Source organism: Paenibacillus sp. J53TS2 (assembly GCF_018403305.1).
Taxonomy (GTDB): domain Bacteria; phylum Bacillota; class Bacilli; order Paenibacillales; family Paenibacillaceae; genus Fontibacillus; species Fontibacillus rhizolycopersici.
Map to the genome: position 1 here is coordinate 115,344 of NZ_BOSK01000008.1, position 57,671 is coordinate 173,014.

The 57,671-nt window shown below is 53.5% G+C and carries 56 protein-coding genes, 1 tRNA gene and 2 riboswitches (2 of these 59 cut by a window edge); of the genes, 18 read left to right on the forward strand and 39 right to left on the reverse strand.

The window, feature by feature from the left end; genetic code table 11:
• Positions 1–20 carry the 3' portion of a carbohydrate ABC transporter permease gene (locus KJS42_RS17400; RefSeq protein ID WP_155607273.1) on the forward strand. 802 nt of this gene lie to the left of the window's left edge, so only the last 20 of its 822 coding nucleotides appear in the window; its start codon lies off the left edge, out of view; the stop codon is at positions 18–20.
• A 57-nt stretch (positions 21–77) separates the two neighbouring features.
• Here KJS42_RS17400 and KJS42_RS17405 read toward each other — a convergent pair whose 3' ends face one another.
• From KJS42_RS17405 to KJS42_RS17415, 3 genes are read right to left on the reverse strand one after another with little or no spacing between them, the layout of a single operon-like run.
• Complete coding sequence (locus KJS42_RS17405) at positions 78–659, reverse strand: hypothetical protein (protein ID WP_213623603.1); 582 nt, start codon at positions 657–659, stop codon at positions 78–80.
• Positions 649–2,460: a sensor histidine kinase gene (locus KJS42_RS17410; RefSeq protein WP_213623604.1), complete on the reverse strand. Its 1,812-nt coding sequence runs from the start codon at positions 2,458–2,460 to the stop codon at positions 649–651. Before KJS42_RS17410 ends, KJS42_RS17405 begins: the two co-directional genes overlap by 11 nt.
• Positions 2,457–3,137, reverse strand: a complete 681-nt coding sequence (locus KJS42_RS17415; RefSeq protein ID WP_193416636.1) for a response regulator transcription factor — start codon at positions 3,135–3,137, stop codon at positions 2,457–2,459. The genes KJS42_RS17410 and KJS42_RS17415 overlap by 4 nt, the downstream gene beginning before the upstream one ends.
• Before the next feature lie 124 nt (positions 3,138–3,261).
• Here KJS42_RS17415 and KJS42_RS17420 point away from each other — a divergent pair, with 124 nt between their 5' ends.
• On the forward strand, positions 3,262–3,570 hold the full coding sequence (locus tag KJS42_RS17420) for an SDR family NAD(P)-dependent oxidoreductase (RefSeq protein ID WP_213623605.1): 309 nt from the start codon (positions 3,262–3,264) through the stop codon (positions 3,568–3,570).
• A gap of 38 nt (positions 3,571–3,608) precedes the next feature.
• Here the strand turns inward: KJS42_RS17420 and KJS42_RS17425 are convergent, their stop codons facing one another.
• The 15 genes from KJS42_RS17425 to KJS42_RS17495 form a co-directional block, all read right to left on the reverse strand.
• Positions 3,609–3,875: a hypothetical protein gene (locus KJS42_RS17425; protein WP_193416637.1), complete on the reverse strand. Its 267-nt coding sequence runs from the start codon at positions 3,873–3,875 to the stop codon at positions 3,609–3,611.
• Positions 3,876–4,002: 127 nt separating this feature from the next.
• The gene (locus KJS42_RS17430; RefSeq protein WP_155607276.1) at positions 4,003–4,203 is read right to left on the reverse strand and encodes a hypothetical protein; all 201 of its coding nucleotides are present in this window, start codon (positions 4,201–4,203) and stop codon (positions 4,003–4,005) included.
• A gap of 12 nt (positions 4,204–4,215) precedes the next feature.
• Positions 4,216–5,499 (reverse strand): ABC transporter permease, encoded by a 1,284-nt coding sequence (locus KJS42_RS17435; RefSeq protein ID WP_213623606.1) that lies wholly within the window; start codon positions 5,497–5,499, stop codon positions 4,216–4,218.
• Positions 5,492–6,397, reverse strand: coding sequence for an ABC transporter ATP-binding protein (locus KJS42_RS17440; protein WP_213623607.1), 906 nt, complete (start codon positions 6,395–6,397; stop codon positions 5,492–5,494). Before KJS42_RS17440 ends, KJS42_RS17435 begins: the two co-directional genes overlap by 8 nt.
• A gap of 39 nt (positions 6,398–6,436) precedes the next feature.
• Positions 6,437–7,363: an ABC transporter ATP-binding protein gene (locus tag KJS42_RS17445; protein WP_213623608.1), complete on the reverse strand. Its 927-nt coding sequence runs from the start codon at positions 7,361–7,363 to the stop codon at positions 6,437–6,439.
• Positions 7,363–7,776: a GntR family transcriptional regulator gene (locus KJS42_RS17450; RefSeq protein ID WP_193416640.1), complete on the reverse strand. Its 414-nt coding sequence runs from the start codon at positions 7,774–7,776 to the stop codon at positions 7,363–7,365. Before KJS42_RS17450 ends, KJS42_RS17445 begins: the two co-directional genes overlap by 1 nt.
• A gap of 45 nt (positions 7,777–7,821) precedes the next feature.
• A complete protein-coding gene (locus KJS42_RS17455) occupies positions 7,822–8,544 on the reverse strand; it encodes a hypothetical protein (RefSeq protein WP_193416641.1) in 723 nt (240 codons plus the stop codon).
• 238 nt (positions 8,545–8,782) lie between these two features.
• Complete coding sequence (locus tag KJS42_RS17460) at positions 8,783–9,247, reverse strand: DUF420 domain-containing protein (RefSeq protein WP_155607281.1); 465 nt, start codon at positions 9,245–9,247, stop codon at positions 8,783–8,785.
• Positions 9,248–9,305: 58 nt separating this feature from the next.
• Entirely contained in the window at positions 9,306–10,259 is a 954-nt protein-coding gene (gene ctaG, locus KJS42_RS17465) for a cytochrome c oxidase assembly factor CtaG (protein WP_213623609.1), read from the reverse strand.
• 136 nt (positions 10,260–10,395) lie between these two features.
• Positions 10,396–10,716 (reverse strand): cytochrome C oxidase subunit IV family protein, encoded by a 321-nt coding sequence (locus KJS42_RS17470; RefSeq protein WP_155607283.1) that lies wholly within the window; start codon positions 10,714–10,716, stop codon positions 10,396–10,398.
• Between the two features lie 3 nt (positions 10,717–10,719).
• Positions 10,720–11,346, reverse strand: coding sequence for a cytochrome (ubi)quinol oxidase subunit III (locus KJS42_RS17475; protein WP_155607284.1), 627 nt, complete (start codon positions 11,344–11,346; stop codon positions 10,720–10,722).
• Positions 11,343–13,193: a cytochrome c oxidase subunit I gene (gene ctaD / locus KJS42_RS17480; protein ID WP_167521250.1), complete on the reverse strand. Its 1,851-nt coding sequence runs from the start codon at positions 13,191–13,193 to the stop codon at positions 11,343–11,345. Before ctaD ends, KJS42_RS17475 begins: the two co-directional genes overlap by 4 nt.
• Before the next feature lie 98 nt (positions 13,194–13,291).
• Positions 13,292–14,350, reverse strand: coding sequence for a cytochrome c oxidase subunit II (gene coxB / locus KJS42_RS17485; RefSeq protein ID WP_155607286.1), 1,059 nt, complete (start codon positions 14,348–14,350; stop codon positions 13,292–13,294).
• Positions 14,351–15,325: 975 nt separating this feature from the next.
• Complete coding sequence (map, locus tag KJS42_RS17490) at positions 15,326–16,081, reverse strand: type I methionyl aminopeptidase (RefSeq protein WP_193416643.1); 756 nt, start codon at positions 16,079–16,081, stop codon at positions 15,326–15,328.
• A 142-nt stretch (positions 16,082–16,223) separates the two neighbouring features.
• Positions 16,224–16,412, reverse strand: a complete 189-nt coding sequence (locus tag KJS42_RS17495) for a hypothetical protein (protein WP_059042463.1) — start codon at positions 16,410–16,412, stop codon at positions 16,224–16,226.
• A gap of 270 nt (positions 16,413–16,682) precedes the next feature.
• Here KJS42_RS17495 and KJS42_RS17500 point away from each other — a divergent pair, with 270 nt between their 5' ends.
• Together KJS42_RS17500 and KJS42_RS17505 are read left to right on the forward strand one after the other, a co-directional pair.
• On the forward strand, positions 16,683–17,849 hold the full coding sequence (locus KJS42_RS17500) for an MGDG synthase family glycosyltransferase (RefSeq protein WP_213623610.1): 1,167 nt from the start codon (positions 16,683–16,685) through the stop codon (positions 17,847–17,849).
• A 59-nt stretch (positions 17,850–17,908) separates the two neighbouring features.
• A complete protein-coding gene (locus tag KJS42_RS17505) occupies positions 17,909–18,247 on the forward strand; it encodes a DUF4870 domain-containing protein (RefSeq protein WP_155607289.1) in 339 nt (112 codons plus the stop codon).
• A 30-nt stretch (positions 18,248–18,277) separates the two neighbouring features.
• On the opposite strand, the gene KJS42_RS17510 is transcribed toward KJS42_RS17505, so the two are convergent.
• The 9 genes from KJS42_RS17510 to KJS42_RS17550 form a co-directional block, all read right to left on the reverse strand.
• Positions 18,278–19,645 carry a nucleobase:cation symporter-2 family protein gene (locus KJS42_RS17510; RefSeq protein ID WP_213623611.1) on the reverse strand — a complete coding sequence of 456 codons (1,368 nt, stop codon included), beginning with the start codon at positions 19,643–19,645 and terminating at the stop codon, positions 18,278–18,280.
• A gap of 35 nt (positions 19,646–19,680) precedes the next feature.
• On the reverse strand, positions 19,681–20,271 hold the full coding sequence (locus KJS42_RS17515) for a xanthine phosphoribosyltransferase (protein WP_155607291.1): 591 nt from the start codon (positions 20,269–20,271) through the stop codon (positions 19,681–19,683).
• A 174-nt stretch (positions 20,272–20,445) separates the two neighbouring features.
• Positions 20,446–20,545: riboswitch (purine riboswitch) on the reverse strand.
• Between the two features lie 117 nt (positions 20,546–20,662).
• Positions 20,663–20,968: a hypothetical protein gene (locus tag KJS42_RS17520; RefSeq protein ID WP_155607292.1), complete on the reverse strand. Its 306-nt coding sequence runs from the start codon at positions 20,966–20,968 to the stop codon at positions 20,663–20,665.
• A gap of 255 nt (positions 20,969–21,223) precedes the next feature.
• Positions 21,224–22,024, reverse strand: coding sequence for a zinc ribbon domain-containing protein (locus KJS42_RS17525; protein ID WP_213623612.1), 801 nt, complete (start codon positions 22,022–22,024; stop codon positions 21,224–21,226).
• 449 nt (positions 22,025–22,473) lie between these two features.
• Positions 22,474–23,337 (reverse strand): hypothetical protein, encoded by an 864-nt coding sequence (locus KJS42_RS17530; protein ID WP_213623613.1) that lies wholly within the window; start codon positions 23,335–23,337, stop codon positions 22,474–22,476.
• Positions 23,338–23,391: 54 nt separating this feature from the next.
• Positions 23,392–26,559, reverse strand: coding sequence for a DEAD/DEAH box helicase (locus KJS42_RS17535; protein WP_213623614.1), 3,168 nt, complete (start codon positions 26,557–26,559; stop codon positions 23,392–23,394).
• Positions 26,560–27,211: 652 nt separating this feature from the next.
• Entirely contained in the window at positions 27,212–27,589 is a 378-nt protein-coding gene (locus tag KJS42_RS17540; protein WP_155608242.1) for a RidA family protein, read from the reverse strand.
• A 67-nt stretch (positions 27,590–27,656) separates the two neighbouring features.
• Complete coding sequence (locus tag KJS42_RS17545; protein ID WP_213623615.1) at positions 27,657–29,078, reverse strand: sensor histidine kinase; 1,422 nt, start codon at positions 29,076–29,078, stop codon at positions 27,657–27,659.
• A gap of 39 nt (positions 29,079–29,117) precedes the next feature.
• Positions 29,118–30,617: an HD-GYP domain-containing protein gene (locus tag KJS42_RS17550; protein ID WP_306433139.1), complete on the reverse strand. Its 1,500-nt coding sequence runs from the start codon at positions 30,615–30,617 to the stop codon at positions 29,118–29,120.
• A gap of 531 nt (positions 30,618–31,148) precedes the next feature.
• Here KJS42_RS17550 and KJS42_RS17555 point away from each other — a divergent pair.
• The 5 genes from KJS42_RS17555 to KJS42_RS17575 all read left to right on the forward strand — a co-directional run bounded on the left by KJS42_RS17555 (position 31,149) and on the right by KJS42_RS17575 (position 36,604).
• Positions 31,149–32,057 carry an FMN-binding protein gene (locus tag KJS42_RS17555; RefSeq protein ID WP_155608245.1) on the forward strand — a complete coding sequence of 303 codons (909 nt, stop codon included), beginning with the start codon at positions 31,149–31,151 and terminating at the stop codon, positions 32,055–32,057.
• 41 nt (positions 32,058–32,098) lie between these two features.
• Positions 32,099–33,976: an NAD(P)/FAD-dependent oxidoreductase gene (locus KJS42_RS17560; protein WP_213623617.1), complete on the forward strand. Its 1,878-nt coding sequence runs from the start codon at positions 32,099–32,101 to the stop codon at positions 33,974–33,976.
• A 206-nt stretch (positions 33,977–34,182) separates the two neighbouring features.
• Entirely contained in the window at positions 34,183–34,638 is a 456-nt protein-coding gene (locus KJS42_RS17565) for a hypothetical protein (RefSeq protein WP_155608247.1), read from the forward strand.
• Positions 34,639–34,728: 90 nt separating this feature from the next.
• A complete protein-coding gene (locus tag KJS42_RS17570) occupies positions 34,729–35,709 on the forward strand; it encodes a polyprenyl synthetase family protein (RefSeq protein WP_213623618.1) in 981 nt (326 codons plus the stop codon).
• Positions 35,710–35,839: 130 nt separating this feature from the next.
• Entirely contained in the window at positions 35,840–36,604 is a 765-nt protein-coding gene (locus tag KJS42_RS17575; protein WP_213623619.1) for a hypothetical protein, read from the forward strand.
• 47 nt (positions 36,605–36,651) lie between these two features.
• Here the strand turns inward: KJS42_RS17575 and KJS42_RS17580 are convergent, their stop codons facing one another.
• The 8 genes from KJS42_RS17580 to KJS42_RS17615 form a co-directional block, all read right to left on the reverse strand.
• Positions 36,652–37,527: a UbiA-like polyprenyltransferase gene (locus KJS42_RS17580; protein ID WP_213623620.1), complete on the reverse strand. Its 876-nt coding sequence runs from the start codon at positions 37,525–37,527 to the stop codon at positions 36,652–36,654.
• Positions 37,528–37,850: 323 nt separating this feature from the next.
• Positions 37,851–39,134, reverse strand: coding sequence for an aspartate aminotransferase family protein (locus KJS42_RS17585; protein WP_213623621.1), 1,284 nt, complete (start codon positions 39,132–39,134; stop codon positions 37,851–37,853).
• A 23-nt stretch (positions 39,135–39,157) separates the two neighbouring features.
• Positions 39,158–41,182: a peptidase U32 family protein gene (locus KJS42_RS17590; protein WP_213623622.1), complete on the reverse strand. Its 2,025-nt coding sequence runs from the start codon at positions 41,180–41,182 to the stop codon at positions 39,158–39,160.
• A gap of 253 nt (positions 41,183–41,435) precedes the next feature.
• A complete protein-coding gene (locus tag KJS42_RS17595) occupies positions 41,436–42,236 on the reverse strand; it encodes an energy-coupling factor transporter transmembrane component T family protein (protein WP_193416657.1) in 801 nt (266 codons plus the stop codon).
• A complete protein-coding gene (locus KJS42_RS17600) occupies positions 42,229–43,158 on the reverse strand; it encodes an energy-coupling factor transporter ATPase (RefSeq protein WP_213623623.1) in 930 nt (309 codons plus the stop codon). Before KJS42_RS17600 ends, KJS42_RS17595 begins: the two co-directional genes overlap by 8 nt.
• Complete coding sequence (locus tag KJS42_RS17605) at positions 43,158–43,979, reverse strand: ATP-binding cassette domain-containing protein (protein WP_213623624.1); 822 nt, start codon at positions 43,977–43,979, stop codon at positions 43,158–43,160. Before KJS42_RS17605 ends, KJS42_RS17600 begins: the two co-directional genes overlap by 1 nt.
• 45 nt (positions 43,980–44,024) lie before the next feature.
• Entirely contained in the window at positions 44,025–44,579 is a 555-nt protein-coding gene (locus tag KJS42_RS17610) for a Gx transporter family protein (RefSeq protein ID WP_193416659.1), read from the reverse strand.
• The gene (locus KJS42_RS17615) at positions 44,563–44,952 is read right to left on the reverse strand and encodes a NusG domain II-containing protein (RefSeq protein ID WP_155608256.1); all 390 of its coding nucleotides are present in this window, start codon (positions 44,950–44,952) and stop codon (positions 44,563–44,565) included. The genes KJS42_RS17610 and KJS42_RS17615 overlap by 17 nt, the downstream gene beginning before the upstream one ends.
• Before the next feature lie 534 nt (positions 44,953–45,486).
• Here KJS42_RS17615 and KJS42_RS17620 point away from each other — a divergent pair.
• The 4 genes from KJS42_RS17620 to KJS42_RS17635 all read left to right on the forward strand — a co-directional run bounded on the left by KJS42_RS17620 (position 45,487) and on the right by KJS42_RS17635 (position 49,276).
• Positions 45,487–45,645: an asparagine synthase gene (locus KJS42_RS17620; protein WP_068782850.1), complete on the forward strand. Its 159-nt coding sequence runs from the start codon at positions 45,487–45,489 to the stop codon at positions 45,643–45,645.
• Between the two features lie 130 nt (positions 45,646–45,775).
• The gene (locus tag KJS42_RS17625) at positions 45,776–47,119 is read left to right on the forward strand and encodes a spore germination protein (RefSeq protein ID WP_213623625.1); all 1,344 of its coding nucleotides are present in this window, start codon (positions 45,776–45,778) and stop codon (positions 47,117–47,119) included.
• On the forward strand, positions 47,112–48,191 hold the full coding sequence (locus KJS42_RS17630; protein WP_213623626.1) for a GerAB/ArcD/ProY family transporter: 1,080 nt from the start codon (positions 47,112–47,114) through the stop codon (positions 48,189–48,191). The genes KJS42_RS17625 and KJS42_RS17630 overlap by 8 nt, the downstream gene beginning before the upstream one ends.
• Positions 48,188–49,276, forward strand: a complete 1,089-nt coding sequence (locus tag KJS42_RS17635) for a Ger(x)C family spore germination protein (RefSeq protein WP_213623627.1) — start codon at positions 48,188–48,190, stop codon at positions 49,274–49,276. The genes KJS42_RS17630 and KJS42_RS17635 overlap by 4 nt, the downstream gene beginning before the upstream one ends.
• 75 nt (positions 49,277–49,351) lie before the next feature.
• Here the strand turns inward: KJS42_RS17635 and KJS42_RS17640 are convergent, their stop codons facing one another.
• Positions 49,352–49,771, reverse strand: coding sequence for a hypothetical protein (locus tag KJS42_RS17640; RefSeq protein ID WP_193416664.1), 420 nt, complete (start codon positions 49,769–49,771; stop codon positions 49,352–49,354).
• 160 nt (positions 49,772–49,931) lie between these two features.
• Here KJS42_RS17640 and KJS42_RS17645 point away from each other — a divergent pair, with 160 nt between their 5' ends.
• Positions 49,932–50,507 (forward strand): cupin domain-containing protein, encoded by a 576-nt coding sequence (locus KJS42_RS17645; RefSeq protein ID WP_213623628.1) that lies wholly within the window; start codon positions 49,932–49,934, stop codon positions 50,505–50,507.
• A gap of 58 nt (positions 50,508–50,565) precedes the next feature.
• Here the strand turns inward: KJS42_RS17645 and KJS42_RS17650 are convergent, their stop codons facing one another.
• On the reverse strand, positions 50,566–51,174 hold the full coding sequence (locus KJS42_RS17650) for a hypothetical protein (RefSeq protein WP_213623629.1): 609 nt from the start codon (positions 51,172–51,174) through the stop codon (positions 50,566–50,568).
• 237 nt (positions 51,175–51,411) lie between these two features.
• On the opposite strand from KJS42_RS17650, the gene KJS42_RS17655 reads away from it, so the two are divergent.
• Positions 51,412–52,050 carry an HD domain-containing protein gene (locus tag KJS42_RS17655; RefSeq protein ID WP_213623630.1) on the forward strand — a complete coding sequence of 213 codons (639 nt, stop codon included), beginning with the start codon at positions 51,412–51,414 and terminating at the stop codon, positions 52,048–52,050.
• A gap of 94 nt (positions 52,051–52,144) precedes the next feature.
• Here the strand turns inward: KJS42_RS17655 and KJS42_RS17660 are convergent.
• Positions 52,145–52,217, reverse strand: a tRNA-Thr gene (locus tag KJS42_RS17660).
• Between the two features lie 71 nt (positions 52,218–52,288).
• A complete protein-coding gene (locus KJS42_RS17665) occupies positions 52,289–52,588 on the reverse strand; it encodes an MTH1187 family thiamine-binding protein (protein ID WP_155608263.1) in 300 nt (99 codons plus the stop codon).
• A 493-nt stretch (positions 52,589–53,081) separates the two neighbouring features.
• Positions 53,082–53,332: riboswitch (cobalamin riboswitch) on the forward strand.
• Positions 53,333–53,510: 178 nt separating this feature from the next.
• Here KJS42_RS17665 and KJS42_RS17670 point away from each other — a divergent pair.
• From KJS42_RS17670 to KJS42_RS17680, 3 genes are all read left to right on the forward strand, one after another.
• Positions 53,511–55,487 carry an anaerobic ribonucleoside triphosphate reductase gene (locus KJS42_RS17670; protein ID WP_213623631.1) on the forward strand — a complete coding sequence of 659 codons (1,977 nt, stop codon included), beginning with the start codon at positions 53,511–53,513 and terminating at the stop codon, positions 55,485–55,487.
• Positions 55,484–56,002, forward strand: coding sequence for an anaerobic ribonucleoside-triphosphate reductase activating protein (nrdG, locus tag KJS42_RS17675; protein WP_193416668.1), 519 nt, complete (start codon positions 55,484–55,486; stop codon positions 56,000–56,002). The genes KJS42_RS17670 and nrdG overlap by 4 nt, the downstream gene beginning before the upstream one ends.
• Positions 56,003–56,230: 228 nt before the next feature.
• On the forward strand, positions 56,231–57,671 hold the 5' portion of the coding sequence (locus tag KJS42_RS17680; protein WP_213623632.1) for a ribonucleoside-diphosphate reductase subunit alpha. Its footprint extends 893 nt past the window's final position; 1,441 of the gene's 2,334 nt are visible here — the first part of the coding sequence; its start codon is at positions 56,231–56,233; its stop codon lies off the right edge, out of view.

Here is a 57,671-nt window from a genome sequence, read left to right on the forward strand (position 1 = left end):
AAGGGGCAATCAAAGCCTGAATGCAAACACAAAACGACCCAAGCCTTCGTGAATACACGGATGGCTTGGGTCATTTTTTATTTCAACGTGATATCTTTCTCCCAGGTCAATTCCTGGCCTTGCTCATTGCCGAATACGAAGGTGACCTTTCCCTCTTCGCCTTTCATCTCATCGGGATAGAGAAATCCCATAAACTGTCCGTTTCCGCTGATGTAGAAGCCGTTCCCGCCGTTTTGCCCATGCTGAATAGCTTCCTCCAGCGTATTCACGATCTCGTTTTTCTCCGACTTCCACTTGATTTCCTTGAGCATATAACCTTCCGGCGCTTTCTTGACGGTGAAGTCAAAGCTGCCCCCGTCTGCAAGCGGTTTGGGTGTCTGATCAATGACAATCAGGATATCCCCGTTAGCAGTGCCGTTTGCATCAGCTTGGTTACCGTTTGCATCGCCTTGATTGCCGTTCGTCACTGCCTCGTTGCCTGAGTTGGCCGTGTTATCCCCCGAGTTGGTATTGGCCGACGACGGATCGCTGACCCCTGCCGTATTCGAAGGCGCATTCTGGCTCTGCGGCGCTCCGGTAAGGGTTTTGCTGCCGCATGCGCTCAGCATCAGTACCGTGGCCAGGGCCATCAACAAGAATATTAGGGTTTTACGTTTCATCATGAGTTTCTCCTCCGTTTTGGGTTTCTTTATCTAGTAAGGTAAAATAGAAAGCTACACCTTGCTCCGTATTCAAAGCGCTATATTCACTGCCATGCAACTCCAGGATATGCTTTACGATCGCCAGTCCCAGACCGGTTCCGCCTGACTTGCGGTCACGAGAACGCTCCGCCCGGTAGAAATGGTCCCAGATCCGAGTGAGATCCGCCTCAGCGATGGAAGGGCCGGCATTTTCGATCGTCGTTGTGATCGTCCCGTTCTCACCCCGGCCGAGCGTGATCCGGATCGTGCTATGCTCCGTAGCATGACGGACGGCATTGCTTAACAAGTTCAGAATCACTTGCTCGATGCGTCTCGGATCCGCCCAAACCGTGACTTCATTCCGTTCTGGGGGCAACTTCCCCTCTTCTTGGCTCCGGTTCAGTTCGATCCGAAGTTCCTTCGCCTCCAACTGCTGGTCAAAGGACTCCGCCACCCGTTTGATCAGGCTGGTCAGAGAGAAGCTCCGGGGATGGAGCTGCACCTTCTTCACCTCAAATTTGGACAATTCCAGCATATCCATAATCAAGGCGTTCATGCGGTCGGTTTCGCTGACGATCAGGGCCAGATACCGCTCCTTCTTGTCGTCCGCCACGCCGTCCTGCAGCCCTTCGGCAAACCCTTTGACGATGCCAAGCGGTGTTTTTAACTCGTGCGAAATATTGGCGACCAGTTCCTTACGCAGCTCTTCTGCGATCCGCTTCTCCTCCACGTCGAGCTGCAGTTGATGGTTTGCGCGGGTTAACTCCTTCAGCGCCTGATCCAAATTACGCGACAACCGCGCAAGATGACGGGACAACTCGCCGAACTCATCCTTGGACCGGGCCTCCGGCACCGCGGAGAAATCCAGCTCCGCCAGCCGAGCCGCCGTACGATTCAGGGCGAGCAGCGGACGGGAAACCATCCGAGAGAAAATCAGCGACAGCAGCAGCACTAGCACGACGATCAGCGGCGCTAACACAATGACATAACGTTGAAGGATATCCACGGCCTCGCCAACCGGCTGCAATGAGCTTAACGCAACCATGTAGCGGGGGCCGGTCTTGCCTTCATTTGCGAGCGGCTGCAGCAGCACTACGTATTCGACGCCGCTCCATGTGTCACGCCATTCGAAGCGTACCGGATAACCTTCACGCAGACGGGTCTCAGAGGTTTGGGCCCTCCAGGTTTGGAGTGCATCATCGATCAGCGTATCCTGATAAAAGGGATTATAGGAGCGGGAGTTCAGCTCCGGCAGCAGCAGATCCGTCACTTCACCTTCCGACCGCACCAATCCGATGTCGGGTTCTTGGGTCGCCTCTACCGACAAGCGGATGTTCACGGGATTCATGATCGTATCCAACTGATCCATGAACATCCCATCGACCGTTAGCCGATCGCCGATGGCAGCCTGCGGAATCGCCTCGCTTGTCGTTCCTTCGGTCGGAATCACCACCTTCACCGTTTTCCCGTCCGAAGTTCGTATATCGATGTAATAGGGTTCATAGTGAAGCTGCGTAAACTCCCGATTCAGAATCGCGATGCTGGCATCGTGTCGGTTCATAAATTCGCCCAGCTGCCGGGAAACCTGCTGCTCATCGTCGGGATGCTTCCTATACTGTGCGGCGAAGCTCTCCATGCTCCCCGCCAGACGGCTAATTTTAGTTCCTCGGTAAAACCGCTCGAAGAATACTCCCTCCGCCGCCATCACCACCAAGAAGGCCAGCAGGACCAAAGCCGATGTTACGACGAACAACTTGAAAACAACGCTATGCCTTTTCATGGGTTCGTATCGAATTTATAGCCCGATCGGATCACGGTCGCGATGTACCGACCTTCGTCTCCCAGTTTGGCTCTTAATTTTTTGATATGGGTATCCACCGTCCGTGAATCCCCCAAATAGTCGTAACCCCAAACCGCATCCAAAATAGCTTCTCGGCTCAGCACCTTACCGGTATGCTTAACCAGAAAGATCAACAGCTCATATTCCTTTGGCGTCAGATTAACCGGCTCGCCCCTGACGGTTACGACATGGGATTCTCGATTGATCGATAAGTCGCCGAATACTTGCGTTTCGCTGTCCCGGCCGACCGTGCCTTCCTTCCTCTTCATCAAGGCGGTGGCACGTGCAACGAGCACTCTTGGACTCAGCGGCTTCGTCACGTACTCGTCGGCGCCCAGCTCGAATCCAAGCAGTTGGTCGTCGTCTTCGGCCCGGGCCGTCATGATAATGATCGGCACGTCCGATTTGCCGCGAATTCGCCGGCATACCGACCAGCCGTCCATCTCGGGCATCATGATGTCCAGCACGACCAGGTCGACGGCGGTTTGCTCGAACATCTCGAGCGCGATCCGACCGTTTTCCGCTTCATGAACTTCCCACTGTTCTTTTTTAAAATAATCGGTAATAAACTCGCGCATCAGCACGTCGTCTTCCACCAGCAATATGCTTCGTTTCATTCGGGCATCACCTATGCTCGTATTCTGGCCTCCCCACTACACTTCTATGAATTCGGGCGGCACCTCCATTCCTCCTTGCAAAACAAAGTATAACGAAGCGATGTGTCCGCCGTGTGAACTTAGGGTGAACATCAAAAAGGACTTTCCGCGCGGAAAGCCCTACCTTCAAATTCAGATGCACTTTTCGATTTCCATTAGGGATGACTACAAGACCATCGCCCAAGGGACTTCCACGCAAACATGGGCGGCCACATCTCAGGAATGGAAAGGGTTCGGCGGCTTATTCTTGGAGGATAACCACATTGCAGCTACTGTCCCGGCAGATTCGCAGTCCCGTTTCGGCGTACGTCCTTGGGCTATCGATAAAGAGCAGGCAAAGCGGTTGTGGAAATTAAGCGAAGAAATGACGGGGGTCCATTTTGATTTATCTTAATGAAGTGCACTCCACCACATCTATACCCTCAGTTATGTTCAAGGTAAAGCATCCAGAGATAAATACAGACAGGCTGCGGAAACGGCAAAGAACAGGAAGGAAATCCGACGATTTCTACGCATATTAAACCCGAAAGCTCCAAAGAAGATCATGGCTGCGAGCTTCGACACGCTATCCGAATAGCCGCCCAGCGAAAAAGCGGAACTGCTAAACACAATAGACGACAATAAAGAAATCCCGACTCCCATACGAAACCACAAGGGTTCTCTCATGAATAAATGAAAGAATGATTGAATTTGTCTCATAAGCCCCTCCTTCTGAGCGGTCACGATAAGCGAATAAGAAAACCCTTGATTTATCACCGTTCTTGACAAATCAAGGGTCTTATCGTGTCACAAACCTGCATTGTAAATTGTCTCAGTTAACCGTTACTCACCATGTGCTCTTCGTTCTCTTCGATTTAGTGCCATAACGAAGTAGCGCAAGCAACAGGAAGCCGATTCCTGCTCCGTTCATCAACCCCAACCCAAAATCTGTCATCTGGATGTCGCTTCTACCGAGGTACATCGCCAGAACAATGAATAACATACCGATCATGGTCAACAACAGGCCTTGCATTTTCTCTTTCGTCATGGATAACCCTCCTTAAATCTTATACGCCTTCATGGCTTTGCGCAGTTCTTTGAAGGTAGGACGTTTGCCGTACAGCAGGACGCCGGTGCGGTAAATTTTCGCAGACAGCCAGCCGAACAGGAAGATCGCAATGGCTAGGACAACCAGCGAAAGCGCAATTTCCCAAACTGGCGGTTCGCCGATGCCAACCCGTACGATCATCGATACCGGTGACACGAACGGGATGAAAGAACTCACCTTCATGAGCAGCGAGTTTGGCGTGCTCAAGCTAAAGATCCCGATATAGAACGATGCCAACGACAACATCGTGATCGGCATGACTGCCTGCCCCAGCTCTTCAGTGCGGCTGACCAGCGAACCGATCGCGGCAAACAGTGTCGCATATAAGAAGTATCCCAAGATGTAAAAGACAAGGCCAAGCACTAAGACTTCCACGCGGATATCGGACAATTGAAGGTTGAAATCCGCCAACACCGGCTGATTATACGGCAATGAAATGTTGATCGCGATAACGCCGGCAAAGATGGCGATCTGTAACAAGCCAATGAAGAACATCCCCAGGATCTTGCCGAACATTTGCGCCAACGGCGATACGCTCGTGATGAGAATTTCCATGATCCGCGAACTTTTCTCCGCGGTAACCTCGGCCGAGATCATATTCCCTGTCATCATGATCGTCATGAAGAACAAGATGATCAATACGTACACAATCACGTAGTTAATCGCACCGGTCTCTTCCGCCTTATTCCCGGTTTCGCTTCCACCCGTTTCCGGTGAAGCCTTCACCGTATCAATTTGCACCGGCGCGCTCAGCGCGGCAATCTGCTCATCGGTCAGCATGCCCTTCGTCAAATACTCCGCCTTGACGTTCTGCAGTGCCGCTTGCAGCGCGGTTTGCAGCCCCATCCCCAAGCTGTCTTTCTTGGAAGTGTAGGTCACGGTCGGGAAGACACCGCCGTCCCCTTCAGCAAATTGCAGATAACCGTCAATGTCTCCAGCATCGATCGCTGCCTGCAGTGCCGCTTTATCTGCCTGTTCGTAAGGAATAAGCGTGTAGCCTACTGCCGGCTGTTTCGCCGTATAAGCCTCAAGCGATTTCGCCAGTTCCGTCTGTCCTTCGTAGATAAGACCGATCTTGGCCGGATTGTCGTCCCCACCGGTAAACTTGTCGATAAAATAAGGTACATGCATCCCGATAGTCACGAGCAGAGCCAACACGAGCGTAGTAATAAGAAATGATTTCGTTCTGACTTTATTCATAAAAGTAAAGCCAACAACCGTCCCCATTTTATTCATTCGACTCACCTACCTCTTTAATAAAGATCTGATTCAGGGTGGGCTCCTTGATCTCGAAATGCTCCACTTCACTGACTTCCATCGCTTTACGCAGGATTTCTTGTGCAGCCGCTACCTGCGAGATGCGCACGAGGTAACCGCGTTCCTTCCGCTCTACCTTCTCGACGCCTGCAATCTGCTCCAGCCCGGTCACTTCACCGATCGTGTGCAGCAACACTTCTTCACGAGGATACCGCTTTTTAATCTCCCGCAGATTGCCTTGCAGCACGGTGTTTCCGCGATGCAGAATCGTGATGTTGCGGCACAGCTCCTCCACATGTTCCATCCGGTGGGTGGAGAATAGGATACTGGTGCCTTGATCGCGCAGCTCATTCACCGTCGCTTTCAGCAGCTCGACATTAACCGGATCCAACCCGCTGAACGCTTCGTCCATGATCACGAGTTTCGGTTTATGGACAACCGCGGCTATGAAGCCCATCTTTTGCTGGTTCCCCTTAGATAACTCCTCGATCTTCTTGTCGTAATATTCCGGCACTTCGAACCGATCAAGCCAATATTTCAAGCTCTTGTCGGCTTCCGCCGCAGACATGCCGCGCAGCCGCGCCAGGTAAATGATCTGGTCGCTGACCTTCACCTTCGGATACAAGCCGCGCTCTTCCGGTAAGTAGCCCATCTTCGCTTGCAACTCGCGGCCATAGGGCTTCCCGTCATACGAAATCTTCCCGCCGTCCGGATAGATTAAACCCAGTACCATCCGCATTGTCGTTGTTTTGCCGGCGCCGTTTGCCCCGAGCAATCCGTAAATCTCGCCTTCCTCCACCTGCAGTGAGATGTTGTCGACGGCGGTCTTCTCGCCAAATTGCTTCATTACGTTTTCCAGAACCAATGGATTTGCCATATTCCCTCTCCTTCTTCTATATGAAATCAATTCATCCCATTAAACCATTGCCGCTTCCGGTGCCGGTTTGACCGGTGGATGCCCTTGGAACCACAGCTGCAAAATCTCATCCAGCTCTAGGCTGCGGGTCTGCATGACCTGTAGCCCTTTGGCCGCAAGGCTTTGCTGGAGTTGCCCTTCATGCTGCTCCTGTACAACCAGCTTGGTCACCGACGGGCCATCCACGCAGAGGATCGTTCCTTGCGGTAAATCGTCCGGCGAGCACCCGCCGCTGCGGATCCAGATCTCTTTCCAGCTGCTGAATAATTGATCCTTCTCGGCCATCCCCAGCACCTGTCCGTGATGCACCAATGCGATGTAATCGGCCAGCCGTTTCACTTCCTCAGCGACATGTGTTGCGAGGAGTATCGTCATATCCTCATCGGCCATGAACTCCCGGAGCTCCTCAATCATGCTCTTCCAGGCGAACGGATCCAGTCCCGAAGAAGGCTCGTCGAGCAGCAACAGCTTCGGCCGAGCCGCCAGCGCCGCTGCGATTTCGAATTTCCGCCGCTCCCCTTTGGACATTCGATTGAGTCGTTCCTGTCTCGGGACATCAAATCGATCCATCAAAGCTTCAAAGAGCTTCTCATCCCAGGATGGATACCAATGCGACCGGAACTGAGCTGCCCGCTCCGCCGTCATATAATTCTCTTCCGCCTCAGGCGCTTCGGGGACATACCCGATTTGTTGGCGCAGATCAATCGGTATCACGCCGGAGAATGTTTGCCCGAACCAACGGATCTCCCCCGCATCAGGCCGGAGCATCTGCTGGATCATTTTCATGATTGTGCTTTTTCCCGATCCGTTAGGTCCGACCAGAGCCACAATATACCCCTTCGGCACTTGCAAGTGTAGCGGTCCAATCGTCTTGCGACGCCCCTGTTTAAGAGCTCCGACCAGCTCAATTGCCATAGGTTGTTCCATTAGTTCGTTTCCTCCTTGCTTGGCGACGCATCGTATTTCTGCTTCACGATTTGCAAAAACAGCTGCTTCAGCTCTTCCGCCCCATATTGCAGTGATTGTCCGGCATCAACAGCCTTTTCGATCGCTTCCTTCACCACTGCGGTTCGGTATTCATCTCGCTCACCTGCAGTGACCTTGGCGACGAAGGTCCCCGTTCCCTGCTTGGTACGAAGGAGTCCCTCGGTCTCTAAGTCTTGGTAAACCCGGCGTACCGTGATCACGCTGCAATTTAAGGCGCCAGCGAATTCCCGGATTGAAGGCAGCAACGTCCCTTCTTCGATTTGTCCGCTGACGATCAACGACCGGAGCTGTGACTCGATCTGATGATACAGCGGCGCGGCGCTATTTTCGTTAATTTGAATGGGAATCCACACCCTTCTTGCTCACCTCCGCCTTACTCCCCTTTTTTCCGTACTTCATTAGCCCAAATCTCGTTGGTTTAGTTTCCGCAGCGTCACCGAGGACAGTGAGGCCAATCCAACAATCCCTACTGCCAGTGTGCCCCACATCAATGGAGACCGTACGAGATGTTGCCGGGAGAACTCCAGGGTGAACGACATGAGGTTGCCGCCAAACCAATTCGCAGCAAATGCGATTAGCCCCAAACCAAGCATCAGCAGGAAGGTTAACCATAAATAAACTTTGCCCTTCTTCAGAAGCTCGAAGTAGATGAACACCCCGTTGATCAATAATCCATAACCGTTCCAAGTTAAAGCAAACACAATAAATGTACCAAGCCCCAATCCACTGTTATTCATCAGTTTCGTTACCAGATAAATACCGCCGTAGAACAAAACGCTATTCAGCAGCATCGCTGCCCCCAATTGGATCAACCGTTCCCGAATCACTGTCTTTAAGGGAATCGGTAACACACGGTAATAACGCAGCATCTGAGTATAGGTGTCTCCTTTAATGTAGTTAAATGATCGCCGAGTAAAGAAGAAACCCGTGAACGGAACCATCGCCAGCATCAAGAAGTCAACCATCGGATTCATTACGTAATCGGTCTCCTCCCGAGCCCCCACCAAGGAGCCGAGCATCAGCGCGACGTAGAGCATAAAGATGACGTTCCAGATCAAATAAAGCCGATCGTTTCGCAAATCCTTTTTGAAGATGAACCACGCGTCTTTCCAACTGTCCAAGTCGATCAACCTCTTTTCATCCCATTCGCCTTCAGCTTGTTTCTCTCATACGCCAATGAATTTTATAATCACTGTGCTTACTGTTTATATCTTTATACACAGTATAATCACTGCGCTTACCCATGTCAACATTTTCCTTTGGTTACATAAAAAAACGCCAACAGCGCGATTCCTCAAGAATCCGCCATTGGCGATTAGCCTTACGATCAAATGAAGTTTTCCGTTAGACTAGCCTACCCTAAGCTCCCAAAATCACTTCCCACACCGGCTTCGTATGGCCGCCCGGATACATCAGGTACAACAGCACATATACAGCTACACCGGTAATGGCCGTACAGAACCAAATGACCGAGGTCACCCGGCCCCATTTGCGGTGTTTAGCGTATTTTGCCTTAAAGCCTAGTACCAACGTAGTGATTCCGAATACAGCCGCGACGGTTGCCAACACGATATGGAAAACAAGGAACGTTTGATAATAGCCCTTCAGGCTGTCCGGTCCGCCCCATGACGTATTGCCGATAAATACGGTCCGCGACATGTAGATCACGAAGAACAGCAAGGCAGCCGCGGCGGCAGCGATCATCGTCTTTTTGTGGGCTTCTCGTTTCCCTTTGATGATTAGCCCCCAACCGATCGCAACCAGCACTGCACTAATGACGATAAACGATGTGCTTAGCGTCGGAAATAACGTGAACAGATCCAATTTGCATCCTCCTAAACATAGACCTCATTTTGTGAGCGTGTACACGGGCCCTGTTATGTCACGGCCCAGCTTGCGGGGGCAGCGGCGGATTTAAGGGATCATTCGGTCGCGCCATCCCCAACATTTCATCTTCCTCGGCGTTCTCCCGGTTCTCTTGCTTGTACCACTGGAAGAATACATAAGCCAGCATCGACGCAAAGATGAATTCCTGAATAAATTTCATCAGGATCCCTCCCACCTGCTGATCAATGTCCGGCTGCAGGTAACCAAAGAACTCGGGACCGCCAAATTGGCGGAGCAGCATCGCCGGATCGCCAGCCACGCAGTAGCCCATTGCCCGCGCCCAAACCGCAGGATCGCTGTACGTCGCATACAGCGGTTCATCGGCAAAGATGATCAGTCCGCAGGCCGGCGTCAACAGAACCATATTGAGGAAGATAAAACCCATCTTCTTGAGCCCCTGAACACCGGCCCGTTCCGGCAGCGGGTTGACCAACGTCCACCACATGAGCACCGCGGCGACAAATAAGACAATGTAATACAAGCGATGTATCCCGAAATGAAGCATGACATAATCATGCACGACCGGCAGATGGTAAAACGAAAATAACCCGTTAAACACCACAGCCGCTACTACCGGACGAGCAAACACCTTCAACTTACTCAAAGGGCTCCCGGCCAGGTAAGAGGTCACTTGCCGCCAAACCCACGGCGGCAGGCCCAGCATTAATAACGGCGGCGCCAGCAGATAGGACAACGCCATGCTGAGCATGTGAAAGCTGAACATCATGTGGCCCAGCAGTTCCACCGGACCTCCTTGAGCCAGGTAGAGCAACACCATCCCGGTAACGAACAACAGTTTCCGTCCTACCGAAACGTGAGAATTCCCCTTCGCCCATCGTTCACTGCCCGGCCCGATCAACACGAAATACCCGCCTGTAATCAATAGCATCAAGGCCAAGAATACCGGACTCCAAACCGCCGTAAATGTAAAATATTCTAATCCCAGCACGGCAAACCCTCCTTCCGTAGCGCCGTCAGTTCTGTCCAAATTGTGAACAAGCCTGCAAATACGACAAAAACGGTGACAGCGCCCCAAAGGGGCGGTACCGTTTCTGCTTTGTTCCTATAGATATCCAGTTCTTCGTTTACCACCACATCCAGTATAACGCGGCAATAATCGCGGTAAATGCAACGAAAAATCCGCCAGCCATGAAGATAATCGGGATCAAATGCCCCTTATCCTTCATATGCATCCAATAACCCAGTTGAATCAGCACCTGCAACACCGCCATCACGAGAAGCAAAATAACGGTAAAAGCGGTGTTCACCCCGCCTGCCGCAACCGCTGCGAAAGCGATTAGGGTTAGGACGATGGAGAAAATAAACGCGATGATATGCTTCTCCGGACCTTCATGCCGCTGGCGATGCTTTACCGCCGGCGAACCGTTCGATTCCTGATTAACCATCCGTTAGACCACCTTTCCGAGCAGGTAGACAACCGTGAAGATGAACACCCAGACCACGTCGATGAAATGCCAGTAAATGGCCGACACATAAACCTTCGGTGCCGTGACTACATTCAGGCCCTTCTTAAAGAGTTGCCCGATGAGCAGAGAAATCCACAAAATCCCGAACAATACGTGCGCTCCGTGGAAGCCCACTAACGTGTAGAACGCTGAACTGAACGCACTTGTCGTCATCCCGTACTCTTCATGCAGCACATACTCGGCAAACTCGTAAATTTCCAGTACAAGGAATGCGAGGCCGAGCAGCACGGTTACGCCTAACCAACCTGCCAGTTTCCCTTTATCGCCGCGATGCATCGCCTGGATGGCGAAAACACTCGTTAAACTGCTGACCAAGAGGATAAAGGTTGCGGCTGCCGTCATCGGTAAGTTAAACAGTTCGCTTGCAGACGGGCCATCGGCGATTTGGTTCCGCAACGTCAGGAAGGTCGCAAACAAAGTACCAAACAGAACCGCCTCGCCTCCGAGGAACAACCAGAAGCCCAAAATTTTATTACGGCCTTCCAGCGTTGCCTTCTCCGGTTCATGCGGCAGCGTGCCGGTTACATGCGATGTGTTTGGCGTACTCATGCTTTGACCCCCTTCCCATTCAGTTCGTCCAGTTCAATGTGCCAGCCGTGATCGTCATACAACGAACGGAGCAGCATGCACAGGAACGTGATCGCCAAGCCGATCCCGACGACAATATAGTTGTTGAACAGGAAGTTCATCAAACCGTTACCGAAATCATCGTTCGTGAACATAAAGCCCAAACCCGCGATGAACAAGCCGACCGACATAATGAAAGGAAGAATCGTCGGCGATGGCATATGGATCGGTCCAACCGGCTCCGCCGGCGTCATTTCCTTATTCCCGGCCATCTTCTCTTTCCAGAACGCGTCGATGCCGCGTACCAGCGGAATTTGTTTAAAGTTATACTCTTCCGGCGGCGAGGCAATCGACCACTCGAGCGTACGTCCGTCTTCCCAAGCATCGCCAGGTACGCCTTTCGGTTTGCTTGCCGTGATGGCGATATTCACCAAGAACAAGATCACGCCAACCCCCATCAGGAATGCACCGATCGTACTGATCAAGTTCATCAAATCAAAGCCTTGATTCGGCAAATACGTGAAGACGCGGCGCTGCATCCCGATCAAGCCAAGGAAATGCTGCACGAAGAACGTCATGTGGAAACCGATGATAAAGAACCAGAACTCCCATTTACCGAGTCTTTCATCCAGCATGCGGCCAAACATCTTCGGCCACCAATAATGCAGTCCGGCAAACAAGCCGAGTACAAGACCACCTACAATAACATAGTGGAAGTGCGCTACGACGAAATAAGTATCATGATATTGGTAGTCCGCCGGCGCCGAAGCCAGCATAACCCCGGTTACCCCGCCCATTACGAAGGTTGGGATAAACCCGGAAGCGAACAGGTTTGCCGTCGTAAAGCGGATTTGTCCGCCCCACATCGTGAACAACCAGTTGAAGATTTTGATCCCCGTCGGAACGGCGATCAGCATCGTGGCGATAGAGAACAGGGCATTAGCCACCGGTCCCATCCCTGTCGTAAACATATGGTGCGCCCAAACCATGAAGCCGAGAAAGGCGATCAAGATCGTGGCGAATACCATCGAGCTATAACCGAACAGCCGCTTACGCGAGAACGTACTTACAACCTCGGAGATGACTCCAAACGCCGGCAATATCAAAATGTAGACCTCGGGGTGACCGAAGATCCAAAAGATATGTTGCCATAGCACCGGGTTACCGCCACTTTCTACATTAAAGAAATTAGCGCCGAGAATCCGGTCGAACGTGAGTAGCACCAATCCAACCGTGATCGCCGGAAAAGCGAACAGGATCATTGCCGACGTGACGAACGATGTCCAGGTGAACATCGGCATCCGCATAAAGGACATCCCTGGCGCACGCATCGTGATGATCGTCGCCAGGAAGTTAATGCCGCCGATCAGTGTCCCAAGACCGGCAATCTGTAGGCCGATCGTGTAGAAATCAACCCCGTGCGTCAAGCTATAGGTCGTTGAAGACAGCGGCGTGTACGAAGTCCATCCGGCATCCGGAGCGCCGCCCATGATCCAACTGAGGTTCAGCAGCAAGCCGCCGAACAGGAACGTCCAGAACCCAAGGGCGTTCAGAAAAGGAAACGCCACGTCCCGAGCCCCGATCTGCAGCGGAATCACCGCGTTCATCAGAGCGAAGATGACCGGCATAACGCCAAGGAAAATCATCGTTGTGCCGTGCATCGTGATTAATTCGTTAAATTGCTGCGCCGTTACAAAACTATTCATCGGTTTTGCCAGCTGCACGCGGATCAGCAATGCTTCGATGCCGCCGATCCCAAAGAAGAAACCGCCCGCCACTAAATACAAAATGGCGATTTTCTTGTGATCGACCGTCGTCAACCAGTCCATTATTCCCTTGTGCCGCTTGACAGTGTGAGCATGAGCCAAGGTTTGTACCCCCTCTTTTAATTCCTATCTATCCATGCCGTCCATAGAGGCACGCAAGATTAATAAGATAATTTGCTGTTTGCCAAGTAGTCGGCGATCGCTTCAATATCCGCATCCGTCAATCCGAGGTCTTGCTTCGGACTCGGCATTTTGTTGCCCGGTTTCACCTTCTGCGGATCTGTCAGCCATTCCACCAAATTATCCTTGACCGGTTTGCCGTCGATCGGTTTGCCGGACGCTTCTGCATTATGTAAAATGCTCGCCACCGTCTCTCTGCTGCCGATGCCCGTCAGGTTTGGCCCGATCGGTCCACCTTGGTCGCCAACGGCGTGGCAGCTCAAGCATTGCGTCTTAAACACTTCAGCCACGGCCGGATCTTGAATCGTTTGGACCGGCGCCTTCATCGCTTCAACCCAACGGTCGAAGGACTCCTGGCTAACCGCCTTGACTTTGAATTCCATGAAGGCGTGGGATTTCCCGCACAGCTCGGCGCATTTCCCGAGGTAAACCCCTTCATTCGTGGCTTCCAGCCAAGCTTTGTTGACCGTTCCGTCCGTATTCGTATCCGTTTTGCCGCCGAGCGAAGGCACCCAGAAGGAGTGCAGCACGTCGGCCGTCTTCAGCTCAAGCGCAATTTTCTTGCCCGTAGGAATGATCATATCCTGGGCTGTCGTAATTCCGTATTCCGGATAGGAGAACTCCCACCAGAACAAATGCGAAGTCACTTTGACTTTCACCGCATTCGCATCCTTCGAGTAGTCCTCGCCAAAAGCAAATACTTTCTGCACCGTCGCAACCGCCAGAATCAACACCAGGACCAGCGGAATGGCCGTCCAGATGATCTCCAGCTTATGGTTGCCTTCAACTTGCTTCGGAATATCCGTTTGACCCGGCTTGCGGCGGTACTTGACCCACACGTAAGCGGCAATTCCGAAAACGATCAGCATGACGACTACCATGATCGTAATCGACAGCTTAATTAGTCCAAGCTGACCCTCGGCTACCGGACCCTGCGGTCTAAGCACGGACAGGTCTTCGCGGCCGCATGCGGACAAGAGGAGCGCTAGCATGGCAAACATAGGTACTAGCCGCTTAACAGCCTTCCACGGTTTCATCATTGATCTACCCCACTTCTTACGTTTTCTTCCGCAGCATCACAGAGATTCTTAGCCTAAACAGCTCGAAAATCTACCTGTCTATCACGGAAACTACATTCCTGTCAATTACAACAATCACCTATTAAATATATGATCGAACCCCTCTTTTGTCAATGATTCAGGGGCAGTTCACAAATTGTTCAAATATCCGAAAAGCCGCACCACAAAAGGTTTTGTTAACGTTTTCCCTCGTTCGACACCCCTTGAAAGGGTTGCCAATTTTGAACATTTCCCGGCGAATTGTGACGAATCCTCGCTCTGCTTCATTTTTGACATTTCTTCAAACTTTATTTCATTATAACTGAAGTAAAAACCTGTTTTCTGCTTAGAGATACGGACTTCTAGAGGGACATTCAGCCGATGAACGGTGCATCCGTTGATCAGTAGAGGGTGCGAGTTGCTCGAGATACTACGATGTTGAGTTGGCGTTGGACGGTGGCTGACGGGTTGGTGGAGAGGGCCTTGCACTGGGTAACGGCGGAGATAGCGCGGGATTGTTTGCTCTAGGTGCGGTGAAGTAACTGGAGTGGTGTTGGGAGGGGGGGGATACTCGGAATCAAGTGGACGCATTTGCTTGGTAACTAACTTTCTAGAGGCAACTCTAACGGAACGTAATGACCTTATTTGCTCATTTCCCGGCCATTTCCCACAGTAACGGAACCCAGAGACCTTATTCGGCTTATATCGCCGGGATTTAGCCTTGATTGTACTAAATAAGGTCTCCCGGTTCCGTTAGAAATCGGGACATTGCCAAATCCGATAAATAAGGGCTCTTAGTTCCGTTAGAATATAGAAATGTGGCGATGGTACGTAGACGGAACGTAGTACTGAACATACGCGAAACATAGCAGTGCAAAGTTGGAGTCGCCCAGCCCCTCCCCATAAAATCTTATCTTAAAAAGAAAAAAGAGAGCTATGCGCTCTCTCTTCATCACCCTATTGTCCATTCGTAAGCACCAGCGGCCCGTCCTCCGTGATCGCCAGCGTGTGTTCGTAATGCGCTCCTAGGCTGCCGTCCGCGGTGCGTATCGTCCACCCATCGTCCTCCCACAACACGGCGCCGGTGTCCCCGCCGGTAAAGATCGGCTCGATCGTGATGACCATGCCCGGCTGCAGCGTTACCCCGCTGCGCGGACGGCCAAAGTTCGGTACGTCCGGTGCCTCGTGCATCGCCCGGCCGATACCGTGGCCGATCAGCGGCTTCACGATGCCGATGTTTGCCGCCTGCGCCACGCGCTGCACCGCATAACCGATGTCGCCGATCTTCTTGCCGGGTACGGCCTCAGCGATTCCGGCCAACAAGGCTTGCTCGGTGGTCGTGAGCAGCTTCTCCGCCTCATCGCTCACCTGCCCGATCCGATAAGACCAGCCGGAGTCGGCCATCCACCCATTTTTGCCCACAACGATGTCGATCGTCACGATATCCCCCGCCGCAAGCTTGTGATTACCCGGAAACCCGTGGCATACCACGTCATTAATCGACGCGCAGGTGGCAAACGGAAACCCGTGGTAGCCTTTCTGCTCTGCCGTGGCTCCCCGCTTCTCCAAAAACGACTCCACAAAGGCGTCGATCTCCAATGTTGTGATTCCCGGTCCAATCATTTTGGCGATTTCGCGGTGGCACTCGGCCAATATCCGTCCCGCCTCGCGGATCCGCTCGATGTCCTCTTTTGATTTTAAACGTACCTTCATGCTCCGGTTCTCCTCCCGCTGCCGTCCGACGATTGATTTCGTGAGTTTCCGCCTGTTTCATTAATATATGTGGGAACGGACGAAAAAAACCGCCCCGAACGCCCAAGGCGACGGAACGGCGATATGCTAACATTCAAATGGTTCAGGAAACGGACGAATCCAATTTCCCGAGCTCATGCTCAACCAGGTGGGTCAATTCCTCTTCATAGCCGCCCATAATACGATACTTGCGGACATATTCTTTCACGAACTTCTTCGGATCCTTCGGTTTGAAGATTCGGGTCATTTCCCGTAAACTTTCTTTCACTTCGTCATGACCTTTCGTTGCCATAGTGATTCCCTCCCAGAACGCTTAAGGTAAATGCTCCGATTTTGCGATGCCGAAAAGTGTAGGTTCACAATCATGAAGTCGTGCCGGCTATTCAGTTGTATGGAATGACCTCCTATTCCCTTATTGTAACATATTCAGGATCAGGTTTCAGCTTTCTTCCAATCGTACATTTTTTATCCGTTCTATCTAAACATATTTATAAACGGGAGGAAGGGGCAAACTACAAGCAACTTAAGGACATGGATTGGACTTGAAGAGGAGTGATATTTCATGACTTCCCAAACTCCGAAAATCATTATTTTATATGCCAGTTACGGGGATGGGCATTACCAAGCTTCCAAAGCGGTCGAAGCCAGCTTGCGGAGCAGAGGCGTGACCGACGTTACGCTGCTCGATTTGATGGCTGAGGCCCATCCGTTGATCAACGGCATCACGAGGTTCGTGTATTTGCAAAGCTTCAAAACAATTCCCCGCCTCTACGGTTGGGTTTATAACGCCACGAAAGAAATGCCTCAGGAAGCGCCTTTGCTTGAAGTGATAAATTCGCTTGGGGCCGGGAAGCTGCAACAAACGCTGAGGGAACTTAGGCCCGATTTGATTATTCATACCTTTCCCCAATTAGCAATGCCCCGGCTGTTAAAACGGACCGGTCAGTCATTGCCGCTCGCCAACATCGTGACCGACTTTGACTTGCACGGACGATGGATTCACCCGGGGGTCGACCGTTACTACGTGGCGACCGACGACATGAAGGCAGAAATGATGAACCGCGGCATTCCCGAAGACCGTATTCGGGTGAGCGGCATTCCCGTTAAACCGGAATTTGGCCGCCAATCTAAGACCAGCGAGAAGTCCTTCCCAGAGCCACTCCAAAGACTTCTCTCGGAGCGTCCCGTCGGCAAACCCACCGTTCTGTTGATGGCCGGAGCCTACGGGTCCATGCAAGGAGTACGGGAAGTCATCGAACGGTTAACTGCCCTGGATCGTTATCGAGTCATCACGGTATGCGGGCGGAATCGCGAGCTTTACCGGGGGCTTCAGGGGCAACTCCGCCCCCATCCGGACGTTCACCTCATCGGATACGTCAAACAGGTGGCCGAGCTGATGCGGAGCAGCGACTGCATCGTGACCAAGCCGGGCGGGATTACTTTGTCCGAAGCGTTAGCCTGCCAATTGCCGATATTCATCTATCGCCCCGTTCCCGGGCAAGAGCTCAATAACGCGCGATACCTAGCGCAAAAGGGCGTAGCTTGCATCACCCGTACCCCCGCAGAGTTGGCTCAGGAAATCGACGCGCTCTTCGGGGATGAATCCCGACTGACCGAGCTACGCCAGAAAATCGAAAACCTCCGCCGGCCACAGGCCGCGGAGGTGATAGCAGATGATATATTACAGCAATGGTTCGCGCCCGAGCGGGCCGAGCTGGTTCTTACGTGAGAGGGCTCGTCATACATTTAAGGTAAGACAATCCTCTCCCGAAAGAAGGTCATGTCCTTATGTCCCCTTTTAAATCATCCACCGGCCTCTACGAAAACGTCGCCGGCTTCCTGTGTTACCTGTTTGCGTTTGTCGGCGGCGTCGCTTTTCTTGCCCTGGAGCGGCGCAGCCGATTTGTGCTGTTTCACGCCCTGCAATCGGTCATGTTGTTTGGCGGCTTAATGCTGGCCCACGCCTTGTCCGGATTCCTGCCGGTCATCGGCATTGTCGTCAATCTGTTACTGAGCTTGCTTGGCGTGACGCTTTGGATCGTGCTGATGCTGGCCACGCTCCAAGGCAGATGGTTGAAGCTGCCCTGGATCGGCGAACTGGCTGAGAGACAGTTACAAAGGATGTAGCTACTCCCTCAATCCGTCAACTGCCGATAATTAAACCGTAGCTTGGGCTGTTTCGCTTGAATCGGTCTTAACTTCAGTCATGGATGCTTTACGTTTACCCCCTAGACCGTTAAACAGCAAATTCATCACAATCGCCGTAAAGCTGCCCGCGACGATTCCATTGTCTACGAGGATCCGAAGCGCGGCGGGCAGTCGATCAAACAGCTCGGGCATCACGGTTACTCCAAGTCCCATGCCGACGGAACAAGCGATGATCAACAGGTTCTCGTGCCGGTTCAAATCCACTTGGTCACCCAGCATCCGGATGCCGGAAGACAAGACGAGCCCGAACAACGCGATCATCGCTCCGCCGAGCACCGACGTCGGTACCAACTGTGTCAAAGCGGCTATCTTTGGCACGAAGCCGATTAGAATCAGCAAACCGCCGGCCACCACGATCACGTCGCGAGTTTTCACCCGGCTCATTTGGACAAGCCCTACATTTTGCGAATACGTCGTATACGGGAAGGAGTTAAATATTCCCCCGAGCATGATCGCAAGGCCTTCCGCACGATATCCCCGTGTTAAATCCTTATCCGTAATCTCCTTATCCACGATCTTGCCCAGAGCCATAAACACGCCGGTTGATTCCGCGACGCTGACAATTGCCACAAGAATCATAGTTAGGATCGCCGAGGTATGAAAGGTTGGTTTGCCAAAATAAAACGGCTGCACGGCATGAAACCAACTGGCTTCCCTAAGCGGCGTCAGATCCACCTTGCCGGCGAGCGCCGCCACAAGGGTCCCGGCGATCAGTCCCAGCAGGACCGAGATCGAACGTGGAAAACCCTTAGCAAAGCGGTTCATCAAGATGACGAACAACAACACCCCGAAGCCAAGCGCAAGGTTGAGCGGGCTCCCGAAGTCGGGATTCTCGCCTGGACTGCCTCCGCCAAGATCGGAGATCGCCACAGGAATCAACGTGACCCCGATAATCGTGACTACAGAGCCGGTGACAACCGGTGGGAACAAAGCTATCAGCTTACCGAACAATCCGGCGAACAAGAAGACGAATAACCCAGAGGCGATGATCGCACCGTAAATGGCGGAGACCCCCGCACCGTCCGTCAGTCCGATGGCGATCATCGGCGAAACGGCCTGAAAAGCACAACCCAGCATGACCGGGAGGCCGATCCCAAACCAGCGGTTCCCCCACACCTGAAGCAATGTGGCGACGCCGCAAGCCAGCAGATCGATAGCAATCAGATAGGTCAGCTGCTGAGGCGTGAAGTGTAACGCGCCCCCTACAATCAGCGGTACGATAACCGCCCCGGCATACATCGCCAGCACGTGTTGCAAGCCGAGCGATAAGGTCTTCATCGGATGACGATGTTTCTGAAATATGCGTTCACGTTCCATATGGTTCAAGTTCCTCCCCTAGGTGATAATTAATCTCATGAATGAATGGGTGCATCCTCCAAAAAGGCAACCACTCCGTCTTCCAGCGAGGCAATTCGAACGAGCGATTCGACTTGGTATCCCGCTTCCGTGAGCAGCCGAGCCCCTGGCTGGAACGACTTCTCAATGACGATCCCAATGCCGGCGACAGTTGCCCCGGCTTTCTCTACGATACGGGCCAATCCGAAGGCTGCCTCGCCGTTTGCCAAGAAATCGTCCACGATCAACACCCGGTCGTCCGCACGCAGAAACTTTTTGGACACCGTGATCTCGTTCGTTTCTCGTTTGGTGAACGAGTAGACTTTTTCCACATAAATATTGTCCTTCAACGTCAACGACTGATGCTTGCGCGCAAAGATCATCGGGACGCCAAGCTCCAACGCCGTCATGATCGCCGGGGCGATCCCCGAGGACTCGATTGTCAACACCTTCGTAATGCCTTCGTCGGCAAAACGCCGGGCGAACTCGGCCCCCATTTCCTTCATCAGCACCGGATCCATTTGATGATTAAGAAACGAATCCACCTTCAATACCTGGTTCCCCAGCACGATCCCCTCTGCCATCACCTTGTCCTTCAGCAACTTCATTCCTGTTGTCCCCTCTCCAAATCGATGATTTCTAAATATCGGCTAAACGCAAGAAAGCCCATCCCCTGACGGAAATGGACATGTAGACAGAAAGCACCCGATGCGGACCCGAAGAACCAAGCGAAACCGGTTAATCAGGCGTTAACCTACCTGAAGCCTCCGGTTCCCGGGCTTATGCGCGGCGTTACTTTCCGTAGTCCGATCATTCCGGTGATCAGGTAGAGACATGCAGGCCGATTCCTGCACTTATACGGAAAATCCAAAGATGAACACACAATGTTAGAAGTATAACGCATCCCGCCCGGGAAGAGGAAGAGGAATTTCGAGGGATTCGTGAAAACTTTGCAAAGCTTTGCAAGATGATCGCGGGTAAGCGGCGTTAAAGACCAGGTTAAAGCGGTTTAGGCTCCCGCGGCAAAAGGTTGGTGAGCAGCGATTTCAACTCGCCGTCTTCCTTATAGCTCTTCTCACCCGTGTCGAGGCGGCGGACCCGGATCTCGCTGTAATCCGCGCCGGCTTCCGTCGGCTTGAACACGAGGTTTTGACGATCCGCGAGACGCAGTTTATATCCCATCTCTTCAAACATTTGCAGAAAGTCGCTTTCGGCCGGATCCTTCCCAGGATCGAGAAAAAGCAACCCCCGCAAGCTCTTTACTTCATCCTTATGTACGACGTCAAAATGTACGATGCATTCCATATGCTTCACGCTCCTGAACACAGAATTATGCGGTATAGCATCCCCTGCAAGGGGTGGAAGCATCCGCCGAAGCAGTGCATTCCCCTGGACCGGGGCGCCGCAAAAATAAAACCGGCATGACAGCTGCGGAGCGCTTCGATCGCTTTGCCCCTGGGCCGCCGTACCGGCGAATACCGCATGCTTACTTATTACTACGAAGGAGTGCTCTCCCGCGCCTGTTTACTTTATGACAACCTGATGAACTTTCGTTCCGCCTTAAATTTGTTCAGAGCCGCAATGCGGACACCACTTCGTGCCTTTCACTAACGTAGAAGAACAAATTTGGCATTTGACCGTGGTTACGCCACCGATCACCACTTCCACTTCCGAATTCTCGGTTTGTGGCGCTGCGGCGTTCTGCGACCAGCTGCGAATGCGCCGATCTAACTCTTCCTGGCGTTTGCGCTCCCGCTCCAGCTCGCGCTGCCGACGCTCCTCATCCTCGGGGCCAACCGGCTCCACCGGTTCAGACACCTGCTCCGGTTCCCGCGGCTCCGTCTTCTCGCGAACCAGGGAAGCGGCAAGCACCAGCGTATCCATCTCGCCCACCGCCATCGACTCCATGACGGGCGGCTCGGAGCTGACCGCTGCCTCGCTCACTACCGGTGGTTGTACCGGTTCCGGAGCAGGCTTCAGCAGCTCCGCCGGGACGGATGGCTTAGCCTTGACCAGCTTATGCCCGCAATATTGGCAGAACAGGGCGTCCTCCGCTACGTTCCGACCGCAGGCGCCGCACAAGCGTTCATTTTTGAGCTCGGCGATTTTTAGCCGAATCTCATCGCGCTCTTCCGTCAGCAGATCACAGGTCTTGGCCAACTCGAGCATCTCTTTTTCCGCTGTGGCCATGTCCTTTTTCCGGTAAGCCTCATAAAACACTTCGCCCATTTTTTGAAAATATAAACCGAGTTCACGTTCGATATTTGAAATTTGGGTGTTCAGTTTACCGATCTCCACGACATTTTGCGCGCGATCGGTAACCTTGCCCGCACCGTCTTTCAACCGTTGTAAAATATTCATGACATGATTCCTCCCCGCGAAATATTCATTATCATACCAGATTTTGCACCCCCGTGAAACCGTCCTGCGACTCAGGAAGCGGCTTCTCCGGGTTTCCATTGGCGCCACGTTCCAAATCCGGGACAGCATGTTGTAATTTGTACAACATATGGGACACGGACGCGGGGATAGAACCTGAAATGTTGCTTTTGTACAATTTCGACTGATACGAGAGCATGAAGGCTCAAATGTTGCAGGAAGTGCAACATTTCCGCCATTTCAGAGGCGGATGGGCCGAAAATGTTGCAGGAAATGCAACATTGGGTGCGGGGAGTGTCCTAAGGTGCGCATGGAGTGAGGGCAAAAGAGACAGCCGACCGCAGCGGTTGGCGGGTTCGGGGGCCTATCGTGGAGTGAGGCTCTAGCGGAGCCGGGCCTCACGAGGGGCCGTGCTGACCGTGCAGGGCAGGTCAGCGCGGCTTACGGCGCAGCGGGGCGGCAAGCTCCTCCGCCCGCTGCATGACCCGTTCGGCGACGAGCGACAGCCCCGTCGCCGCCCCCCGCACGCCGGGCAGCAGCGCAGCCCACGGCGCCGGGTCCGGGCCCGGCAGCGTGCTGGCCGCAGCCGGGCCTGCGGGGCCGAGTTCCACGTCGACGTCGTGGAACTCCGGCCCGGGCTCGTGCAGCCGGCCTTGCTCGGCTGCCTCCGCCAGCCGCTCGGCCAGCGGCTGGCCGCCCGGGCCGGCGGCCTCGCGCCGAGCGGCTTCGCGCGGCCCGGCGGCACGGCGCAGCGCCGCCTCGGCGTCCGCCAGCGGCGCATCGGCGGCCCAGGCCGCCCAGACGGCGGCGAGCAGCGCCTCGCGCGTCCAGCCGAGCCGGCTCAGCCGCAGCTCGGCGTCGGCCGCCCAGGCCGCCCGTGCGGCGGCCAGCGCTGGCGCGAGCCGGGCGCAGCCCGGGTCGCCGCACGCGCAGCGCGCGCCGGGGCTTGGCGTAGCGCCAACGCCAGCGCCGCTCTCGCCGCTCCCTGGCCCTTCGCTGCCGCGGCCCTCCGCGCCTACGAGTTCGCCCGCAGCTTCGCCTTCGCCAAGCGGCCACGGCGCGCGCTCCGCCGGCAGCTGCTTCGCGATGCCACCGGCCCCATGCTCGGCCAGCGCCGCCGCCAGGCGTGGCCGTTCCGCCAACCGCCGCAGCAGCGCCTGCTTCTCCCGCTCCGCCGATGGAGCCACCGGGATCAACACAACATGATCCGGTTCCAGCTCCACCCGCAGCCCATTCGCTTCATAGCGGACCCGCGGCTCTCCGGGTTCCAGCGCAACCGTCTTGGGCCTGGTCATGCGTATTCCTCCTCGTAGCAAGATTTTTGTCTTCCTATGCGTGAACTCTTATTTTCAGCCGAACGCTCCTTCCGGAAACAGCCCGCCTTCCTGCAACACGATCAAGCTCCGCAGCTCCTCATCGCTCATTTCCGTCAGCCATTGCTCGCCAGAGCCAACCACCTGCTCGGACAGCGACTTTTTCCGCTCGATTAATTCGTCGATCCGCTCCTCCAGCGTTCCTTGGCAAATCAGCTTATGCACCTCAACGTTCTTCTGCTGTCCGATCCGGAACACCCGGTCCGTCGCCTGGTTCTCCACGGCCGGGTTCCACCACCGGTCATAGTGGACGACGTGGTTAGCCCGAGTCAGGTTGAGACCGACCCCACCCGCCTTCAGCGATAACACGAAGATCGGTGAGCCCTCGCCGTCCTGAAATGCCCGCACCATGGTATCCCGGTCCGCCTTCGGCACTCCGCCGTGAAGAAAAAACGGCCGGACGCCGTACCGCTCTGCGAGCCGCTCCTTCAACAGCTCGCCCATCCGCACGTATTGGGTGAAAATCAACGCGGCTTCCCCACTGTCCATAATCAGATCGAGTAATTCGCCGAGCCGCTCCATCTTGCCCGAGCGCCCGAAAGCGACAGACTCCGATGTCCGGACTCCTTGAACCAGCTCGGGATGATCGCAGATTTGCTTCAGCCGCGTCAAGGAAGATAGCACCAAACCCTTGCGGGCAATGCCGTTATGGTTGCCGATCCGACCGAGCAACTCCGCCGTCACCGTTTGGTACAAGCGGGCTTGTTCGACGGTTAGCGAGCAGTAGGATTTCAGCTCGATTTTCTCCGGCAGGTCCTTGCGGATGTCCGGATCGCTCTTGAGACGGCGCAGCAAGAACGGGGCGACCAGCTTCCGCAGCTTCTGCAGCTCAGCCGTTTGCTGCTCTCCCCCGGCTCCGGTATAACGTGTCCGAAACGAAGCGTGCGTGCCCAGGTACCCGGGATTGAGAAACTGAAAGATCGACCATAGCTCACTCAGCCGGTTTTCGACAGGGGTGCCCGTCATGGCGATCCGATGCGGCGCACTGAGCTTCATCACGCTTTGCGCCTGCTTGGTGCCATAATTTTTGATATATTGGGCTTCGTCCAGCACGACCGTCGTCCAATCCGCCGACCGGAGTTCCTTGGCATCTCGACCAGCCAACTGATACGTTGTCAGGATGACGTCGCATGCCTGGTACTCCTGCAGAAAGCGCTCGTCGCGGTAGCGGTCGCTCCCATGATGCACGTACAGGCGCAGCCCCGGAGCAAAACGGGTGAACTCGCGCTGCCAGTTGCCCAGCAGAGAGGTTGGGCAAATGATCAGGCTTTTTCCCCTCGTCTGCGAGGCGTCATCCAACAGCACGGAGATGACCTGGACCGTTTTTCCCAAGCCCATATCGTCGGCCAGCAAGGCGCCGAACCCGAGCTCGCGCATTGTGGTCAGCCACTGGTATCCCCGCTCTTGATAGGGCCGCAGCGTCCCGTTCAACCCGGGGGGCACAGGCCGCGGTCGAGGTTGACGGACCGCAGCACCGGTCATCAACAGGGATAACATCCCGGTGGTTTCGATCCCGGCGATATCTACGCCTTCCAGTTGGATATCCTCCTCACCGGAAGCCAAATGCATCAATTCCCGGAAGGTCAGGGTTCCATTCTCATGGCGCTTCATAAACTTGAGCACCTGACGAATTTCCTTCACATCTACTTCAATCCATTCGCCGCGAAAAAAAACGAGTGGCAGCTTCGCCGACGCCAACTCGGCCAGTTCTTCCCGGGTCAGTTCGCGGTCGCCAAGCAGCGCCTCCGCTTCAAAAGCGACCAGTTGGTCCACGCCCAGCTTCGACATTCCCGCCGTCCCGCTATCCGGCAATCCACCCGCAAAACCCTGGGTTTTGATACGAATGCTGGCGGGACGACGCCCCTCTCGGGTCCAGCGGCTTGGCATTTGCACGGTTACTCCGTGCTTTCGCAGCGCCGGTACCGACTTGCTTAAGAACGCAAACACTTCTTCCGGTTCCAGGATGAGTTCCTGCGGACGCGGGGCCTCCAGGGCAGCGGCGACTTCCCGGGATACGTCAGCCCCCTTGTTCAACCGCAGCAGGAAATTCTCCTGCACATTCCGGTACAGGAGACCGTGAATTTCCATGTCCGGCTCGGGGTAACTCCAGATAAGTCCAGCCGGCAGCAGCACGCGGGTATCCTCGGCTCCTTCAGCCCAAAGGCTAAGCCGCCAGGTCGAAGTCGCTGCCGCAGCTCGATCCTCCTCCGTCGCTTCGCCGCCCCCTTGGTAAGGCTCCACGCGAAGGCATAAGCGCAAGCTTCCGGTCGCCAGACCGTCGGCCTCGGGTTCCTCGGCCCGGGGACGTCCGCCTCCGGCAGCGGCAACGTCTGTACTCAGTTGCTCCAGCTCCGCCGCACTCCCTTGAATATCTGCGGGTTGCCCACCGGTTAGCAGGCCGTTCCACCACAGCTCGGATAGTGGCGAGGAACCCCGGTGATAGTCCGCCCGGCTGGGATTCAGCTTCCGCCCTAAATCCTGAACCGCCCCGCGCGTTTCGTGATCGATCATTGCGGTTAGAAACGAGTGCAGCACCGCCATCTGCCGGTCCTCCAGCGATCCCTCGTCTTCGGAGGATGCCCCGGCCCCCGTTTGAACCGCGGCTAAGCAAATCGGCGGCATCGCACCGGCAAGTCGCTGAAACCGGGCCGCATCCTCCGGCTCTGTCAGCGATGGCCCCCAGGCTGCCCGCATTTGCCCCTGCGCCCCGCGCCGCCGTCCGGTGGCTGCCACCGGGCGTATGTTCGGCGCAATCCGGCCGCGCAGCAGCAGTTCCAAGGCAAACCGGGCTGCTTTGCTCCAATAGCCCATTTCCGCTCCCGGCTTGATCCCTTGCTCCTCCCAGACCGATTCGTCCCATTGCAGCAGCAGGCGCCACGCCTCGGGTACGGGCAAAGCCAATCCCTCCAGCGACCGTCCGACTAAACTCCGCCGTTCTCCGCTCTTATAGGACCTCCGCACGGAAGAGACTGGATACCTGACCTCCGCGAGTCGCAGTACGGCATGCTGAAAAGGGCGGACTCCCGGCTCCAGCTCCTTGCGCCGGAGCACTGCGGTCCAAGCATCCACCTTCGACTCCGATACTTCACCGGAGAAGCAAAACAATATGTCGCCCAACCATATTCCGTAAAGACGTTGATTCATGATGATCTCCCGTCGGTTATCCTGATTCCTACCAAAATTCATTACTAACATCTTATACGAAAAACGCCGCTTATAAAACCGTCTTCCCTCCCGCCTTCTCTACTTCGCCAGAAGCGCCCTGATCTTTAGAAGAACCAACCGTGAGGTACGATCCATCGCACAACTTTAGTGCCTGCCTATTGTATTCGGTTTTTCGTATCTAATACCGTGCTAATGTCAAAAAATTTCGCAATGTATTCGAAATTTCATACAGATTGTCGGCTAATGTCCCCTTAATGGGCAAATAAGTATGAAATTTCATATACAATCGGTTGAAATCTCCGAATTTGCCCCAATGTGTTCGGTTTTTCGCATACATTAGCGCCTTACGTCCCTTACGCCCTTTCGGCTATCGCCTTCCTTACCGACTTTCGCCCTTTCCGCCTCATCGCCTTCCCCACCGCCATACATCTTTTCCGCCTCATTGCCTTCCCTACCGCCTTACACCTTTTCCACCTCATCGCCATTCGCCATATTGCCATATCGCCTCATTCTTCGGGACCCTCCGACATTCAGGCAACTAGCGGTAATTCTTCTTGCGATAAAAAAGCCGCCGAAAGGCTTTCGCCTCCGGCAGCTTTCCCGACTCAACGAGCCGGATCTTGAGCTTTCGTTATTTGACCGCGATAACCTCGATTTCAACCAGGCCGTCCTTTGGCAGGCGCGCTACTTCAACAGCGCTGCGTGCAGGAAATGGCTCGGCAAAAAACGAACCGTACACTTCGTTCACCTTCGCAAAATCATTCATGTCCTTCAGAAATACGGTCGTCTTGATGACCTTGTCCAATCCGCTCCCGGCAGCAGCCAGCACGGCCTGAACGTTCCGCAACGATTGTGCGGCCTGCGCTTCGACCCCTTCCGCGAGCTGACCGGTTTCCGGAACCAGCCCCAACTGACCGGAAGTGAAGATCAAATCGCCCAACTGAATCCCTTGCGAATACGGGCCAATCGCACCCGGCGCGGACGTCGTGGAAATTACATGTTTCTCCATAACCTGTCATCCCATCCTTTCTACACCCATTTTAACGATAACCGGTCCCTTACGGCAACCCAGACAACTAACTTACCTCGCCGTTATGTTCCCGGGCTGGTTTTAACGGTAAATAGAAAGAAAACGCGCTGCCCTGGCCTTCCTTGCTGGTCATGCAAATGTGACCGCCCAGCAGTCGGGCCAGGTTACTGCTGATCGAAAGGCCCAATCCGGTCCCCCCGTATCGCCGGCTAATCGAACCGTCCGCCTGCTGAAACGCCTCGAAGACAGCCAACTGCTTGTCCTCGGCTACACCGATGCCCGTGTCCGATACGGTGAAGACGATCCATTCCGTTTCAGACGTATCGTCCGCCGGCGCTTTGCGGATATCCAGTTCCACCTGCCCCATATGTGTGAACTTAAATGCGTTGGACAGCAAGTTTCGCAGGATTTGTATGATCCGCTGCGGATCGGAGATGATTGAATCGGGTAAGCCCGCTTCCTGCGTAATCTTGAATTCGATATTCTTCTGGGCGGCAATCCGCTCGAATTGTGCCTGCATCCAGACGGGAAGCTCGGCCAACACTACTTCTTCGGCCGTAATCTCCAGCCGCCCCGCCTCGACCTTGGACAAATCCAGAATGTCGTTGATAATCTGCAGCAGCTCATGTCCAGATTTATGAATAATGCGGCCGTATTCCGAGATCTCCTCTCCGGCCTCGTCCGATTCTCCGATCATTTCCGCCAGATTGATGATGCTGTTTAGCGGCGTACGCAGTTCATGTGACATCGTCGCCAGAAACTCCGATTTGTAACGGGAAGCTTGAGCTAGTTGCTTGGCCCGATCCTCCAGCCCGATCTTGGCCTTGTGCAGCTCATCAGTCTGTTTGCGAAGCAGCTCGTTGGCGTACTTCAGCTCCAGATTTTGCCTCGCTCCAAGTTGGAAATCGCGAAGAATCAAGGCAAACAGCAGGCTGAGTACGATGCTCATCGGCAGCGCAACCGGCATGACTTCAAACAAATAACGCTGCGCCGGCATGACACCGAATAAGGTGATGTTTAGACTATTCACCAAATTCACGACCAGAATCGTGACCATGCCTTTAACAACAAAGCGATGATGGGTGCGTCGCATCCAAATGTTTAAGCCGGCACAAACAAAGCCCAGGAGCGTCAGGTTCAGCAAGCCTACCATCGCCGCTTCGCTGTAGCCTAACGTCAACCGGGCCAAACCGATGCCGATCCCGATCAAGACCATCGTCAGCGGACTCGAATACACAAAAGCCGCAATAATCAGCGGTACCACGCGTAAATCATACAAAACGTCGTCCGCAAACTGGAAACCAAACTTCATGCAGATCCAGCCCGCTAAAATCATTAATAGAACGGACAGCACGTAAAGGGTGTTCTGCGACATTTTTCTCAAACCGTATTTATATAGGATATTGGCCAAATATGCCACTGTGATCAACAAACACAGATTCAACACAAAGGTATTACCGATCCCCATATCCCCACTCCTGTTGCCGAATCGGCTAGCTACTGAAGATCAGCCGGATTCTTTACTTTGGTTGTCCCGCCGATAATACTGCACGAACAATTCGGCGAAATACGGATCCCACTGGGTTCCGCGGCCTTGCTCCAGTATCTCGATGGCTTGGTCTCGCTCCAAACCCTTACGGTAAGGACGGTCGGAGGTCATCGCGTCAAAGGCGTCAGCCACGGCGATAATCCGTCCGAACAGCGAGATCTCTTCCCCGGACAATCCATCCGGGTAACCCCCGCCATCGTAACGTTCGTGATGCGACCGGACCCCCGGCAAATAGGGGGCCATTGCGTCCGCAGGCTCCACCTGCTTCAATATCGCCTCTCCGAGCACGGGGTGTTGCTTCACCTGCTCCCATTCCTCTTCAGTCAAACGGCCTTCCTTCAGCAGAACGGCATCGCGAATGCCGATCTTGCCGATATCATGGAGCAGTGCCGACTTGCGCAATTCATCGATGCGCTCCTCGGACAAATGGGCCAGTTCGCCGATTTTGACGGCATATTCCGCAACTCGCAGGGAATGACCGGCCGTATATGGATCGCGGGCATCCAGCGCTGCCGCCAAAGTAGCGAAATAGCTATCCACCAACTGGCTGTTCAGGGCCGCCTGGGTTTGCAACCCCCGCAACATATGATTAAATCCCGAGACCAGCCTCGAGAACTCGTCGGAAAACAAGTCGCTTGCTCCCGTTCGGATATGGCCGGACTTCACTTCGGCCATCCGTTCGTACAAATGCTGAATAGGCAGCATAATTTCACGCGCCAGCAGCCGGGAGCCGATCAACGCAAAGACGATGCTCACGGCCAAAATATATCCGGCCCATTGCCAATAGGTATAGACCCCATGGCCATAGTCCTCGAGCCGAAACTGCATCGATAAGCTGTACAGCAGCAAAGGGGCCATGCTCATCAAGAAAAAGCTCCATTTTAACTTTCGAGATACAGGGACGATAACCCTTCCATGAAGCGATAATTCCTTACCAAACATCTTGCGACTCCAGGCGATGAGCTCCTCCAGTACCGGCCGGATCGCATAGGAAGTTAAATAGTATTCAACCAAAGCGTGCATGCCGCTGACCAGCATACCGCCCAGGGCGGCAAGCAGCACGTAGTAAGGCGGAATAGACAAGCGGCCGGCATGGATCAATCCCAGCGTTAAACCCGCACTGGGGACGACCAGACCAAATAAATGCGGACCGAGAATCCGCTTGACGGCAAGCGAAGGCAGCCGGTGTGTGCGTATGTATACATTTTGAAGCGTTTGATAGCTGCCGACTTCCTCCATGAATACGCTATGGATCGGCTTGATCTGCCGGGTAAATACGAACCATTCCAGCCCCAGCATGCAACAGAGCGACAGGCCCAAGATGCTGATCAGCCACGCATATTCCGATGGGGGTATATCCAAAGGCGCAGCGGCGATCAGACTCGCGATCGCGATGAGCGCCAGCAAGGAGCCGGCTGCGTAATTAAGTAAGAGGCGCGAAATAAACGTCCTGTACACCGTCAAAGAGGATGCCTTCTTTCCGTTTCGCGATATTTTCGGGCATGCCCGCTTCTATCTATATCGGCAGCAATCATGACTATTTTCATAAGTCGATTGGAACTTTTTGTGTATAAGCCCTCATTCCGGATGGTCCGATGGCCGCTCGCATGAAAAACTTGCCAATATTTAGTCTTTAAGAACTAGGCACTCAGACCGATTAAGGATTAGAGGCAACCTGTTCTTTTCGCCTTCTTATCAGCGCCATCTTAAAAAAATAAATATTTTAAAAATTAGGTAATCGCTTTCAATTGTTGGATCCCTTACGGGGCGCCGTCTCCGCCGATTTGGGAAGTTGTTTTATGTCACACCTCATGTGATTTATTTCACATTAACACCTATTTTATTATGCTAAAATTCCATCGAACAAAGGTTTTGGGACTCCCGGATCCCCCATAAAATCGGCCTTTTTTACCGCCCCGACACTGATTTCCGTTATTAAAATGTCTTCACATTTTAATATATATATTTCATTCACTGGAGGTCTCTATCATGAAGAAAGCTTCAATCATCCTTAGCAGTGCCCTGCTGCTCGGTGTATTGGCCGGCTGCGGGTCGAACAATGACGCGAACAACGCGAATACGGCAGAACCGGCAAACAACGCGGCGGCGACTAACGAAACAAACGCGGGAAGCAACAATGCGGCTGCAGAGCAAGGCAAGTATCAAGACGGCGTATACTTTGCCAAAGGTGAAGTGGATGCGGAATCCGGCTGGCAATCCTACGTTACCCTGACGGTATCCGGCGGCAAGATCACGGAAGCCAAATGGAACGGGTTGAGCGAGAAAGCTCCTGTCGATAAAGTGACTTACTCCAAAGAAGGCAAATACGGAATGAAAGCTGGCGGCGCTTCTTCCGAATGGCATGAGCAAGCCGAGAAAGTCGAGCAATTCCTGATCGAGAAACAAGATCCTAAAGCAGTCACTTTGAACGATGAAGGCAAAACCGACGCAATTTCCGGTGTTTCCGTCCATGTAAGTGAATTCTTTAACTTGGCTGATCAAGCGTTGGCTGCCGGTCCAGTTGAAGCTGGTCCTTACAAAGACGGTACCTACCATGCGGAAGGAGCCGCTTTCGACGAACATTCCGGTTGGAAAGATACCGTTGATGTCGTTGTTGCCGCAGGTAAGATCGTTAAAGTCAACTTCAGTGGCGTAAACGACAAAGGGGAAGACAAGAAGCAATACTCGATCGACGGCAAATATGGCATGAAAGCCGGCGGCGCGCAAGCCGAATGGCATGAAGAAGCGGCTAAAGCCGAAGCTTATTTGGTTGAAAAACAAGATCCGGCATCCGTCACATTTAACGCAGAAGGCAAAACCGATGCTATCGCCGGCGCTTCGATCACGCTGCAACCTTTCTTCGAACTCGTTACCAAGGCACTTGAATCCGCGAAATAATCGCATATTACCACCCACCCTAAAATGAGAAGGTGAATCTCTTGAAGAAAATCGTAGTTTTGGGCGGCGGTTATGGCGGTGTTGTTACTTCCAAGCATCTGGCCAAACTGTTCAAAAAAGAAAAAGACGTGGAGATCCAGCTGATTGACCGGAACCCCTATCACACGTTGCTGACCGAACTGCATGAAGTCGCAGCGAACCGGGCACCCGAAGATTCGGTCAAAATTGAACTGAAGAAGATTTTTGCCGGGCAAAAAGTCGACGTAGTTCTGGATTCTATCGATGCCATTGATTTTAACGCCAAAGAACTTCGTTCCGAGCTAAATACCTATAAATACGATTACCTCGTTATCGGTACCGGTTGTAAACCGACCTTCTTCGGGATCCCGGGCGCTGAAGAACATGCGTTAACCCTGTGGTCCTATGAAGACGCCGTGCGTCTGAAAGAGCAAGTACGCAACAAGTTTAGCGAAGCAGCCAAGGTTCGCAATGCAGCCAAACGCCGCAAAATGCTGTCCTTCGTCGTGGTAGGTGCCGGCTTCACCGGCGTGGAATTGGTTGGCGAATTGGCCGAATTCCGTGACGAGCTCTGCAAAGAGTTCTTTATTGATCCGAGCGAGGTGCGTCTGGTCGTCGCCGATATGGCTCCGAAAATCCTGCCGATTTTGCCGGACAAATTGATCCAAAAAGCTGCGAAACGACTGCACAAGATGAACGTAGAAATCATTACGAGCGCCAAGATCACCGGCGTTACGCCAACCAGCGTACAGCTTGGCGAAGGCCAAGAACTGGAAGCTGATACGATCGTTTGGACGGCTGGGGTCGAAGGCTCCGAGCTCGTCGGCAAGCTCGATGTGAAACAGGAAGGCCGCAAACGGATCGTGACCAACGATAAGCTGCAAAGCATCGATCACGAGAACGTTTATATCGTCGGCGACAACATCTTCTTCATTCCGGAAGGCGAAACCCGTCCGGTACCGCAGATGGTTGAGAACGCCGAACAAGCCGGTCCTCTTATCGCACATAACATTCATGCGGACATTCACGGCAAACCGAAGAAGTCTTATAAACCGGGCTTCCACGGAACCATGGTATGTATCGGCAGCCGCTACGGCGTAGCGAATGTCGGCCTGCCGAATAAAATGTTTATGCTCAGCGGCTTCATGGCGATGTTCAGCAAGCACTTGATCAATATGTACTATCTGTTCACCGTGGCTGGTTTTGCCAAAGTATGGACTTATATGATGCATGAATTCTTCCATGTGAACAATCGCAGAAGCTTTGTTGGCGGTCACTTTGCGAAGCGTTCGCCCAACTTCTGGCTCTTGCCGCTGCGGATCTTCGTTGGCTACAAATGGCTGGAGGAAGGCATCGACAAGCTTCCGAAAGTGTGGAAAGATCCTTCGAACATCTTCTTGATTCCAGCATCTCCAAATGCCGACGTCATCTCGGCGGCCAGTGAAGCAGCCGGTGAAGTAACCAAAACCGTAGATGCCCAGGCGGCAGCTTCGGCTGTAGAAAGCGCCTCGACGGCAGTTACCGCCTTACCGGTGCCAGGATTTATCAAATCGATCGTTGGCTGGTTTATGAATGTGTTCTTCTACACTTCAGACGGCGGTTACACCGCTCTGGCCACCGTATTCCAATTCTTCATGGTCTTTGCGGAGATCGCGCTTGGCGTCATGATTATCGTGGGTCTGTTCACCGCAATCGCTTCGGCAGCCACTGTCGCACTCGGCGTCATGATCTGGTCCTCCAGCATGGCTTCGACGGAAATGCTGTGGTACATGACCGCAGGCGTCGCTTTGATCGGTGGATCGGGCAGCGCGTTTGGCTTGGATTACTACGTACTCCCTTGGCTCAAGAAACAATGGAAACGAATCCCGCTCGTGCGAAGATGGTATCTCTACACGGAATAATGACAGCTCTTTATAAAACCTTGAACCGGAGTAATGTACGCTTGGCGCACATTACTCCCCTTTTTCTCCTTTGCCGAAATCGGTGTCAGGGTCCCTGCAAGCCTACCTGCTTTTAGGTGCAAGTTCAAAAAGTCAGGTTTTGAGTTCTTGCTTCGTGGTTGAAAGATGACTTTTTTGAACTACCTCTTTAAGGAGTGTGTGTCTTTATGAATCATCCTAAGCTCATCCAAGACGCTTATCGCTTATTGCAGGGCGAAATCTCGCCCGAGGCCGGCATAAAGTTAGATTTACCCCATGAAGAAGTAACCCCTCTAGCCGTTCTACTGGAGCAATACGACATGACGCCGGTACGCCAGTGCCAGCTGTTATCCATTTACATCGCAATCAAGCTCGCTCTTCAACGCCACAGCGAATGCAGCTCCCTCGCCCCTGGTGAAACGCTGACCCGCAAGGTGTTGGACGGCGACTATCTATACAGTTTTTACGTCGAGCTTTGCCTGAAGTGGGAAGAATACGACCTGTTGACGCATCTTGCTCCTATTATCAAGCAAATGCAAATCAAACGCGTCGAGGGACGCCCCGAGGACGAGCGCTTGATCAAGGCCTTGGAACTATTTCTACAGCTAGAGAACAACCGCAGCACCGCCACAAAGGCAATGTGAGGCGCAAAATTGCCATCTGTCGTCTTCGCACAGCAACCGCCGCTACGGATCTGTAACGTAGACCGCTAAAACATGCCAGGAGGGATCGCCATGAAGCTTGAGGAATCGCTGAACATCTCTTTGAATACGGTCGATCGGGAAATCGAAAACATGGTGAAATACGACCGTGACGTCCCCCGTTCCTCCCAGCTTGCCAAAAGCATCGTGGAGCTGATCCGTTCAGGCGGTAAGCGGGTTCGCCCCCTGATGGTCATCGTCGGCAGCCGGTTTGGTCCGAGTCCCGATCCCAAGAAGGTATGGCGGCTCGCTGCCGCTGCAGAGTTTATTCACGCCGCTTCTCTGATCCATGATGACATCATAGACGATTCGACGCTGCGCCGCGGACAGAAAGCGATGCACATCAAGCTGGGCGTCAGTAGCGCCCTGCATGTCGGCAATTATATGTCCGCCAGAGTCATCGAGCTGATCTCCGTCTATTCCGCGGAACGGGAGAAATTCGTTTACGACCTCTCCTCCCTGGCTACGACGAAGCTTTGTTTAGGCGAATACCAGCAACTCTCCCATCTGTTTGATTACGACGTGACGATTCCGGAATACTTGGAGAAGTCCAAGAACAAAACCGCTCAACTCATGGCGACCTGCCTGCAGATCGGCGCGAAGGCCGCCGGCGCGAACGCAGAGACGGCTCAGTTGCTGTATACCTTCGGCGAAAAGCTTGGCATGTCTTTCCAAATCCGCGACGATGTGCTCGACTTCACCCAATCTTCCGAGAAGCTGGGCAAGCCGGCCGGCAGCGACCTGCGCAGTGGTCAGGTGACGCTTCCCGTCCTGTACGCCCTTCAGAACAAGACGCTGGCGCCATCGATCCGGGCGATTACGGCAGACAGCCCCTCTGCGGAAGTGGACGCCGTTGTAGCGGCGATCCAGGCGAGCGGCGCACTGGAGCAAACCGAGGAGCTGAGCCGCCGGTACCTTGGTGAAGCACAGGACATCATTGATCAGTTGAGTCCGTATCCGGCGCACCGGGATCTGCAAGCGCTTCTAGATTATTTTGGCGGACGGGAGAAGTAATTCATACGATAAAGCGCGAATCTCAGGGATGAATGTCCTTGAGGTTCGCGCCTTTTTTTGCGTTATAAACAATTTCCTTGATTTTCCGATATATGGGTTAGAGTGATTTCGAATAGGGGGTTGCGTTCATATGCGAATCACACCTATGAGTCAAAACCAGAAGAATTCCAATGCGCTGCATCAAGTTGTTTCCATGCTGAATGAACGTGCGCAGCAGAAAGATTTCGGAGTCGAGCAAGAGCTTCTCACCCAGAAACTAGCATTGGCCGAGACGACGAAGAGCGATCAGCAACAAAGCAACCCGACAGGGGTAACGATAAGTGTCGGTGCCTCAAACTTAAACCGGGCGATATCCACCTACGATAACTTATTGAACGGGTTGGAGCCGGTGGAGAAATATATCGCTGTACTGGATAAGCGAGAACAGGCCTTACAAGATGCCCGGGACAACCCACAAACGAGTGCGGAAGAACTGGCAACGCTTGAGCAAAGCGTAAGTCTGGTCAAATCCCGCATCCAGGATCAGGTTAACCTGATGACCGATTTTTATGGGAAATTCTATATTGGCGTGAGTCGGCTGAATCAGCAGGCTCCCCTGCTGCCGCCGGGACATAACTCCCTATCGGCCCAAGATTTGGGATGGAGTAATTTAACGGGGAAAAGCGCTGCCGAGATCGGAGATCTGTACCGCCGCACCGTGACGGAACTGTCCGATTATCAAGCGCAGCTCGAACAAACGGCCGGGATCATCTCGAAACCCCGCAACAACACAGTGGATCGCAACTCACAAGAATGGCAGGCTGAAATCGAGGAACTGGACCGTTCCCTCCGGCCCTTTAATGTCATCGAAAAGATGGAAGTCGACTACTCCCAGCATATTAATATCCGAATCTAAGTTAACCCCCCACGTCTGTCGCTAGGCGCGGGGGGTTTTTAGCTTAGCTATTTCAACAGAAAGTAATCGGCGAGCGCAAAGAACAAAATCACCATGCTGATTACCTGGTTTAAATTGTATGAGGCCACGTTCATGCGTTTTCGGTTCGACGGTTTGATGATTTTGTGCTCCGTCATCAACAGCAGGATGGCCAAGATGATTCCCGTGATATACAGCCCCCCCAGGTGGCGTATGGGGATTAAAGCAATCAGCAGCAGAACCATGATGAAATGCAACCCTGCAGCGATACGCAAGCCGTTCCTCAACCCAAAGGCGCTGGGAATGGACCAAAGGCGGTGACTACGGTCAAAATCGATATCCTGAGAGCCGTAGATAATATCAAACCCGGCGATCCACAACATGACGATCGTGCCGAGAATAAACGGCGTAAACGCAAACTGGCCGGTGACGGCGAACCAGGCGCCGATCGGAGCCGAAGCGATCGTAAACCCAAGGTACAGATGACTGAGATACGTAAACCGCTTCGTATAGGAGTAAGACGAGATGAGGAAGATAGCGACCGGTGACAGGATCAGGCACAGGATGTTCAACATCCCCGCGGCAAAAATAAAGATCGCATAGTTGATGACAACAAACACCAGCACCTCCTTCGACTCCAGCAGCTTCCGCGGCAGATGGCGATGCGCCGTGCGCGGGTTTTGCGCGTCAAAGACGCGGTCGACCACGCGGTTAAATGCGTTTGCCCCGTTTCGGGCCCCGATCAGGGCGATCAGCCCCCACAGCATCACGCGCCATGACGGGAACCCTTCCGCGGCCCAAATCATCGAGATGATCGCGAAGGGCAGCGAAAACAATGTATGCGAAAACATCACCAATTCGCTGTACAACCGGATTTTGGTGCCGATTTTACGGGCTACTTCCATGGGATGGTCACTCTCCTTTAAAGCATTCTGCATTAAGCCCCAACACTACAGCGCCCAGCCCCTTCGAGCCATCCCTACTAGCCGCCAGATAAATAGCGGTAAAATGTACCGCTATTTATTGGAAAACTGCCGGTATGACCGAAATAGCGGTATTTTCTACCCTTATATCGCGTCTAAAGTCGGGTTATTCCGGCTTAGTCGGTAAATAAGGGTACTTTATACCGCTATTCGGGCGACCAGAGGTTGGGAGCAGCGAAATAACGGTATTATTTACCGTTATTTCGCCGGCCTGGGCGTTGGCGGGGCCGGGGCGGAGGGGGCCGTTACGCCAGCTCCGCCAGTACGGCTTCGAGCGCATCCAGCATGCCGCGCACGTCGTCCTCGGCGATGACCAGCGGCGGTTGGAAGGCTAGAACGTTGCGGTTTACGCCGTTCTTGCCGATGATATAACCGCGGTCCAGCATCCCCTCCAGCACGTCGTCGACGAGCTGCGCGCCGCGCTCGGGCTCCTCGGCGCAGAGCTCCGCGCCGAGCATCAGCCCCGCGCCGCGCACTTCGGAGACGTGCTGCGGGAACCGCGCGGCGAGGCGCGTCAGGCCGCCGCGCAGCAGCTCGCCGAGGCGCTCTGCCCGCTCGGGCAGGCGATGCGCCTCGATGTAGTCCAGGACCGCGAGCGCGGTCACGGACGAGACGGGGTTGCCGCCGAACGTGGAGGCGGATGGCCGGTTCAGGCTGGCTGCGATCTCGTCGGTGGTGGCGAAGCCCGCCACCGGGATGCCGCTGCCGAGCGCTTTGGCCATCGTCAGAATGTCCGGCGTGACACCGTACCGGTCCATGGCGAACATCCGGCCCGTCCGGCCAAACCCGGTCTGAATCTCATCGGCGATCAGCAGCACGCCGTGCTGCTCCAGCAGCCGTTTCACTTCAGCGAAATACCAGTCCGCCGGCGCAATGATACCGGCGTTGCCCTGGATCGGCTCGGCGATCATTGCGGCGATGGTATCGCCCTTATCCGCCAGTGCCGCCTCCAGCGCCGCGAGGGAGCGGCGTGCCGCTTCATCGGCGCTAAGCCCCCGCTCGTACGGCCGGGGGATAAACGTGACGTCCGTGTCCTGCGCCAGCTGTGGATCGGTCCGCCACATCTGGAGACCGGTCACGCTCATCGTCAGGTACGTCCGGCCGTGCAGCCCCTGCTCCAGCGCCAGGAATCCCCGCCGCCCCGTATGCATGCGGGCCAGCAGCAGGGCGCCTTCATTCGCCTCCGAGCCGCTGTTGACGAAGAACGTCCGGCGCAGATTCCCCGGCAGCACATCGGCTAGCCGCTCCGCCAAATCCACGTTGGGCTGCGTCAAATAGATCGTGCAGGTATGCTGCAGCATCCGCAGCTGCTCGGCTGTCCGTTCGGCGATTTCCGGGTTGCAGTGGCCGCTGGCCACAACGGATACGCCGGCAAAAAAGTCCGTATACCGCTTGCCGTCATGCCCGTACAAATACTGCATTTCTCCCTTCACCAGCTGCGGTGGGTTCCGATAAAAGTGGCTGGTGCATGGATAGAAATATTGCTCCCGCTTCTTCAACACTTGTTCCGGTCCAATATAGCTCTGCATATCCCTTCGCTTCCTTTCCCCCGTTAGGCTCGGCTTACTGCTGCTTCCGCCTCGTTAGCCGAAGCCTCTTCTCCGGCGCCTGCTGCCCCACTGGCGCTGCCGCCGTCAAATTGCAGCACGCCCAGCGTATAGCCGGCATAAACCGGCGTCATTCGACCAAATTGATCCCTAGCAGCATCCGGATTAGCCAGCGCCGCCTTGTAAGAACGCACGATCTCGGCCAACTGCTCTGGCTTGTAGGTTGCGCCTTCGATGCGGAAGACCGATAAGCCTGCCTCAAGCAGCTCTTTCAGGACCGGCATCAAGCAGAGTTCCTTAGCCATCATTAAATGATTGCGGCCATGGACGTCCCGGTAGACCGGGTTTTCGCCTTTATCTGTCTTCAGCACAAGGATACTGTTATCGACATAGTGGTTATCTTCCTCCGCAATGGCTTGGTACACTTCGGCGTTCTCGTACAAGTCATGCTCCATATACATGATCGCAGGCGAACCGTGTACGATGGCCTCCAGCGGTCCTGGCGCATGTGCCAGCAGCCCCGCCAGATCCTTCAGCGGCAGCTCCATCGATGCCGTCAACCGACCAACGCCAAGCCCACGGTAAAAATCGGCCGACAGACGATTGTACACATTCAGATTGAAATCGCCCACCAGTGGATAACCTTTGCCGACAAACTTGCGAATGGCGCCCAGATTAGTTACCATCAGGCCGTCGATCGGCAGCCGCTCTCCAAACAGCAATCCTTCATAGAGATCGAAATGCTGCTCCGTCATCATCCGCGGCAAGCCAAGGTACAGCTTGGCATTCCCCTTCAACGCCGCCAGTTCCTTCACGTCTTCCTTCGTAAACGGCCGATCCGGCTCGAATACGTCACCGGACAGATAGAGATGATCGGCTCCTGCCTCCAGTGCGGCTTTGGCCTGTGCCATGTTATTCACATGCACGGATATGCCCGCAACAACTCCATTCTGCCGTCCTGCCCCCTTCTTCTCTTGAGCAACGGCTACGAGCGCCTCACGGATAGCCTCAATGCGCTTCTCGCCAAGCTCACGCTCCTCTGTCGGCGTGCTGAACACCTTGCCCGTGCTGTAGAACTTGCCCGTCCCTTCATATCGCCGGTTGATGTTGGACAACCCCGGACGGCCAAACGCGTACCCTGTAGAGAAATCACGCTTGCGATTTTCGTGCAGCAGCTTCGTGTCCCGGCTGCGATCAAAGCCAACCGGATCGTTGATGTAGCGATCGATCGCGTCCCCATACGCCTTCACGAGCATGATGACGAATGCCGCGTCACGCATGCGTCCTTCGATCTTGAAGGAGGTAATCCCACCGTGGATGAGCTCCGGAATGTGCTCGTACATGAACATGTCTTTGACGGCCAGCGGGTATTCCGCCGGATAGACGTTGCCGTCTTTTTTCACACGATAATCCCAACGGCACGGCTTCAGGCATTTGCCCCGGTTGCTGCTCATGCCGAACACCATCGAGCTAAAATAGCAGTTCGCCCCATGCACCGAGCACATATCCCCATGCACGAAGTACTCCAACTCCATACCGGTCGCCTGTTGCAGATAGCGGGTAGTCATCAGATCCATCTCACGCGACGTGACGACACGGGTCACTCCCATCTCCTGCAGGGCCCGAACCATTTCCACGTTGTGCACGTTCATCATGACGGAGGAATGGACCTTGATATTTAGGCCCATTTCACGGACCAAGGACAAAACGGCGAAATCCTGTACGATAATCGCATCCGGACCCGCCGATTCCAAAAATCGCAAATACGCCTGCGCTTCCTCCAGCTCGCCTTCGTTCAGCAGATTGTTGACGGTGACGTACACTTTTTTGCCGAGGCCGTGCGCAATCTTGACCGCCTCCGTGATTTCCTCCAGGCTAAAATTGAAGCCTTTACGCATCAGACGCATATTCAGGCTAGGCCCCCCGAAATAGACCGCGTCGCAATTCTCTCCAATCACTTGTTTGAAAATTTCAAATGTTCCCGTGGGCGCAAGCAGCTCGACTTCTTTCCCATTAAAAAAACGTGCCACAGTCGTTTCCCCCTCACATGATTAAATGCCAACCTATCAACCTATCCATCCATTTCTATCTACCTTCTTGTATTGCAGGAAATACAACATTCTTACGCTATCCTCGCTTGCCCACTCCAAATGTTGCAGAAAATGCAGCAATCCGCACAGGGGAGGGCAAGCAAGCCGAGGTGCAGCACAGGTGCGCAAGGCACAGCGCCAGGAGCTATGATGCAACGTGTTAGCGCAGATGCGCGAAGCATCAGCCCCCGGTTCAAATCAAGCGGTACACCACGGCCGCTGCCGCCAGAATGATGTAGGATGCAACAAACCAGGTGTCCCGTCCCTTCCAGGCCAGCAGGTGATATTCGGAACGCGGCGCGCCGATCGTGTAGCCGCGGGACTCCATAGACAAGACGAGCTCCTCCGCCCGCCGAAAGGCGCTGACCGTGACCGGGACGAGCAGCGATACCAGCATGCGCCCCTTCTCCTTCCAAGGCAGCTCCTTCAGATCCGCACCGCGGGCAGCCTGCGCCTTGAGGATTTTGTGCGTTTCGTCCAAAATCGTCGGAATAAAACGCAGCGCGATGCTCATCATCAACGTTAGGCGTTCGGAGGAGATGCCCACCCGTCGCAGCGGCTTCAACACGCCGCTGAGCCCCTGGTTCAGCAGACCCGGCGTCGTCGTAAACGTCAGGATCGCCGTGAAGGATACCAACAGCCCCATGCGAAAGGCAGCGATCAGCCCGCTGCTCACTCCTCCGCTGTACAACGTCCAGGATCCGATGCGCCAGAGCGCCGCCCCGGATTCCACTGTCAAACACTGAACGACGAAAATAAACACCATCAGGACCCACAGCGGTTTGGCTGCCTTCAAGTAATATTTCAGTGGAATCTTGGTCGACAGCATGTAGGCGATTGAGAATGCGGCAGCCACAGCCAACGCAGGCCAAGAGCCCACGGCCACAATCGCGACCAGATAAAGCACCATCCCGGTCAACTTGGCCCGAGGGTCAACCCCGTGTACCCAGGAGCCGGTATCGATGCTGCGGCCAAACAGCAGTTTATTACGCATCTCCACCGCCTCCTTCCCCGAAAGCGCCGGCTGGGACGAACTCTTCCATACGGCCCGCCGCTGTCCGCTCTGTCTGCAGCCGGGCCAACCGTTCCGCCAGCGCCGCCGCCGTCAGACACGGCGGCTCACCCGTCAAGCCGAATTGTGCCGCCGCCTTATTCCAGTAACGAATGCACGCCGGAATCGCCAGTCCTTCGGCCTCCAGACGCGGCGCCTCTCGTGCCAGCTCCGCGGCACTGCCTTGAAACGATTTCCGCCCCTCTTTCATCACGATCCACTGCTCCGCGAACGGGAGCATCTCTTCCATCCGGTGCGTGACCACGATCACCGTTTTTCCCGCTTCGCGGTGCAGCCGGGACAGCATTTCGGCCAATTCGGCCCGGCTTTGCGGATCCAGCGTCGCCGTCGGTTCGTCGAGGGCAAGAACGTCCGGCTCCATCGCCAGCACCGAGGCAATCGCTACTTTGCGCATCTGTCCACCGCTCAGGTGAAACGGGTTGCGGTCGAGGAACGAATCATCCAGGCCGACCTGCGCTAACGCGCGGCTAGCTCGCTCCTTCGCTTCGTCTAAGGAACAGCCGAAATTGAGCGGCCCAAAGCAAAGATCCTTTTCCACCGTATCCTCGAACAGCTGTTGCTCCGGGAACTGGAAGACGAGTCCGACGCGGCGCCGCAGTTCGCGCATCGGCGGCGTCTTGCCTCCGGCTTGCATCGTCACATCCAGTACGCGAACCGTACCGCCTGTCGGCTTCAGAATGCCGTTAAAATGCTGCATCAACGTCGATTTACCCGATCCGGAGGCCCCGGCTATTCCGGCAAACACCCCGTCTGCCAGGTACAGGTCGACCTCCTCCAGCGCGCTATGCCGCCATAGGCTGCGCTCATCATAGGCAAAGTGCACTTGCTTGAACTCGATGGCCATCAGAGATCCGCCTCCTCGTCGCCGACCCGTCCTAAGCCGACAGGAAACGGTACTCCTCGCCGCTTCAACTCCTGCTGTAATCGTATTCGGTACGGGGCAATCAACCGGCAATCGGCCATCAGCGTTTCATTGCGAAACAGTTCGCCCGGCGTCAGGTCGGCAGCGACCGTCCCGCCACCCAGTACGATCGCTCGGTCAGATGCCAGGATCTCGTCGGCATCATGAGTGATCGACACCATCGTGTAACGGCCGCTTTGCTTCATCTCTCGCAGGATGGCGAGCAGCTCGCCGCGGGCTTTCTCGTCCAGCATCGAAGAAGCCTCGTCGAAAATCACGATACCCGGTTCCATCGCCAATATCGAAGCGACGGCCACCCGCTGTTTTTGCCCTCCCGACAGCTCAGCGGGATGTTTGGGCAGCAGATGGCCGATTTGCAGTTTATCCGCATATTCCCGCACGCGGGTCACCATTTCCTCCCGCGGCAGGTTGCGCCCCTCCAGACCGAAGGCGATATCCTCTTCAACAGTGGCGCCGATAAATTGATTGTCCGGATTTTGAAACACCATCCCGATCCGCGGACGCAACCGCTGGACCGTGTCCCGATTCAGCGGGGTTCCTTCCACATCAATCGTGCCGCCATTGACGGCTAACAATCCGCCTAGCAGCTTGGCTAGCGTCGATTTGCCGCAGCCATTGGGGCCCACCAACGAAACCCAGCTGCCCGAAGGGATACTCAGTGTGATTTCGTGAAGCACGGGATGCGCCGGGTGATATGCGAAGGAAACTTCCCGAAGTTCATAAGCCATTCCGGTTTCGCCCATTTCTCTCTCCCCCCTCAGGTATACTAAGCACGGGGCAGCCCCAGCTTAAGCCGTTTCCGCCAAAAAGCCTTCAAATAAAGATAGCTTCGACAGAGACGGAATCAAATATCTTACGGCGATGCCGACAGCAATACCGGTCAAGACCCCCATAATCAACAGCATCGGTAAATAATAAAAGATCTTCGACGTATTGAAGTACAGGGCAGCAGCCGTCAACTGCCCGATATTATGGGCGATCCCCCCGACGATACTGATCCCGATCACGCTCAGTCGCTTGCGGCCAACTAGCAGCAGGAACCACATCGCCGCAAAGCTGAACAGCGCCCCCATAATACTAAACAAGAAACTGGAAAAGGTCCCGAATATAAATGCAGTGAGTAGCGTCTTCAACAGTACCATCATCAAGGCGTCCCGGGCCCGCAGGAAATAGAGGCAGGTCAGCACCATAATATTGGCTAGCCCCAGCTTCGCGCCCGGTACGCTCATGTTTACCGGAATCACGGATTCGACCAGACTAAGCACAACCGCTACCGCCGCGAAAATCGCCACGATCACCGTTCTTTTTAACATTAGATTGGATTGTTCATTTAACGAGCGCATCGACATCGTCTCCTTCTCCCGAGGATACCACTTCGACCATTAACTTATGTGGTAGGCATACGATCGTCCCGCCGTTCCGGTCGATAAACCCGAAGGTCAGGCACAATTTGTCCGGGCAATCGGCGTCAATCATCTCAATGCCGTAATCATGCACCTTCAAAATGTTGTAACCGTATTCCGTTTGGATGTCCACGGTCTGTTCTTCTCCGGTCAACTGAACCGTTTTAAACAGCTTCCCGTCAACCGTAATTCTCGCTACCCGGTTTTCATTGTTGTGATTGTTTTCACTTGAATCGCCAAGCCATCTCGGTACCAAGAACACTAAAGCGACGGCAACGATTAACCCGATCAACAGGATATCTCCGCGTTTCATGGCAAACTCCCTTATTTTTTGATTATATAAATCTTAGATGAACTCATTATACATGGTGCCTCCCGCGCTCTAGTGTGACAAATATCTCACCTCATGGAGTTTTCCCAGGGTTTCACAAAATCATCACTTTAGAAGGGATTTTATGGATAACTATTGCATTTTTAAAATATTCAAAGTATAATATTAAATTAGATTGTTATGACCACGTTGCAGTTCCTCAAAAGATTATAACTCTCCTTATACCAATCCGGTATGAAATTCCTATTTGAATGACCCAAGATAAGTAAGAATTTTGACGAATTTCTGATTCACACTGGCGCGGTCATCGGAGCCGCAAGGACAATTGAGAGGTAGGGCTTTTGTTGTTTTAGAAACAGGCAGTTTGTTGTAGTCGAGGCAGGAACAATAGGCCAGTCTTCACGTGTACATGAAGGCTTGGATAACAATACGAAGCGGGCATTGGCGCGAATAGCCGATGCCTGTTTTGCTTACACTAACGTTGTCTTTCCAAACAAAACCAAAGGGGTGTGTGAAATGCGCGAAGGTTTGATTCCTACCGTTCTTGGAGCTGTAGTATCCGCTTCGGCCGCATCACTGCTTGGAAGCAAGTATAAGCTTGCCGCTACCGGCGTACTTGGATTCGGTTTGGCCCATATTGTACTGGGTACGATCGACCTCATCGAGCACCGTTAGCATTCCGTTTGGGGGACGGACGACCCGGGAGCACTTGGCTTCCGGGTTATTTTTGTGGGGCAGTCGAGGGTATATTCCCAGCGCTTCCAACAAATAATGGGGATAATCCATAGAGAAAGAGGATTGCCCTATGAAGCTTACGGACCGAATTCGCAACCGTTTTGAGCATGACGGCGATTTTATTATGGAAGAGCATATTCTGGCCGGGCGGCCTGTACAAATCATGGGATTTAAGTCATTGATCGATCTGCCAAAAACGTGGGCAAATCTACAGTCCCGTGTCCGGGAGGCGGACCTTGATTTCTCGCTAGATACCGATTCGGCCTTGATCGTACTCAATAAGCTCGGTCAAATCATATCCGAACCTGACGAGGCCGCTCTGCTTGCCGTAATGACGTCCGGCGACCTCATCATTTGCTATGAGGATCCCGAAACTTACCTGGATGTCGTGCCCGTTCCAACCGCATTAACCCGCAGCATCGAACAACCGTTAAATGAAAATGTGCTGCAGGGTTCGGCCAGCGCCTTTAACGACGATATTGCCACGAATATCGGACTACTGAAGAAGGAATTGAACACTGCGTCTTTACGCACCAAGGTCTACGTCTCCGGGAATCACTCGCCCCGAAAAATGGCTTTGTTGTATTTGGAAGGCCATGTTAAACCGGCTCTTCTCAAAGAGGTCACGGAGCGCCTTGAAGCCAATAAAGACCGGGATCTCTATAACTTGCAACGGATCTGCAAAGCGCTGGGCTTTCAGCCCTGGAAAGCGGTACCCAAATTTTACACCACCGAGTTGCCGACGGAAGCCGCCCATACGCTGCGTCAGGGGCGAGTCGTTCTCTTCCTGGACCGGTTTCCGTTTGCTATGGTCCTCCCTGCGCTAATCGGCGATATATTCATGATGGAGAACGACCGGAATTACCCGATCCTGTTCATGTACCTGATTCGAGGGCTGCGCATTGCCGGTATCATGATCAATCTGATTATGCCCGGCCTCTACGTAGCTCTCGTTTCTGTAAATCCGGAAGTGCTCCGCATCGAGCTGGCGCTCACCATCGCCGAAAGCCGGTCAGGCGTACCCTATCCTGCTTTTGTGGAGACCCTGCTGCTATTGATTGTACTTGAGCTCATCATCGTCGCCAGCGTCCGGCTGCCGAAAAGTATCGGTCCGACGTTAACCGTGGTCGGGGGGATTATATTAGGCCAAGCCGTCGTTGAAGCCAAGCTCGTGAGCAGCTTGCTTATCATTATTCTGGCGGCGACTACCATTGCCAATTCGGCTGTGGTCGGCTTTCAAAACTCTTTGCCCATTCGCCTGTTCAAGTATCTCACGCTGATCCTGGCATCATTATATGGCGTCCTCGGGATCATGTCCGGCCTGGTAATGGTCTGCGCCTATATGGCTAGCGTGACAACCTACGGCATCCCCTACTTATATTTCTTCAAATCAAAGGATGATTCGCATGGATAAAAGCTTGCAGGTCGTGATCGTACATCTCTTGATCCATATCGGGCTTATTTTCTTTATCTTCCCGACAAACATTATCGACAGTACAACGGCAGCCCATTGGATTCCCATTCTGCTCGGGTTCCTGCTCCATTGGATCCTTATCTCCTTATATACCAAAGGTCTAAGTCGATTTGAGAGCCAGAATCTGCTGGATATCTATCTCCAATTCAGTAAACCGGTCGCCGTGGTTTTCTTATTGCCCCTGTTCATTTACATGTTTATGGTGACGTCCGTGACGATCCGGGCATATGCGGAAACGATCTGCCTCGTATTTCTGTCTAACACGCCGTTATGGGCGATCATTTTGTTGACCTTGTTGATTTCGGCTTACATCACCTCCCTGGGCGTGCAAGCTCTTTTTCGTACTGGCGTGCTCATGGCCCTGATCTTCTTTCCGCTGATCGCCTTCGTCTTGTGCATGTCTTTCCAAAACGTCGATTGGCATTACATCTTCCCCCTATGGAACAAGCATTTTTCATTTCTTACGGATCCGGATTACCTGGAAAGCTCATTTGCGTTTTTCGGTGGGTTTATGTATCTCGGTTTCATTCAGCCAAAAATCCGTTATAACCGAAAAAAAGTCGTTTGGGGAAGCCTGGTGCTGCTCCCGTTCTTTCTAATGGCGGTCTATATCCCCGTGTTAACATTTGGACAAGAAACCGCCTCCCAGTTCCACTTTCCGTTTATCGTTGCGGTGGACACGATTGACATTACCTGGCTGATGTTTGACCGGATCACCATGTTCTTTCTGCTCTGCACCGTAACGTTCGTTATGTTGTTTACGGCTTTGACGGCTTGGGTCAATGTGGAAATCCTGAGGCGTTGCCTGCCGAAATCGATTCGGACCCCTTACATCGTTACCGGTCTGTCCCTGCTTACGTTTATCATGGGAATCAACATCCCGGATTGGCGGGACGTCGATTTCCTATTTGGATTTAACGCTTGGATGCGATTATATGTATACCTAACGATCCCTTCTTCGATATTTATCCTAGGATGGATATCCCGTCGGAAGGCGGCGGTTGCCACATGACAACTCGTCCTCTTCTTCTACAAATCGTGCTGGCCGCCTGCTGCATCCTAACCCTTAGCGGCTGCTGGGATAACCGGGATATCAACCACCGTTCCTTACCGGTTGTCATGGGTATTTCTAAGAAAGATGCCAAGTACAAAGTGTACCTGGATATCCCGCAATCCGGCCAGGACGGGACCCATTCCATGCTCGTTACGCGAGAGGGGCAGACGATTACGGAAGTGGTCGACGAAATCAGCTCGAATATGGAAACACGCGTCGATCTGCTGCATTTGAAGGTCATCATTTTCGAACGTAATTATGCCGAGGAAGGGTTGACGGACAGCATCTCCAGCTTCATGCGTTCCCGCGAGATCTCGGCCAAAGCGATGGTTGCCATTTGCGATGAGGATCTAGATACGTTTTTTACCAAGCTCCAGAAAAATTCATCAACGGATGAAACCGTGCTTTACAATTTTTTCGAAAAAAATGCGGGCTGGAGCCCCTCTGTCGCGGTAACGCGAATCTGGGAAATTTTCCGCAGCATCCATTCGTATACCCGGGACATCGCCATCCCGCTTATTAAATCGGGAACAAGCACGGTGATCGAAAACGTCGGGGCCGCTATTGTCCGGAATGGCAAAATGGTCGGACAGATTACGGAAGGTGAAACCCTGCTGTTGAATGCCTTTGACGAGGAAAGCGCGCATGGCAAGATTGAAGTCATGAACCACGCCAGCGTGCTGATCGTCAACAACTCCATGAGACACCATGTCGCCCTGAAAGACGGGGCCCCGTATATGCGCAGCCAAATCAACTTAAAGGTGTCCGTTCTGGAAACCCGGGGAGCACCTACCGTGGATAATATCAAAGATGAACTGGAGATCTTGTTGACCCAGCGCTTCAACGAGATGTTCAAAAATATTCAAAGGCACGAATCTGACATCCTGGGCGTTGGGCAATATTTCCGAACCTTAATCCCGCGAGATAAGCTAGCCCACTGGCGGACGGAATACCTTCCCCGTCTAAAGATGGATTTGGAAGTGAAAACAACGATCCAAAATGAAGGCAATCTGAGAACCGTCAGGGATGAGTCCTTCAAATAAGGCTGCGTTCTACATCACAAACGCAAAAAAACCCCTCCGGCAGGCCGTGAGGGGTTGATCCATGATGAAGGCAGCTTATCCGCCGATCGCCATAGCCGAGAAGACAATCGGCCCTACTACTCTGGCTGTGCTATTGTTATCCTGATTTTCTACGATCAACTGATAGTTTTGGACGCCGAGCGGGGCATGTTCTACAAAATGCACGCTAATGAGACCCCAGTCGTTGAAGGCATCCTCCAGCTCTACCAACCCATAGAAAATTTCGGTGCCTGCTCTCCAAATGCGCACCAGGACATTCGGCGTATCTGACAGCGCTTCAACACCGATGGTCGCCTTCAGTTCGACACGGTTGGTTGTGGATGCCGGATTGGCCGGATCAATAAATACAGAAACCGCCGCAATTTGCACGCCACCGACTACCGGAATCGGAATGTTCACCCCGTTCGTTACCGGGGTCACGACAGTAGAGTTGTAATCCAAAATCGTCTTTGCCATATCTTCTTCTCTCCTTTACTAGGTTATGCTCTATTCTATGTAAGGGAGATTTCAGATTCCTAGATGATTGCATCAGTAGATTTGACTCATTTTTGCAAACAAGCACGAGGGCGGAGGATAGGCATATGATGGGTAATAAACCTTGGAGGTCAAAATTCAAATGAATGATTATCCCAGACCGTACCCTTACTCTGCGTATTCCGTACCTTCCCTGCCCCCCCACGCTTATCCTTACGGAGTGAATGCAGCTCCACCGTTTCTTCCCCTAGGCTCGTACCCAGGGATTACTCCCTATCCTTCGCGCTTTGCGTCCTGGGGCGAGCTGCCGCTTCAAGATTACGGGCAACAGCCGTTGGTTCTTAACATCAACCGGGCTGCCAAGCAAAACGAGACGTTCCGCACGGCATTATGGACAGGGAAACATTTTCAGGTTACCTTGATGAGCATTCCCGTTGGAGAAGATATCGGACTCGAGGTCCATCCTCACACCGACCAATTTGTACGGATCGAGGAAGGCCAAGGGGTTACACAAATGGGGGATACACCGGAAAAGCTGGATTTCGTACAAAATGTTCACGATGACGACGCCGTCTTCGTCCCCGCCGGGAAATGGCACAATATCACCAATACCGGCACCGTTCCCCTCAAGGTCTATGTGATTTACGCGCCGCCTCAGCATCCGTTCGGCACCGTGCATCAGACGAAGAAGGATGCAATGGAGGAAGAACGAGTTTAACGAGAAATCGGGAGGTTATTTAACCTCCCGATTTTTTATTGGCTCCTAGGCCCATTTATTAATAATTTATATCCATGCTCGCACACATTTCATAGGGAGAACAACCTACAATCGATTTCTCCTTATTGATCACAATCCCTAGAAACGTTTCCCTATTTCTGCTATAGAAAGTAATATGTAACTCTTTAGTCGGCAAACTTCTTAATAACGTGTCGATTTCACTTTTTAGTAACTCCCCCTGCTGGGTCTTTACCAATATTATCGTTACTCTTACACCGTATTTATAGGTTTGCTTTTTGCTCTCCTTGATATCGATTTCAAACGGAAGCTGCTTCTGTTCTAAGATTGTTGTGATTTCCTCGACAGTGTTGTTTATTTGACTTGGGAAAGGCAATGAGACGAGCTTGTTTAGACTGGTCATCAGAAATGGAGATATAAACAGGAAGAGAACGAACAAGGTTATATTGAGAAGAACCATATCCGTATTCACTTTCTCATGCCGCCAGCGCAGGAAGTAATAATAGGCTATGCCAATAACAATTAGGGTGATAACCCTAGGAATAACAGAGCCATCTTGATGCCGTGAAAAAATGATACCCCCGATCATTAAGCTGCACGATCCTCCAAATAGACAGCTCACTAGGATGACCCAGAAATTTGTTTTCACCGATCTCTCCCTCTCCTCCAACTTCTAAAAATACTTTCTGTCACAAATACGATCCTTCAGATGTCTTCTAGGATGTACTAAACAAAATAAAACTGGAGGAACCCACAATGAGCACATGGCTAAGATGATATGGATAATATCATAATTGCTAAGGAAACCTTCAAATACACTGAGCTTATAAAGAAGCCGAAGCAACTGCCTACAATGCGCTTAAATGACGAAAGGGGGAAGTTCTAGATGACGAATTTCATCGCGGACATCAAAATTCCAGATAGCAAGCTAGCCGTAGAAGCTGCCGAATTATTGCGCGATCACGGCGACGACCTTTTGTGGAACCACTCGAACCGCGTCTTTCTGTTTGCGGCGATGAAGGGAAATTCGAGTCAAGTCAAATACGATGCCGAGTTGCTTTATATCAGCTCGCTCTTCCACGATCTCGGCTTGACACCCGCCTTCCGAAGCCCGGACAAACGCTTTGAGGTCGATGGGGCGAATGCGGCCCGCGACTTTCTGAGAAGCCGCGGCATTCCGGAAGAATCCTTTCGATTGGTATGGAATGCGGTTGCCCTGCACACCACCGTCGGAATTGTCGAATATATGGAAACCGAGGCGGCTCTGATGAATTTCGGCGTCGGTTATGACGTTGTCGGGAAGAACTTTGATTTCATTCCGGCAGAAGTGCGGAAGCAAGTCGTCGAAGCTTTTCCTCGCGACCAGTTCAAACACAACATCTTGCATGCATTCTGGGAAGGCTTCAAGCACAAACCGGAAACGACATACGGTACGATGAACGCCGACGTGTGCGAGATGTTTCTTCCGGGCTATCAACGCCCGAACTTTTGCCATCATGTCCTTCATTCCAAGTGGGAGGAATAAGGGGATTGAGTAACTTTCCGGCAGAAGTTTAACTTTAATCGCAAAAACGCGCCCCCCGAGACCTCGGAGGGCGCGTTTCCACTTGCATTAAGGATGCTGGTGAAGGGATTCGAACCCCCGACCTACGCATTACGAATGCGTTGCTCTACCAGCTGAGCTACACCAGCAAGTTCGTTTTTAGCGAACAAAAATTATTATAACTCGTTTTCAAAATAATGCAAGCGCCAATGCTTGGTAATTACAATTTCTCGCGAACGGAGCGCAGCTTCTGCTCCGAGGAGCTGGCTTTGTCGCGGCGGTCGTCGATCTTGATCGACGTCGACACGCGGCCGGCACCCGACTGGAACGGCGCTTCATGGATGGCACGAATGGCGGCGAACACGTCGTCCAACGGCCCTTCAATAATCGTGCTCATTGAGGTTAGGGTAAACGTAATTCCCGTCTGCTTCTCCAGCACCCGATGCAACTCAGCGACATAAGCGCTCAGGCTGGTGCTACCCGTTCCGATCGGAATGACAGTTACTTCAGCGATGGCCATAATCGATCCCTTCTTTCTGGTAGTGGTTTTGTTTTCAATCACGAGCTTGTTATTCAACCTACCTCCATTCTACCCATCCTTGCACTTGAAGATCAACCGATCTCTAACGGACTGTAGTGACCTTATTTGTCCCGGGAATCCGAACTTCGCTTTCTAATGGACCTTGGAGCCGCTATTTGCCTAGAATCTGCCCCATTTATACGTCTTCGCACCAAATAAGGGCCTTGGGGTCCGTTAGATTTCTTATTCGTCAGAAATTGCAGAAATAACGACTTCTCAGTCCGTTAGCCAACACCGTTCGAAAAACAGTTGCCGCCCCCAACCATCCTCCTAGTTCCTCAGTCCCATTCATAAATGTTCACAATTCTCCCTCGTCCCCCACTCTCCGCATCGTTATAAGGACTGGAGATTTTCACGACGTTTTCAGGTCATTTACATGGTAAAAATTCGGTTTACAAACACAACATCTTGGGCTATCCTTAGATCAACGCAACAAAATATAGTGTGAACGGGTGATCCGGCGGACAAGCCTCCGGACCTTAAAAGGGAAGTGCGGTGCAAAGCCGCTGCGGTCCCGCCACTGTAATCGGTAGCTAGGCGCTAGAGACGAAACGTTCATCGAATCGTCTTGAAGGCCCAGCCGTTCGTCTGACCTTTATGCCACTGCGGCTTGATTCTAAGGCTGCGGGAAGGCGTCAGCAATGACCCGAAAGCCAGGAGACCTGCCCGTTTGGAAGACACCGACGGAAAACCTGCGAGGAACAGGGATGGTGTCCGCTTGCCGCTGAACCTTAGGGCTTCTATTTCTATGCCCAACGTGATCGTTATGATGCAGCGCATTCGGGCATGTCCACCCTCGTCGGGTTGGACATGCCCTTTTATATGAAGTAAAAACTCAGTTTATCGGGAGGAGAACTTTGTTATGGCATTGCTAAACCAGACGTATACCGGCCGAGACACCTTGCTGGATGAAGTCATTCAATTAGGCGAGGAAATCGTGCACAGTCGAAATCTCGAGGTGCTGCGTGAGAACGCCAATTTGAACGGGGAGAGCTTCTCCGGCAAGATGAGTAAATTCGGAAGCGAGTATGCTAAATGGTACGCAAACCATTTCGTGATGCCGGCCCGCTTGGTCCAAGCCATCCAGGACAATATTGTCTACGTCCACGATCTGGACCAATACGCCATCGGCACAACCAACTGCATCTTTATCCCTTTCGATAAGCTGCTGCGCGAAGGCTTCAATACCGGGAACGGCAGCGTACGCCCGCCATCCTCCATCATGACGGCGATGGCGCTGGTGGCGATCATTTTTCAATCCCAGCAAAACTCCCAATACGGCGGCGTATCCGCGAACAAACTGGACTTCGATCTCGCCCCGTACGTGGCCAAATCATTCGCCAAGTACTTCCGCAAAGGGTTGGATTACTTTGAGGAAGGCGATGCCAGCGCCGAGTTGGGCGACATTGCCATGAGCCGCAGCGACCTCCGAGACGGGTATCCGAAAGCCTTCAAATATGCGTTAAAGGAAACCGAAAGCGAAACGCTGCAGGCGGCCGAGAGCCTGGTCCATAACCTAAACACCATGTCGAGCCGGGCCGGCGGACAAATCCCGTTCACCAGCATTAACTACGGAACCTGCACCTCGCCGGAAGGACAGCTGGTAATCAGCTCCCTGCTCACCGCGACCATGCGTGGGCTAGGCAGCGGGGAGACGCCGATTTTTCCGATTCAGATTTTCAAATGCAAGCAAGGGATCAATCAAAATCCAGGGGAACCGAACTACTCCCTGTTCCTGAAAGCGGCGGAATGCTCAGCCAAACGGCTGTATCCGAATTTCGCCAACCTGGATGCCCCGCTGAACCTGATGTATTACGATCCGACGAATCCGGATACGGAATTCGCTACGATGGGCTGCCGCACCCGGGTGCTGGCCGACCGTTTCGGACGGAACCATCTGTCCGGCAAAGGAAATCTATCCTTTAATACGCTAAACCTCGTCAAAATAGGCCTGGAGCACGGGACCGTATTGGGCCATCGCAAGGAGGCCGATGAGCGCGGCTTCTACCGGGAGCTGACGCATTATATGGATATCGCGCTGGAGGGACTGCTGCACCGTTTCAACATCCAAGCCTCTCAGAAGGCGAAGGCTTCGGATTTCATGATGCGCGAAGGGGTCTGGGAGGGCGGCGAGGCGCTGGCACCGGACGACGCGGTTGGCGATCTGCTCAAACACGGTAGCTTGTCCATTGGATTCATCGGCTTGGCCGAATGCATGAAGGCCATGTACGGCAAACACCACGGCGAAGACGAAGCGGTGTATCAGAAAGCGTATGATTTGATCGCCTACATGCGCGACTATTGCGACCGCCAAAGCGAAATCCATAATCTGAACATCACGTTGTTCGCCACCCCGGCGGAGGGCCTGTCCGGCAAATTCACTAAACGGGACCGTGCGGTATACGGCCCGATACCCGGAGTCGTGGATCGCGAATACTACACGAATTCATTTCATATCCCGGTCTACTACAACCTCAGTGCCGCGCGAAAAATCGAACTGGAAGCCAAGTTCCACGGGCTTTGCAACGCGGGTGCGATCTCTTATATCGAGCTAAACGGCAATGCCCGCAGCAACCCGGCAGCGTTCCTGAAAATCGTGCAATTCGCCCTGCAGCAGCAGGTCAGCTATTTCAGCATCAACCATCCGATCGACCGGTGCTCGGCTTGCGGCTTCGAAGGGATTATCGGGGCAACCTGCCCTTCCTGCGGCAGCCATGAGAACGATGTGCATATCCGCCGCTTGCGCCGGGTGACGGGCTACCTGACCGGCGATTTCCAGACGCGGTTTAATGCCGCCAAACAAGCGGAAGTGCGCGACCGGGTCAAACACGACGTATGAATCTTTGCGGCTACTATCCCGAATCTATTAATGAAGGCGAAGGCTTGAGGGCGGCGATTTTTATCAGCGGTTGCCGTCATTATTGCAAGGGCTGCTTCAGCCCGAAGACCTGGAACTTCGATTACGGCGAACCGTTTACTTTGGAACGCGAAGCCGAAATCATTCATGACGTTAAAAATAACCCCCTGCTAAGCGGCTTATCGATCCTTGGCGGGGACCCTTTCTTCTCCGCCGCTGAAGTCAGCGGGTTTATCGACCGACTGGTTGCGGAGACAGGGCCTGTGTCGATTTGGATTTACAGCGGTTATACCTACGAAGAAATCATAGAACGCTCTGGCTCACCTGAATACGAGCTGCTAAGGCGCTGCGAGGTGCTGGTTGACGGAAGATTCGTAGAAGAGCTTCGCGACCCTTCCCTCCTCTATCGCGGGAGCTCCAACCAGCGGCTGGTCGATATTCAGCAAAGCCTGCGGCAGGGAAAGCCCGTATTATGGGAGTCCATGTTCTCTTTCTAGGTACATCTAAAAAGCTGACTTTTTGATCACGAACAATAGAGGTTTCTGGTATAATTAAAAGCCTGTGACCTTTGTCACAGTTTGACAATATTCATCACGGAGCGCGAGTACCCTTGCGCCCCCTTTTTTCACCCGTTATCTGCAATTTGAAAATTCAAGATTTGCGGTAAACACAGGCGGACTGCAGCATTCATTCCAACTTATTTCACGAAAGCGAGGATTCCTCTCATGCCCACTCTAGTGACCAAACCAAACAACCGACAACTTGCGTTTGACGGCGAGCGCCTTGGCGTCTATGCCGACCGTATTTTGCAAGGATTACATAACCTCGATAAAGAACGCCTATTACGCGGCGTGAATGCCAAGCTCCGTCGCGACGAAGTGAACGGCGAAGAGATCAGCAATGCCTTTACGATGTCCGCCCTGGAGCTCGTCAGCAAAGACGAACCGGATTGGAAATTTGCGGCTGCCCGTTCCCTGCTCACTTCCCTTTATAAAAAAGCAGCGGTCAACCGCCGTTACAAAGCTTACCCCGAGGAGCCGTACGGCTCGTTCCACCACCTCATCTCCGAGCTGTGCAAGCTGGGCATCTACCGCGAAGAGCTGCTCGAGTGCTACACGAAAGAGCAAATTGAAGAGCTGGGCCGCACGATTGACCCTTCCTGCGATTTGCTGTTCGACTACATTGGCCTACTGACGCTGACCGAGCGTTACCTCGCTACCGATTTCGACGGACGGACGATGGAGCTGCCGCAGGAGCGCTATATGGTCATCGCGATGTACCTGATGCACAAGGAGCCGGAAGAGAAACGCCTGGAATTGGTGAAGGAAGCGTATTGGGCGATGAGCAACATTTATATGACCGCCGCAACCCCAACCATGTCCAATGCCGGTAAAAAAGTCGCCGGGCAGCTCTCCAGCTGCTTTATCGATACCGTAGACGATTCCCTTGAGGGCATCTTCGACTCCAACACCGACGTGGCTCGACTGAGCAAAATGGGCGGCGGCATCGGCGTCTACCTCGGCAAAGTCCGCGCTCGCGGCTCCGATATCCGCGGCCATAAGAATACCAGCTCCGGCGTCATCCCTTGGATCCGCCAGTTGAACAACACCGCCGTCAGCGTCGACCAACTCGGAACGCGAAAAGGCGCGATCGCGGTTTATCTGGACGTTTTCCACAAGGATATTCTCGCCTTCCTCGACTTGAAGCTGAACAACGGGGACGAGCGGATGCGTGCGCATGACGTTTTCCACGGCGTTTGCCTGCCTGACCTATTCATGGAGGCGGTAGAAGCTCGCGGCGAATGGAATCTATTCTGCCCGCATGAAGTGAAGAAGACGATGGGCTGGAAGGATGAGAACGGACGTCCGTTGGGTCTGGAGGACTTCTATGATGAGGAGTTCGGAAAGGGCAGCTTCCGCGAAAAATACGCCGAAGCCGTCGCCCACCCTACCCTCTCGCGCATCACGATGCCGGCGATCGATATCATGAAGCGGATTTTGAAATCACAGTTGGAGACCGGTACGCCTTACATGTTCTATCGCGATACGGTCAACCGAGCGAACCCGAACCGCGCGCACGGAATGGTTTACTCCTCCAACCTGTGTACGGAAATCATGCAGAACCAATCGCCGACGGTCGTCGAGCAAGAGGAACTGGTAACGAAGG

Coding starts and splice junctions, on each gene's coding strand:
- KJS42_RS17405 (WP_213623603.1), bottom strand. CDS start 659: ATGAAACGTAAAACCCTAATATTCTTGTTGATGGCCCTGGCCACGGTA.
- KJS42_RS17410 (WP_213623604.1), bottom strand. CDS start 2,460: ATGAAAAGGCATAGCGTTGTTTTCAAGTTGTTCGTCGTAACATCGGCT.
- KJS42_RS17415 (WP_193416636.1), bottom strand. CDS start 3,137: ATGAAACGAAGCATATTGCTGGTGGAAGACGACGTGCTGATGCGCGAG.
- KJS42_RS17425 (WP_193416637.1), bottom strand. CDS start 3,875: ATGAGACAAATTCAATCATTCTTTCATTTATTCATGAGAGAACCCTTG.
- KJS42_RS17430 (WP_155607276.1), bottom strand. CDS start 4,203: ATGACGAAAGAGAAAATGCAAGGCCTGTTGTTGACCATGATCGGTATG.
- KJS42_RS17435 (WP_213623606.1), bottom strand. CDS start 5,499: ATGAATAAAATGGGGACGGTTGTTGGCTTTACTTTTATGAATAAAGTC.
- KJS42_RS17440 (WP_213623607.1), bottom strand. CDS start 6,397: ATGGCAAATCCATTGGTTCTGGAAAACGTAATGAAGCAATTTGGCGAG.
- KJS42_RS17445 (WP_213623608.1), bottom strand. CDS start 7,363: ATGGAACAACCTATGGCAATTGAGCTGGTCGGAGCTCTTAAACAGGGG.
- KJS42_RS17470 (WP_155607283.1), bottom strand. CDS start 10,716: ATGGTTAATCAGGAATCGAACGGTTCGCCGGCGGTAAAGCATCGCCAG.
- KJS42_RS17475 (WP_155607284.1), bottom strand. CDS start 11,346: ATGAGTACGCCAAACACATCGCATGTAACCGGCACGCTGCCGCATGAA.
- ctaD (WP_167521250.1), bottom strand. CDS start 13,193: ATGGACTGGTTGACGACGGTCGATCACAAGAAAATCGCCATTTTGTAT.
- coxB (WP_155607286.1), bottom strand. CDS start 14,350: ATGATGAAACCGTGGAAGGCTGTTAAGCGGCTAGTACCTATGTTTGCC.
- map (WP_193416643.1), bottom strand. CDS start 16,081: ATGAAGGTACGTTTAAAATCAAAAGAGGACATCGAGCGGATCCGCGAG.
- KJS42_RS17495 (WP_059042463.1), bottom strand. CDS start 16,412: ATGGCAACGAAAGGTCATGACGAAGTGAAAGAAAGTTTACGGGAAATG.
- KJS42_RS17500 (WP_213623610.1), top strand. CDS start 16,683: ATGACTTCCCAAACTCCGAAAATCATTATTTTATATGCCAGTTACGGG.
- KJS42_RS17505 (WP_155607289.1), top strand. CDS start 17,909: ATGTCCCCTTTTAAATCATCCACCGGCCTCTACGAAAACGTCGCCGGC.
- KJS42_RS17510 (WP_213623611.1), bottom strand. CDS start 19,645: ATGGAACGTGAACGCATATTTCAGAAACATCGTCATCCGATGAAGACC.
- KJS42_RS17515 (WP_155607291.1), bottom strand. CDS start 20,271: ATGAAGTTGCTGAAGGACAAGGTGATGGCAGAGGGGATCGTGCTGGGG.
- KJS42_RS17520 (WP_155607292.1), bottom strand. CDS start 20,968: ATGGAATGCATCGTACATTTTGACGTCGTACATAAGGATGAAGTAAAG.
- KJS42_RS17525 (WP_213623612.1), bottom strand. CDS start 22,024: ATGAATATTTTACAACGGTTGAAAGACGGTGCGGGCAAGGTTACCGAT.
- KJS42_RS17530 (WP_213623613.1), bottom strand. CDS start 23,337: ATGACCAGGCCCAAGACGGTTGCGCTGGAACCCGGAGAGCCGCGGGTC.
- KJS42_RS17535 (WP_213623614.1), bottom strand. CDS start 26,559: ATGAATCAACGTCTTTACGGAATATGGTTGGGCGACATATTGTTTTGC.
- KJS42_RS17540 (WP_155608242.1), bottom strand. CDS start 27,589: ATGGAGAAACATGTAATTTCCACGACGTCCGCGCCGGGTGCGATTGGC.
- KJS42_RS17545 (WP_213623615.1), bottom strand. CDS start 29,078: ATGGGGATCGGTAATACCTTTGTGTTGAATCTGTGTTTGTTGATCACA.
- KJS42_RS17555 (WP_155608245.1), top strand. CDS start 31,149: ATGAAGAAAGCTTCAATCATCCTTAGCAGTGCCCTGCTGCTCGGTGTA.
- KJS42_RS17565 (WP_155608247.1), top strand. CDS start 34,183: ATGAATCATCCTAAGCTCATCCAAGACGCTTATCGCTTATTGCAGGGC.
- KJS42_RS17570 (WP_213623618.1), top strand. CDS start 34,729: ATGAAGCTTGAGGAATCGCTGAACATCTCTTTGAATACGGTCGATCGG.
- KJS42_RS17575 (WP_213623619.1), top strand. CDS start 35,840: ATGCGAATCACACCTATGAGTCAAAACCAGAAGAATTCCAATGCGCTG.
- KJS42_RS17580 (WP_213623620.1), bottom strand. CDS start 37,527: ATGGAAGTAGCCCGTAAAATCGGCACCAAAATCCGGTTGTACAGCGAA.
- KJS42_RS17585 (WP_213623621.1), bottom strand. CDS start 39,134: ATGCAGAGCTATATTGGACCGGAACAAGTGTTGAAGAAGCGGGAGCAA.
- KJS42_RS17595 (WP_193416657.1), bottom strand. CDS start 42,236: ATGCGTAATAAACTGCTGTTTGGCCGCAGCATCGATACCGGCTCCTGG.
- KJS42_RS17600 (WP_213623623.1), bottom strand. CDS start 43,158: ATGGCCATCGAGTTCAAGCAAGTGCACTTTGCCTATGATGAGCGCAGC.
- KJS42_RS17605 (WP_213623624.1), bottom strand. CDS start 43,979: ATGGGCGAAACCGGAATGGCTTATGAACTTCGGGAAGTTTCCTTCGCA.
- KJS42_RS17610 (WP_193416659.1), bottom strand. CDS start 44,579: ATGCGCTCGTTAAATGAACAATCCAATCTAATGTTAAAAAGAACGGTG.
- KJS42_RS17615 (WP_155608256.1), bottom strand. CDS start 44,952: ATGAAACGCGGAGATATCCTGTTGATCGGGTTAATCGTTGCCGTCGCT.
- KJS42_RS17620 (WP_068782850.1), top strand. CDS start 45,487: ATGCGCGAAGGTTTGATTCCTACCGTTCTTGGAGCTGTAGTATCCGCT.
- KJS42_RS17625 (WP_213623625.1), top strand. CDS start 45,776: ATGAAGCTTACGGACCGAATTCGCAACCGTTTTGAGCATGACGGCGAT.
- KJS42_RS17630 (WP_213623626.1), top strand. CDS start 47,112: ATGGATAAAAGCTTGCAGGTCGTGATCGTACATCTCTTGATCCATATC.
- KJS42_RS17635 (WP_213623627.1), top strand. CDS start 48,188: ATGACAACTCGTCCTCTTCTTCTACAAATCGTGCTGGCCGCCTGCTGC.
- KJS42_RS17640 (WP_193416664.1), bottom strand. CDS start 49,771: ATGGCAAAGACGATTTTGGATTACAACTCTACTGTCGTGACCCCGGTA.
- KJS42_RS17645 (WP_213623628.1), top strand. CDS start 49,932: ATGAATGATTATCCCAGACCGTACCCTTACTCTGCGTATTCCGTACCT.
- KJS42_RS17655 (WP_213623630.1), top strand. CDS start 51,412: ATGACGAATTTCATCGCGGACATCAAAATTCCAGATAGCAAGCTAGCC.
- KJS42_RS17665 (WP_155608263.1), bottom strand. CDS start 52,588: ATGGCCATCGCTGAAGTAACTGTCATTCCGATCGGAACGGGTAGCACC.
- KJS42_RS17670 (WP_213623631.1), top strand. CDS start 53,511: ATGGCATTGCTAAACCAGACGTATACCGGCCGAGACACCTTGCTGGAT.
- nrdG (WP_193416668.1), top strand. CDS start 55,484: ATGAATCTTTGCGGCTACTATCCCGAATCTATTAATGAAGGCGAAGGC.